General features: G+C 44.7%; 43 protein-coding genes, 2 pseudogenes and 1 riboswitch (1 of these 46 only partly in view). Of the genes and pseudogenes, 22 read left to right on the top strand and 23 right to left on the bottom strand.

Annotated elements, in window-relative coordinates; all coding sequences use genetic code 11:
- Positions 1 to 3,738, bottom strand: partial view of a tandem-95 repeat protein gene (locus AB4274_RS18835; RefSeq protein WP_372112913.1) — the 5' portion only. The gene continues 8,403 nt to the left of window position 1, outside the view; the window shows 3,738 of its 12,141 coding nt (coding positions 1-3,738); its start codon is at positions 3,736 to 3,738; its stop codon lies off the left edge, out of view.
- Between the two features lie 401 nt (positions 3,739 to 4,139).
- Here AB4274_RS18835 and AB4274_RS18830 point away from each other — a divergent pair, with 401 nt between their 5' ends.
- The 4 genes from AB4274_RS18830 (at position 4,140) to AB4274_RS18815 (ending at position 8,692) form a co-directional block, all read left to right on the top strand.
- Positions 4,140 to 5,447 (top strand): TolC family outer membrane protein, encoded by a 1,308-nt coding sequence (locus tag AB4274_RS18830; protein WP_017062307.1) that lies wholly within the window; start codon positions 4,140 to 4,142, stop codon positions 5,445 to 5,447.
- The gene (locus AB4274_RS18825) at positions 5,447 to 6,064 is read left to right on the top strand and encodes an OmpA family protein (RefSeq protein WP_372112911.1); all 618 of its coding nucleotides are present in this window, start codon (positions 5,447 to 5,449) and stop codon (positions 6,062 to 6,064) included. Before AB4274_RS18830 ends, AB4274_RS18825 begins: the two co-directional genes overlap by 1 nt.
- 135 nt (positions 6,065 to 6,199) lie before the next feature.
- Positions 6,200 to 6,550, top strand: coding sequence for a DUF2750 domain-containing protein (locus tag AB4274_RS18820; protein ID WP_017062305.1), 351 nt, complete (start codon positions 6,200 to 6,202; stop codon positions 6,548 to 6,550).
- 162 nt (positions 6,551 to 6,712) lie between these two features.
- Complete coding sequence (locus tag AB4274_RS18815) at positions 6,713 to 8,692, top strand: diguanylate cyclase (RefSeq protein ID WP_136974303.1); 1,980 nt, start codon at positions 6,713 to 6,715, stop codon at positions 8,690 to 8,692.
- A 7-nt stretch (positions 8,693 to 8,699) separates the two neighbouring features.
- Here AB4274_RS18815 and queC read toward each other — a convergent pair whose 3' ends face one another.
- Positions 8,700 to 9,395 carry a 7-cyano-7-deazaguanine synthase QueC gene (queC, locus tag AB4274_RS18810; RefSeq protein ID WP_243583528.1) on the bottom strand — a complete coding sequence of 232 codons (696 nt, stop codon included), beginning with the start codon at positions 9,393 to 9,395 and terminating at the stop codon, positions 8,700 to 8,702.
- Between the two features lie 58 nt (positions 9,396 to 9,453).
- Complete coding sequence (gene queE / locus AB4274_RS18805; protein ID WP_346762947.1) at positions 9,454 to 10,122, bottom strand: 7-carboxy-7-deazaguanine synthase QueE; 669 nt, start codon at positions 10,120 to 10,122, stop codon at positions 9,454 to 9,456.
- A gap of 184 nt (positions 10,123 to 10,306) precedes the next feature.
- Here queE and AB4274_RS18800 point away from each other — a divergent pair, with 184 nt between their 5' ends.
- Positions 10,307 to 11,116 carry a Cof-type HAD-IIB family hydrolase gene (locus AB4274_RS18800; protein WP_017062301.1) on the top strand — a complete coding sequence of 270 codons (810 nt, stop codon included), beginning with the start codon at positions 10,307 to 10,309 and terminating at the stop codon, positions 11,114 to 11,116.
- A gap of 100 nt (positions 11,117 to 11,216) precedes the next feature.
- On the opposite strand, the gene AB4274_RS18795 is transcribed toward AB4274_RS18800, so the two are convergent.
- The 11 genes from AB4274_RS18795 to AB4274_RS18745 form a co-directional block, all read right to left on the bottom strand.
- Positions 11,217 to 12,629: an NUDIX domain-containing protein gene (locus tag AB4274_RS18795; protein ID WP_029235369.1), complete on the bottom strand. Its 1,413-nt coding sequence runs from the start codon at positions 12,627 to 12,629 to the stop codon at positions 11,217 to 11,219.
- Positions 12,630 to 12,715: 86 nt separating this feature from the next.
- Positions 12,716 to 13,195, bottom strand: coding sequence for a GNAT family N-acetyltransferase (locus AB4274_RS18790; RefSeq protein WP_009846623.1), 480 nt, complete (start codon positions 13,193 to 13,195; stop codon positions 12,716 to 12,718).
- A gap of 215 nt (positions 13,196 to 13,410) precedes the next feature.
- A complete protein-coding gene (locus AB4274_RS18785; protein WP_004733606.1) occupies positions 13,411 to 13,812 on the bottom strand; it encodes a glycine zipper domain-containing protein in 402 nt (133 codons plus the stop codon).
- Positions 13,813 to 14,048: 236 nt separating this feature from the next.
- Entirely contained in the window at positions 14,049 to 14,495 is a 447-nt protein-coding gene (locus AB4274_RS18780; RefSeq protein ID WP_050648228.1) for a hypothetical protein, read from the bottom strand.
- A 147-nt stretch (positions 14,496 to 14,642) separates the two neighbouring features.
- On the bottom strand, positions 14,643 to 16,547 hold the full coding sequence (locus AB4274_RS18775) for a propionyl-CoA synthetase (protein WP_372112908.1): 1,905 nt from the start codon (positions 16,545 to 16,547) through the stop codon (positions 14,643 to 14,645).
- 118 nt (positions 16,548 to 16,665) lie between these two features.
- A complete protein-coding gene (gene prpF / locus AB4274_RS18770) occupies positions 16,666 to 17,838 on the bottom strand; it encodes a 2-methylaconitate cis-trans isomerase PrpF (RefSeq protein WP_372112918.1) in 1,173 nt (390 codons plus the stop codon).
- 9 nt (positions 17,839 to 17,847) lie between these two features.
- Complete coding sequence (acnD, locus tag AB4274_RS18765; protein WP_372112906.1) at positions 17,848 to 20,484, bottom strand: Fe/S-dependent 2-methylisocitrate dehydratase AcnD; 2,637 nt, start codon at positions 20,482 to 20,484, stop codon at positions 17,848 to 17,850.
- A gap of 101 nt (positions 20,485 to 20,585) precedes the next feature.
- A complete protein-coding gene (gene prpC / locus AB4274_RS18760; RefSeq protein ID WP_372112904.1) occupies positions 20,586 to 21,800 on the bottom strand; it encodes a 2-methylcitrate synthase in 1,215 nt (404 codons plus the stop codon).
- A 146-nt stretch (positions 21,801 to 21,946) separates the two neighbouring features.
- Entirely contained in the window at positions 21,947 to 22,843 is an 897-nt protein-coding gene (gene prpB, locus AB4274_RS18755) for a methylisocitrate lyase (protein WP_017062292.1), read from the bottom strand.
- A gap of 96 nt (positions 22,844 to 22,939) precedes the next feature.
- Positions 22,940 to 23,659: a GntR family transcriptional regulator gene (locus AB4274_RS18750; protein WP_372112916.1), complete on the bottom strand. Its 720-nt coding sequence runs from the start codon at positions 23,657 to 23,659 to the stop codon at positions 22,940 to 22,942.
- 392 nt (positions 23,660 to 24,051) lie between these two features.
- Complete coding sequence (locus AB4274_RS18745) at positions 24,052 to 27,225, bottom strand: HD domain-containing phosphohydrolase (protein WP_372112903.1); 3,174 nt, start codon at positions 27,223 to 27,225, stop codon at positions 24,052 to 24,054.
- 499 nt (positions 27,226 to 27,724) lie between these two features.
- Between AB4274_RS18745 and AB4274_RS18740 the strand changes: the two genes are divergently transcribed.
- The 5 genes from AB4274_RS18740 (at position 27,725) to AB4274_RS18720 (ending at position 32,342) form a co-directional block, all read left to right on the top strand.
- Positions 27,725 to 28,696, top strand: coding sequence for a tripartite tricarboxylate transporter substrate binding protein (locus AB4274_RS18740; protein WP_372112901.1), 972 nt, complete (start codon positions 27,725 to 27,727; stop codon positions 28,694 to 28,696).
- Positions 28,697 to 28,941: 245 nt separating this feature from the next.
- Positions 28,942 to 29,442: a tripartite tricarboxylate transporter TctB family protein gene (locus tag AB4274_RS18735; protein ID WP_004733594.1), complete on the top strand. Its 501-nt coding sequence runs from the start codon at positions 28,942 to 28,944 to the stop codon at positions 29,440 to 29,442.
- A 10-nt stretch (positions 29,443 to 29,452) separates the two neighbouring features.
- Positions 29,453 to 30,973: a tripartite tricarboxylate transporter permease gene (locus AB4274_RS18730; protein ID WP_012603793.1), complete on the top strand. Its 1,521-nt coding sequence runs from the start codon at positions 29,453 to 29,455 to the stop codon at positions 30,971 to 30,973.
- Positions 30,974 to 31,165: 192 nt separating this feature from the next.
- Positions 31,166 to 31,924, top strand: coding sequence for a sulfite exporter TauE/SafE family protein (locus AB4274_RS18725; protein ID WP_102333369.1), 759 nt, complete (start codon positions 31,166 to 31,168; stop codon positions 31,922 to 31,924).
- A gap of 226 nt (positions 31,925 to 32,150) precedes the next feature.
- Positions 32,151 to 32,342, top strand: a complete 192-nt coding sequence (locus AB4274_RS18720) for a hypothetical protein (protein ID WP_065583598.1) — start codon at positions 32,151 to 32,153, stop codon at positions 32,340 to 32,342.
- A gap of 102 nt (positions 32,343 to 32,444) precedes the next feature.
- Here the strand turns inward: AB4274_RS18720 and AB4274_RS18715 are convergent, their stop codons facing one another.
- Positions 32,445 to 32,858, bottom strand: coding sequence for a VF530 family DNA-binding protein (locus tag AB4274_RS18715; RefSeq protein WP_010438513.1), 414 nt, complete (start codon positions 32,856 to 32,858; stop codon positions 32,445 to 32,447).
- Between the two features lie 239 nt (positions 32,859 to 33,097).
- Here AB4274_RS18715 and AB4274_RS18710 point away from each other — a divergent pair.
- Positions 33,098 to 33,304: pseudogene (locus tag AB4274_RS18710) on the top strand (metal-dependent phosphohydrolase); the annotation flags it as partial.
- Positions 33,305 to 33,442: 138 nt separating this feature from the next.
- On the opposite strand, the gene gnd reads toward AB4274_RS18710, so the two are convergent.
- The 5 genes from gnd to AB4274_RS18685 form a co-directional block, all read right to left on the bottom strand.
- Complete coding sequence (gene gnd, locus AB4274_RS18705) at positions 33,443 to 34,891, bottom strand: decarboxylating NADP(+)-dependent phosphogluconate dehydrogenase (RefSeq protein WP_017059712.1); 1,449 nt, start codon at positions 34,889 to 34,891, stop codon at positions 33,443 to 33,445.
- Positions 34,892 to 34,919: 28 nt separating this feature from the next.
- The gene (gene pgl, locus AB4274_RS18700) at positions 34,920 to 35,654 is read right to left on the bottom strand and encodes a 6-phosphogluconolactonase (protein ID WP_017066266.1); all 735 of its coding nucleotides are present in this window, start codon (positions 35,652 to 35,654) and stop codon (positions 34,920 to 34,922) included.
- Positions 35,651 to 37,153, bottom strand: a complete 1,503-nt coding sequence (zwf, locus tag AB4274_RS18695) for a glucose-6-phosphate dehydrogenase (protein ID WP_017059714.1) — start codon at positions 37,151 to 37,153, stop codon at positions 35,651 to 35,653. The genes pgl and zwf overlap by 4 nt, the downstream gene beginning before the upstream one ends.
- 410 nt (positions 37,154 to 37,563) lie before the next feature.
- On the bottom strand, positions 37,564 to 38,259 hold the full coding sequence (locus tag AB4274_RS18690) for a response regulator (protein WP_065583602.1): 696 nt from the start codon (positions 38,257 to 38,259) through the stop codon (positions 37,564 to 37,566).
- A gap of 69 nt (positions 38,260 to 38,328) precedes the next feature.
- Positions 38,329 to 39,981 (bottom strand): ATP-binding protein, encoded by a 1,653-nt coding sequence (locus AB4274_RS18685; protein WP_372112899.1) that lies wholly within the window; start codon positions 39,979 to 39,981, stop codon positions 38,329 to 38,331.
- Between the two features lie 617 nt (positions 39,982 to 40,598).
- On the opposite strand from AB4274_RS18685, the gene AB4274_RS18680 reads away from it, so the two are divergent.
- The 6 genes from AB4274_RS18680 to AB4274_RS18655 all read left to right on the top strand — a co-directional run bounded on the left by AB4274_RS18680 (position 40,599) and on the right by AB4274_RS18655 (position 48,040).
- Positions 40,599 to 40,826 carry a hypothetical protein gene (locus AB4274_RS18680; RefSeq protein WP_009846577.1) on the top strand — a complete coding sequence of 76 codons (228 nt, stop codon included), beginning with the start codon at positions 40,599 to 40,601 and terminating at the stop codon, positions 40,824 to 40,826.
- A 215-nt stretch (positions 40,827 to 41,041) separates the two neighbouring features.
- Positions 41,042 to 42,481 carry a TolC family protein gene (locus AB4274_RS18675; RefSeq protein ID WP_017063805.1) on the top strand — a complete coding sequence of 480 codons (1,440 nt, stop codon included), beginning with the start codon at positions 41,042 to 41,044 and terminating at the stop codon, positions 42,479 to 42,481.
- A 3-nt stretch (positions 42,482 to 42,484) separates the two neighbouring features.
- Entirely contained in the window at positions 42,485 to 43,459 is a 975-nt protein-coding gene (locus AB4274_RS18670) for an HlyD family secretion protein (protein ID WP_017070946.1), read from the top strand.
- 7 nt (positions 43,460 to 43,466) lie between these two features.
- Entirely contained in the window at positions 43,467 to 44,768 is a 1,302-nt protein-coding gene (locus tag AB4274_RS18665; protein WP_017059720.1) for an ABC transporter permease, read from the top strand.
- Entirely contained in the window at positions 44,765 to 45,937 is a 1,173-nt protein-coding gene (locus AB4274_RS18660) for an ABC transporter permease (RefSeq protein WP_065583585.1), read from the top strand. Before AB4274_RS18665 ends, AB4274_RS18660 begins: the two co-directional genes overlap by 4 nt.
- Before the next feature lie 561 nt (positions 45,938 to 46,498).
- Positions 46,499 to 48,040, top strand: coding sequence for a sodium:alanine symporter family protein (locus tag AB4274_RS18655; RefSeq protein ID WP_017059723.1), 1,542 nt, complete (start codon positions 46,499 to 46,501; stop codon positions 48,038 to 48,040).
- Positions 48,041 to 48,183: 143 nt separating this feature from the next.
- On the opposite strand, the gene AB4274_RS18650 is transcribed toward AB4274_RS18655, so the two are convergent.
- Both AB4274_RS18650 and AB4274_RS18645 read right to left on the bottom strand, forming a co-directional pair.
- A complete protein-coding gene (locus AB4274_RS18650; protein WP_065584878.1) occupies positions 48,184 to 48,411 on the bottom strand; it encodes a hypothetical protein in 228 nt (75 codons plus the stop codon).
- 322 nt (positions 48,412 to 48,733) lie between these two features.
- The gene (locus AB4274_RS18645; RefSeq protein WP_017059725.1) at positions 48,734 to 49,468 is read right to left on the bottom strand and encodes a chromosome segregation ATPase; all 735 of its coding nucleotides are present in this window, start codon (positions 49,466 to 49,468) and stop codon (positions 48,734 to 48,736) included.
- Between the two features lie 609 nt (positions 49,469 to 50,077).
- A riboswitch (glycine riboswitch) is annotated at positions 50,078 to 50,197 on the top strand.
- A gap of 128 nt (positions 50,198 to 50,325) precedes the next feature.
- Between AB4274_RS18645 and AB4274_RS18640 the strand changes: the two genes are divergently transcribed.
- The 4 genes and pseudogenes from AB4274_RS18640 to AB4274_RS18625 all read left to right on the top strand — a co-directional run bounded on the left by AB4274_RS18640 (position 50,326) and on the right by AB4274_RS18625 (position 55,387).
- On the top strand, positions 50,326 to 51,696 hold the full coding sequence (locus tag AB4274_RS18640) for a sodium:alanine symporter family protein (RefSeq protein ID WP_017059726.1): 1,371 nt from the start codon (positions 50,326 to 50,328) through the stop codon (positions 51,694 to 51,696).
- A 384-nt stretch (positions 51,697 to 52,080) separates the two neighbouring features.
- Positions 52,081 to 52,893: pseudogene (locus AB4274_RS18635) on the top strand (transcriptional regulator).
- Positions 52,890 to 53,351 (top strand): hypothetical protein, encoded by a 462-nt coding sequence (locus AB4274_RS18630; RefSeq protein ID WP_017059728.1) that lies wholly within the window; start codon positions 52,890 to 52,892, stop codon positions 53,349 to 53,351. The pseudogene AB4274_RS18635 and the gene AB4274_RS18630 overlap by 4 nt, the downstream one beginning before the upstream one ends.
- 560 nt (positions 53,352 to 53,911) lie before the next feature.
- The gene (locus AB4274_RS18625; RefSeq protein WP_372112897.1) at positions 53,912 to 55,387 is read left to right on the top strand and encodes an aerolysin family beta-barrel pore-forming toxin; all 1,476 of its coding nucleotides are present in this window, start codon (positions 53,912 to 53,914) and stop codon (positions 55,385 to 55,387) included.
- Between the two features lie 106 nt (positions 55,388 to 55,493).
- Here the strand turns inward: AB4274_RS18625 and AB4274_RS18620 are convergent, their stop codons facing one another.
- Positions 55,494 to 56,129: a LysE family translocator gene (locus AB4274_RS18620; protein ID WP_017058961.1), complete on the bottom strand. Its 636-nt coding sequence runs from the start codon at positions 56,127 to 56,129 to the stop codon at positions 55,494 to 55,496.
- 296 nt (positions 56,130 to 56,425) lie between these two features.
- On the opposite strand from AB4274_RS18620, the gene AB4274_RS18615 reads away from it, so the two are divergent.
- Positions 56,426 to 57,671, top strand: a 1,246-nt coding sequence (locus AB4274_RS18615) for a carboxypeptidase M32 (protein ID WP_372112895.1), incomplete at its 3' end; no start/stop codon positions are given.

The raw sequence follows: 57,671 nt of genomic DNA, 5'->3' as shown, positions 1-57,671 counted from the left end.
TGTCGTCATCACCGTGTTTTTATGTGGGTCTAGCTCTGCGTAAAAATCACCGTCGGTAGCATCAACAATTAAGCCGTCTCGCTCAATCTCTATACCATTAGTAAAGTCCCATACCTCTGATGGGTCTTTAGAAACAACCGTCCAACCCGCTGGGTTTGCCATATTTTCAAATGACTCGGTAAGCAATATGGTTTCTTGAACGTTTTTGTAAGAATCACTGATGGCTACAGGCGCATCGTTGACTGGCGTCACCGTCAAGTTGAACGTGCTGTCTACCGGTGTGCTGCCATCTTCGTTGCCGTCTTCAACGTTAATATCGAAAGACGCCGACGTGGTTTCGCTGCCGTCATGCTTGAACGTCACTTTCCCCGCCGCCAACTGCGCCACCGTGAAGCTGCTCGACTCGACGCCGTTCACTAAGATTGTGCCGTTACTCTCGTTGCTGACCGTGAAGCTCACGCCTGTGTCCGTATCGTCAACGTCCGTATAGCCAAGATCTGCCGCCGTGATCGTGTAGCTGCCTGCTTCATCCATTTCACCCAACAGATCGCCTGTCAGCTCCGGCGCATCATTCACTGGCGTCACCGTCAAGTTGAACGTGCTGTCTACCGGTGTGCTGCCATCTTCGTTGCCGTCTTCAACGTTAACATCGAACGACGCCGACGTGGTTTCGCTGCCGTCATGCTTGAACGCCACTTCACCCGCCGCCAACTGCGCCACCGTGAAACTACTAGACGCGACGCCGTTCACTAAGATTGTGCCGTTGCTCGCGTTGCCGACCGTGAAGGTCACGCCTGTGTCTGTATCGTCAACGTCTGTATAACCCAAGTCAGCTGCCGAGATCGTGTAGCTGCCTGCCTCATCCACTTCCGCCGCCAAATCGCCTGTTAGTTCCGGCGCATCATTCACTGGCGTCACCGTCAAGTTGAAAGTGCTGTCTACCGGTGTGCTACCATCTTCGTTGCCGTCTTCAACGTTCACATCGAACGACGCTGACGTGGTTTCACTGCCGTCATGTTTGAACGTCACTTCACCCGCCGCCAACTGCGCCACAGTGAAATGGTTCGACGGAACACCACCGACTAAGATTATGCCGTCACTCGCGTTGCCGACCGTGAAGGTCACACCTGTGTCAGTATCATCAACGTCCGTGTAGCCTAGGTCCTCAGCCGTAATGGTGTAGCTGCCTTCTTCATCCACTTCACCCAACAAATCACCTATCAGCACTGGTGCATCGTTCACAGGAGTGATATTAAGCGTAACTTCTGCTTCGTCTTCCCCACCGTTCCCATCGGTCACTTTATATTTAAAAGTTGCCTCCCCGTTATAGTCGGTATCCGGTGTGAATGTAATTGTATTGTTTGTGTAGTCGACAAACAGCTCACCATTAGTCGCGGAGGTAATTGAACCCACAACAATTGAGAGCTCATCACCATCAATGTCAGTATCATTCGCCAACAATTCATCAAAAGAAATCGTGATAGACGTGTCTTCAGCAGTAACAAGTTTAGATTGATTAATACCTGTCACTGTAATGTTATCTAACAACGCACCGTAGCTATCTGAAGCACCAGCGCCTGCAAATGTAAGGTCCGTAACGTCCCCTTGGACTTCGAACTCAGCCGTGATCTTATACCAACCATTTGCGTCAGGTTGCCCTATTTGGACATTAAGTCCGTCGGCACCCGATAGAGTTCCATCGGCGTGAACAGTAACTAACGTGTCACCGACTTTAAACGTCATGTCAGAAGATGAATTACCGTCTCGTCGAGGGTTGTAATCAAATTCAACACGAACGCTATCTTGGTCTGACGTATTAATACTTGTTGTGATCGCGGTGTTTTGATGAGCATCAAGCTCAGCGAGGTAGTCACCGTCTGTCGCTTCAGCTATGAGACCGTCACGCTGAATCTCTAGACCATTTGTTGCTTCCCAATCACCCAGTTCGTCGCCAGTTACTACTGTCCAACGACCTGTGTTTGTCATGTTTTCAAAGGACTCAGAGAAGAGCAGCGTCTCACTATGAGTTTCATATGTGTCATCAATCGCTACTGGGCCCTCGTTCACGTTGCTCTCTTTCAGGGTCACCGTCGCTTCCGCTGTCGAGCCGTAACCGTCGGTCATCACCATCTGGTAATCGCCACTGTTCGTGCCTTGCTCGAAGTCGTTCACCTCCGCCGAAACGCCCGCTGCCGTGATGCTGATGTTGCCGGCCGCATCCACACTGTAGAAACCGTCTTCACTGGTGCTACTTAAGGTGCCGTCACTGTGTTTGAACTCGTATTTGGTCACGCCATCCAGATCGCTGCCGGACAAGGTACCCACTACCGCGTCCGCCACTTGGTTTTCCGCGTACGTCACCGTCTGCGCACCGAACGAGCCAGACTCATCCACGTTGCTCTCTTTCAGGGTCACCGTCGCTTCAGCTGTCGAGCCGTAACCGTCGGTCATCACCATCTGGTAATCGCCACTGTTCGTGCCTTGCTCGAAGTCGTTCACCTCCGCCGCCACGCCCGCTGCCGTGATGCTGATATTGCCGGCCGCATCCACACTGTAGAAGCCGTCTTCACTGGTGGTGCTTAATGTGCCGTCACTGTGTTTGAACTCGTATTTGGTCACGCCATCCAGATCGCTGCCGGACAAGGTACCCACCACCGCGCCCGCCACTTGGTTTTCCGCATAACTTAGTTCTTGGTTAAAAAATAAAGAGTCGTCATCTACAGGCGTCACGCCAATATCAACAGTAATAGTATCTGTGCCTCCATTCCCGTCGCTAACTACAACGGTGAAGCTATCGCTTCCGTTGTAGTTTTCGTCTGGCGTATAGGTCCAATTACCATTTTCATCAACGACTACAGAACCGTTTGACGGATCTGTGCCTTTTGAGAATGTTAACGAGTCTCCGTCCGTATCTGTTGCGTTTAGCGTTCCGCTTACTGGGGTATCTTCGTCGGTGGTTACTGAAAGGTCATTACCTATCGGCGCGTCATTTACGGGAGTTACGCCAACGTTAACCGTAATTGTGTCAGTACCACCATTTCCATCATCGACGATAACCGTAAAGCTATCGGTACCGTTGTAGTTTTCGTTGGGGGTATAAGTCCAATCACCATTTTCATCGACAACGACAGTACCGTTTGATGGATCGGTGAACTTAACGAAAGACAGCGAATCGCCATCTTCATCTGATGCTGACAACGTTCCGCTTACTGGAGTATCTTCATCGGTTGTAAATGAGAGAGTGTCACCGACAGGCGAGTTATTGGTATCAACAAAGGTAGGGGCGCTATTAGTTTGCTCAAACGAACGGAATTGCTCTAGAAGGCTCAGGCTTTGAGTTCGCGACATGCCCAGCGCTTCAAATCCCGTTGTTATAAATTCGGTTGCTGGGATCGTTTCTTCACCGTCTCGCTCTACAGTCCCACTAGTTGCCAAGCTAGAACCATTTTGACCAGCAGCGGTAGCGAACTCATCTCCTAACTCAGTAGGGTCTTCACCTTCTTCTAATGCGGCAAAAATATTTGCGATATCCTGGTCTAGTTCAACTTCACCGTCTTCAGGTGAAAAACGCTTAACTGATACCTGAGGTTCATTAGGTCCATTTTGAGATTCAAGAGTTACATCTCCAGCCTGTAGAGGCTCTCCCTCTTCGAGTACTCTAACCGTGCCATCAACTGAAATAACAATGCGCTGACCCAATGCAAGAGCACCGGTCAAATTCAATGCTGTAATGTCCATATCAACCCCTAAAAACCATTTTCGCTTATCACGTCAACTTTGTGACATCTTATTTATAATATTAGCCGAAATATAACATTTAACATCACATAATTCCTAGTTATGAATCGTACATTTAACATACCGAGTGACAAGGTAATGACGCTGATCACATCACACAATAATGAAAGTGCTCACACTATCAATATAAGTTATTGTGTTTGCGAAAAATAACAGAGCTAAAAACGTAAAATTGACGTTCTCAAAATCATCATAAAACGCACAGCAAACTGTTAACAACTTTACAACCATTTACGGTAGCTTCTCGAGCGAACGTTATTTTTTGGCGGTTCATCTAAATTTCGTATCTAGCACATTAAAAAGCGTAGGTTTAGATGCAGTCCAATTTGGAGAGATGGAAATTGAATTACATTCAAACGACAACATTAGGGTTAGCTATAGCGCTAAGTTTGCCGACAACAGCACAAACCTTAGAGCAAGCCGTTGCGTTTACATTAGAAAGCAACCCTGAAATCAAAAGTGCTTATAACGAATATATCAGTAAGCGTTATCTTAACGACGCTTCTGGTGGTGCTTATCGACCAAGTATAGACTTAGATGGTGGGATTGGTTATGAACATACTGATCTAGCAACCAACCAAGACACTACCGATCTGACTAGAAAAGAAGCAACGATCACCTTGACCCAGTTAATATGGGATGGCGCTAATACATCCAATGATATTGACCGTACTGCGGCTGATGCAGAGTCCGTGCGCTATCAACTACTATCTAACGCGCAAGACATCGCTTTAGAAGTAACAAAGGTTTATCTTGATGCAGTGAAAGCCTATGAAGTGCTTTCTCTTTCGGAAAGTAACTTAGCGACGCACAAAGAGATATATAACGATATTCGTAAGCGCGTGGAATCAGGTATTGGTTCAACCGCAGATATGTCACAAGTTGAAGCTCGTATTGCGAAAGCGCACGGGAATTTGCTTGCTGCTCAAAACAACCTTTTTGATACGCATACTCAGTTTAAAAGACTTGTTGGTCAATCTCCTTTAGGGTTAACTTTCCCTCGCGCAGATGCGGGTGCAATTCCTTATACCGTTGATGGTGCGTTGGCAAAAGCGTTTAACCAGCATCCAGTCATTAAGATTGCACAAGCCGATGTTGACTCAGCGAAGTTCCAATACAAACAATCTAAGAGTACCAACTACCCGACTGTTTCTTTTGAAGCCGCTCAAACTTGGCGTGATGACGCCGGTGGTACAGAAGGCAGCAGCGATGAGTTTTCTGCCATGGTTCGTTTAAGATACAACCTTTACAATGGTGGTTCGGATCAAGACCGCACAGAAAGTGCAGCCTACCAACTCAACAAAGCCAAGGACCTTCGCGAAAGTACTTACCGCAATGTAGAAGAGAGTCTACGTCTATCATGGAGCGCACTTGATTTAACGGTTCAGCAAAAAGAGTTCCTATCTGACCACGTAGACTCGGCATCAGACACGGTAATCTCATATGAGAAACAATACCGTATCGGTAAACGTACCCTTCTCGACTTACTTAACACTGAGAATGAATTATTCGAAGCTCGTAAAGGCTATTTAGATGCTAAGTATGACGAGCAATACGCAAAATATCGCGTAATGAACGCAACTGGTAACCTACTCATCGGTTTACGAGTTGAGATCCCAGAAGAATGGAATGAAAAGGTGGAATATTAATGAAGCTTACCAACACAGTATTATCGCTTTGCTTCATGGTTGTATCTGCCAATGCTTTAGCTGAAAACAACGAAGATGAATTCGAATATCGCGCTCTACCGCCGGTCACTCAAATTTACGATCTTCAAGATGATGACAATGACGGTGTAATAAACGCGCGAGATTTATGTCCCGATACACAAATTGGTGCCGAGATCGATAACGACGGTTGTGGATCATATTTCGAGTCAACGGAAAAGAAAGAGCTGCATATACTCTTCGCTAATAATTCAACGGAAATAAACCCTGTCTTTCTAGGGCAGATACGCCAAATGGCGGCATTTTTAAAGCGCTACGAAAGTACCAGCATTGAATTGCAAGGTTATGCCAGCAAAGTAGGTAACGCGGAACATAACCTAAAGCTTTCGAAAGAACGTGCATCACATGTAAGACGAGCGCTAATTAGCAACGGTATTCAGCCATCTAGAGTCAGCATCGTAGGTCATGGTGATTCTGAATTCAGCAGTGATGACACCCAAATCAATCACGCACTACATCGAAAAGTTGTTGCTTCCGTTGTTGGATTTAAGGGTAATATCAAAGAAGAATGGCACATCTTCACCAAAATTAAAAAGTAGGCGTACCCAGCTTTTACCATACTGAAACGTTATCTTAAGTTAACGTTTCAGTATGGTGATAATTCCTTGAATAGCATATACCTAAGCCGTCTATAATGTTAATCTTGCCACGTTATCAACATAGAGAATTAATCCATGAGCAAACTAACAGCTGATACTCAAGCAAATCTAGAACTTTTCGTTTCTGAAACACAAGAAACTAAACTGGTATGGGGCCTTCGCAACGAAGAAGGTTGGCTAGCATGTGACTCAAGTGAATTCGAAAACAGCGAAGTGATGCCATTCTGGTCTTCAAAAGAAGATGCTCAAACTCACAACGTTGAAGAGTGGGCTGACTTCGAAGTATTAGAAATTCCACTAGATATCTTTGTAGAAGATTGGTTACTGACTCTTGCTGAAGACGGCGTTCTTGTTGGTACTAACTGGAATGCAACATTAGAAGGCAAAGAACTTGAGCCTTCTGACCTAGCGAAATTATACATCTAATTTCCGATATCGGTCGCACGATTCGCGCGACCGATATACCTCTGATTAGTATCAATAAATTAGAGACCTACCTCGCATAACCACGTAGTCGCACCATTCAAAATTTGAAGCAACATCAAACTAATAATAGAATATCGTTCTTTATCTGATTGATCGTCTCTTGTGAATCACTTCGTTTTTGTTACCTTTCTACTATTCATTAGCTTTTGTTCTTATAGCCAAGTATCAACATCAGATCGTGACCACAATTCACCAGTCTATACCTCCAATCTAAGCTCTACTCCAAATGCTGATTGGAACGCGCTTTATCTCTCTACTTTAAACCACTCTCCTGAGCGCGCATTAAACATGCTGCAAACACGCTACATCGGCTCAACGGTTTATGGAGATAAGCTTTACCTTGCGTCTCTTCTGTATCAATACATGAGCCACCGAGATCAGCCGTTCTACGGAATCGCTTCAAACGACAATGACTACCAAGCGATAGAAACAGCGTTTATTTCTGCTCTGAGGAAAGACGGCAAAGGCCAATATGAACAAGCACAACAAGGCTTTCTAACACTTTTGGCGAAAATGCAATCTCGCAGTGATTTAACTGGTAAAGCCTTACTAAAGTACCAGCTATGCCGATCGCTTAACGAGCAAGCTAAATACCATCAAGCGAACTATTACTGCTCTGCCCTTCAGTCAGATTTACATGACATCGCTGACCCTGTATTACCAAAATTCGGGACTTATCGAGTCATCGCGAACAATCATCATTTCCGCAGTGACTATCAAGCTGCACTAGACACCTACCTATCACTAATAAACGTGTTTCCACAAGGGCATGATATTTCAGGGGTTTACAACGATGTGGGTAACTTGCTCAAAGAATTAAAGCAATATGAAAAATCGGCGGAGTATCTAGAGCAAGCTCTCATTCTCAGAGTAAACGCTTCAGATTTAATGAAAGCACAAGTGCATCACAGCCTTGCGGATCTCTACCTTAACCAAGAGCAAAGTGAACTAGCAATTCACCACTTTCAGACAGCAAGAACACTGCTGAGCTCAACGTCGCATAGCTACGGTATTGCACTCACAAGTCTTGGCTTAGGAAAAGCGTACACTCAAACGAAAAACTATGATGTGGCGAGAACCTACCTAATTGAGTCTCTTTCAGCTTCGAGCGAACTGAGCAATGATGTCATTCGCATCAATGCTTACTTGGCGATCAGCGATATGTTCGAAGAACAGAAACTGCCAACGGAAGCACTCAACTATGCTCAACAAGCGCTAGAATTAGCTGAACAAGTCACAAGGCATAAATACATCGCGCAGTCACTTCTTCAGCTTTCTGATATTCATCAATCACTCAGCGATTACCAACAAGCTTTCTATTTCTACCAGCGATACTCGTCAATACAAATGGAAGCTAGAGATATCGACAATCGACTCGCACTCGAAGCGCTCGGCCTGACGCACGCCAAATATGAACAAGAACTAGAAAGCTCTTTCCTGACACATCAGACGAAACTCGACCGCGTTCAAATTGAAAAAATGGAACATCAAAGATGGATGTACAACATCGTTGTTATTCTGTTGCTTTGCGCTGCAAGCTTCACGGTATTGATAAACAAAACGGTTCGCGCAAAAGCAGCAATTGATGGCTTAACGAAAGCATATAGCCGAACTGAGATAATTCGAAGAATCAAAAGAGTGAAACGCTGTAAAGGGACGGACAAACAGCATGTGCTCGTGCTGCTCGATCTAGATAAGTTTAAGAAGATTAATGATGAGCATGGGCACCCTACTGGTGATCGGGCACTGGTCCATATTAGTGATCAAATTAGAAAACACTTAGTGAATGGTGAATTGTTTGGTCGCTTAGGGGGTGAAGAATTTGTCATCATATTAACCGATACCCCACCAGCAGAGGTACGAGAACGCGTTGAAGAGTTGCACTACGCCATTTCAAGCACTGTCTTTTTATCAGAAAGCAAAAAGTCACTTAATGTGACCGCGAGTTTTGCTTATCTAGCAACCTCAAACGCATTAAGTGACTTTGATGACTTGTATTCAGTGCTCGACCAAGCACTCTATCAAGCCAAAAGCAACGGCCGAAACTGCATCATTGATGCTTACAACGAACCAATTGATTGACCTGAGGTTATTTATTCTCAGTCTGTTTGCGAACCAACTCAGCCATAATACCTTCACGATCACCTAGGTAATCGTTAAGGCCAACTTTACGCAGTTCACACGCTGGGCAATCGCCACAACCATCCCCGACAATGCCATTGTAACAAGTCAGTGTTTTATTTCGAACAAGCTCAAGTGCTGAGTACTGGTCGGCCAACGCCCATGTTTCAGCTTTGTTGAGCCACATTAACGGTGTTTTAATATCAAGCGGCTTGTCCATACCTTGTACAAGCGCAGAGTTCATCGCCTTCACAAAGTCATTACGACAATCAGGGTAACCAGAAAAGTCTGTTTCACACACACCTGTAATCACGGTTTCAGCACCGATTTGGTAAGCGTAAATACCCGCTAGAGTCAGAAATAGAATATTACGACCAGGAACGAATGAATTCGGCAGCCCATTCTCTTGCAGCTCATGAGACACAGGAATATCGTCACGAGTCAAAGAGCTGATAGCCAGTTCATTCAACAGAGTCACATCCATCACTTTGTGCGCTTTCACACCAAGCTCTTTCGACAATGACTCAGCAACTTCAATCTCGAGTCTATGGCGCTGACCATAATCAAACGTAATCGCATGAACTTCATCATACTCTTTTAATGCTTGAACAAGACACGTTGTTGAGTCTTGACCACCACTGAATACTACCACTGCTTTTTTCATCTTAAATCCTTACGAGAACCTTCTACTAGCGACTTATCTTGCCCAGTAAAAATACAACCTATGCGATGCTCAAATATTTGTGAGTTTGTATTGATAAGCGCCAATTGCGCTCAATGCAGGTATCAATACAAAGCTGAGTAGCGCGGTCTTTTTGGCTGATTGGTTGCAGAGCGATAACAGTGTCGTTAGGAACTGCTGCTCGCTCCAATAAACCGTCAAGTTGTTCGATGTCTTTGCTTGTACCTACTGGATGCTTAATTTCGTTAGCACGTTGCAAGGCGCTATCTAAGATTTCCAGTTTCGCTTTCATCGCCACTTTCGGTGACACCGTAACCCAAGTGTCCGGTGTGGCTTTAACTTCTGATGTTCCGCTAGTCTCAATCTGACAGCGACAACCGTGCTGCTCAAACGCTTCAGTAAGAGGAACAAGATCATAAATGCATGGCTCACCACCAGTAATCACAATGTGCTTAGCAGTGTAACCTTGCTTGATATATTCATTCACGATTCCTTGAGCATCGATTGCTGACCAAGTAGGTGAATCTTCTGTCTTAACCATAATATCGCCAAGGCTGGTTTCCTCTTCTGGCAACGCTTCCCAGGTCTGCTTGGTATCACACCAAGAACAGCCCACTGGGCAAATTTGCAGACGAACAAAAACAGCGGGAACGCCAGTAAACACGCCCTCACCCTGAATGGTTTCAAACATTTCATTAATCTTGTACAACTTTCCCTCAGCTCAATCATTTGATGAAATTAATCAACCGCAGACCTTAAAGCACTTCCCCCTTTTGGTCAAACAAATGAGTACTGATAAATGAGTTGATCAAAGCCCTAGCCTGAACTTTCAAGTTCCCTTATCCTTTCGCCCATAGATTTCGTTAGCTTTTAATTTTTTAGTAAGGAACAACATGTACAAACTGATTGCTCTTGATATGGATGGCACACTACTCAACAGTGAAAAAGTGATTTCTCAAGAGAACAAAGACGCAATCGCCAAAGCACGAGCTGCAGGTGTGAAAGTAGTTCTCGCTTCTGGTCGCCCTTTAGAAGGCATGCAAAGCAAATTAGATGAGCTTTCGATTGACGGCGAAGATGACTTTGTACTCTTCTACAACGGCTCTATGGTTCAGAACGTATCGACAAAAGAGATCATTCACAGTGAGATCAGCAACGGTAAAGCCGCAAAAGAGATTGCTGCCCTCGCTGAACAGCTTGGTGGTTATGTCCATGCTTTCAGCAAGATCCACGGCTTAATCACACCTGAGAACAATGAGTACACTGGTATTGAAGCGCGTATTAATTGCTTAGATATAACCGAGTTCGACTTTTCTCAACTAGAAGATGACCACGAAATCATCAAAACTATGATTGTCGCTGAACCAAGCAAGCTGACTGAAATCATCGGTAAGTTGCCACAAGAGCTTAAGACTCAGTTTACTATCGTACAAAGTGCACCATTCTTCTTAGAGTTCCTAAACCCGAAATCAAACAAGGGTGTCGGTATTGAAGCGATAGCGAAACACTTAGGCATTAAAGCGGAAGAAGTCATCTGCATGGGTGATGCTGAAAACGATCACCATATGCTTGAATACGCAGGCCTTGGCATTGCAATGGAAAACGCAATGGAAGAAACCAAGAAACTGGCGGATCACATCACAGCTAGCAACGACGACCATGGTGTAGCGGTCGCGATTGAGAAGTTTATCTTCAACTCATAAACGCTCAACAGGTTCTAATAAGAATTACTTTTTGCTTGTTTCAGAAATGACAAAGGCTGTGCACTGCACAGCCTTTTTGATTTTGTGTTAGTCGAGTCGCTTACTCTCTTTTCCATGGCAGACGAAATGCCACCACACCAAACAGAATCAAGATTGGGAAACGTAACGTTTCAACAATAAATGAAGCAATACCGCTGAAAGAGACAAAGCTTCCAGCCCAGCTAATCAGCAGATTTCCCGCTAACAACATCGCCATCACTCCAAGAACGATCTTGAATGAGAACTGACCAACCAAAGGTTTCGAGTCTGTTAACGTCACTAGGCATGCAATCGTCATCAAAATCGCCACCCAGAATGAGAATGTTGGCAGTGGCCATATCACCGTCAGAACAATCGACAGTAAGCACAATGCCCACCAAACACCTTTAGAACTCAATAAGGCGCTAATATCAACATCCGGTTTCGCGTCTAATCTCACGATATGCCACGTCGTTAAAGCGCCTAATACGCCACCCATTAATACATCACTAAAAAACGCACTACCTGAATAAGACTTAAATAGCATGATCCACAGCAGGCCAGCGAGCACTACCAGAATGGCTTTTTGCTCCAAGAGGCGCTTTAGTTTCCAAAAGACTAACAAGGTTAAACTGACCCACAAGGCAGCCAACAGACTTGGAAAACTATACCCACTGCTCATCACCAGTTTCAATGTTGGCATGTAAGCGTGTGGACGTGGAAAACCAAAACCTTGGTGCGCGATTAAAGTAAGTAGTGTCACCGAGATCAAAGTGAAGCCAAACTTCAACGCGAAGTTACGGCCAAAGTACCAAGCAATTAACGGCAATATCACAATGAAGACCCATGGCTTGGCCAACAAGTCAGTCAAAAGCACAGTATTCGCAAATACGCTTGGCATCTTATCGAACGTGTTTTGAAGTGACACAATCCAATTTAATTCAACTTGATGGACTTTGGGTGCCGCGCCCACCAGCTCAGTCACATACGTCACCGGTTGATCTGTCGCAGATAAAAACAGCTCGTTAATCTCAGACCACTGTTCTGGGTAGCGGTATTGGTGATCTTGCAATTCAGTAGGAGGAAGTAACATCGCTCGGCTGACTTCCACGCCATAATGAGGAGCAAACCAAATCGGCAGCTCAAAGCCACCTAACTCATTTCGAGCCTTGTAACTGATCACTTCAGAGTCAGAAATACAATCAAACACGACGGCACTGTCGGTATAACCTAGCACATCACCGACCGTTACCGACAAACCAGCCTCTTCCCACGTTTCACGTTGCGCCGCGACGGCTGGCGGCTCACCTGAAACAACAGTGCCTCCCGGTAGAGACAATTGACCGGTGATCAACTCATCAACCAACACGATTTGGTTATCAGCACGTACTACACACAAGGCGCCCGCGATATGATCGGGCAAAGTGTCGTTTGCCCAAGCGGAAGTAGTACTCAAAAGAGACAGTATGAAAACTAATAAATATCGAATAACCAACGAGTTTACCTAAAAAATAATAGAAGAATATTGAAGACTGCTGTTGCAGTTGAACTATTGTAATCAAAGCCACACAAAATCGCTGTCTACGTTTTGTGCAAAGCCTTCCTCATCCATTGAATGTGAGGTGTGAACCCCATTTTTTGATAGAAGTCCTTGGCAGGCGAGTTAAAGTCCCAAACTTCTACAAAGACTTGTTCAACCCCATAATCATCAAAAGTACTTTCAACTTTGTTAAACAACTTTTCAGCAATCGATTCTTTTCGATAATCAGGCAAGACAAACAGTTCATCGACACTTCCCATCGGCACTGGTTTGCTGACCGTTGAGATAAGCTCACAAAAATGCCCAGAGATAAAGCCAACAATGAGCTCTCCTTTTAATGCCACATAAACCAAACATTCAGGGTCATCCAAGTATCGTGCAATGCTTTTTTCCTGCTCAATCTCTTCTGCCGTTTTAAAGTGCTCTGGGCTAGCAAGGTGGTGGTGATGGTGGAGATCGAACATTAACTCGTTAAGTTGTTCTAAATCCGCGTGCTTTGCGGCCCTTAAGGTGACATTCATGACTATTGCGCTTCTCAAACCAAATTAATATCTAAACTGAGTCTAGTGTACTTGGCGTGAGTATCTATACAAGTTATTGAATTAATTCATTGTTTGAAGTGTGTATTTTAGATACAAAAACGGCCACATTACGTGGCCATTCTGTTTGAATGATTTTGAATTAAACGAATATCGAAGCTATGTTTTTTGCTGTGGCTTTTGCTGTAGCTTCAGCTTTATGCACCGTTATCTTCTTTCTCTTCTTTGAGATCAGCAAGCTGTTGTTCCAGTTCAATAAGCTTAATTTCCGCCTCTACTTCCGCAACTCGCTTTTCTGCATCAGTGCGATTGTCTTGCGCTAGACCATCAGCAGTAACTTGGGTTCGTTGTGCGTTTCTTGCATCATCCGTATCTTTCATTGAACCAGCAACACCACCAGTCACACCACCCAATGCAGCCCCCTTCGCGGCTAAGCTCGCATCTCCAGTTAGAGCGCCAGCTGTCGCTCCTAATAAAGCACCGCCCACAGCACCACGATTACGTGCAGCATTCTCATTTTCGTTATCCATTGCTGGTGATGCGCAACCAGAAAGAGTCACAATCAGTGTCGCTAAAAGAAAAGGTTTAGTGAATTTCATAGGAGTCTCGCTTAGTTCTTCGTTTGGAGTAGAGCCATCTTAAGCAGAACCGTTAATGAGATAAATAAAGCCACGTTTAGACGATACATCATGTTCAGTTATGTATCATTCAACCATCGCATAAGTGCTTATTGATATATATCTTTGAGCTCGCTTTAGCCTGACAAACAAAAAAGGCGACCAATAAGGTCGCCTCAATCGAGCTTTCTCTATAATTCTTGCCTTTCACATATCTCTTAGCCTTTAGACCAAAAGTTTTGCATGTTTGCTACGCTAGGTGGTGGCCTAACACCACAATCTCGATAATGATTTTTATCGCCGATCCCCAGTATCTTGCCATTTTCGTCATCAATCATAGCCGCAACTTTAACACCGTCTCCCACATGGCGAGTTAACACGACAATTTCACCAGCTCTTTCAGACCTTACTGCGCCTAAGATTTGATATTCGTAGCGGCCTTTCCTTGAATTAACGATCATCTTCGAGTTAATAGGGTCGGCTTCATATCCCACACCAATATCAAAAACCGCTTGATAGAGATCGACGCCAGTCTTTGATACACATTTAAATACCTTGGGATGACTCAAAGGTTCTAACAACGCTCTACTCGCTTCATCCTTTGAAATACTGGCACTAGCAGCACCACTGACCAATAAAGCAATCAACAAAAAGTAAGCTCGCATAAAAAGACCTCAATATGTGGGATTCATAATGAGGTCATAGTAAACGCAATGGATAAGCGGATGAATAAAGTAGAGTTTAGGTAAACCATCACGCCGGATTATGTATAAATCAACAAGCCGAAGGTGAGATTACCTAAACTGCGACGTCTATTTGCCGAGCTTTTCAGCAATTTCAGCTAAGCTGGTAGGGTCGTCAATAGTTGAAGGCACCACATATTGTTCACCTTCTGCGATCTGCCGGATCGTTCTACGTAAGATCTTACCTGAGCGTGTCTTAGGTAACCTCTCAACAACCAAGGCTTGCTTAAAACAAGCTACCGCGCCGATCTCATTACGAACCTTGCCAACCAATTCCCTTTGCAACTCAATGCCATCGACTTTTACGCCATCTTTTAACACAACTAGACCTAAAGGAAGTTGTCCTTTCAAGTCATCGTGAATCCCGACTACCGCACATTCTGCAATGGCTGGGTGACCACCCACGATCTCTTCCATTTCTCCAGTCGACAGACGGTGTCCCGCTACGTTTATCACATCGTCGATACGGCCCATAATAAATAGATACCCATCTTCATCGAGATAGCCACCGTCCCCAGAAACATAATAGCCTGGGAATTGGCTCAGATAGCCAGATTCAAATCGATCATGATTACGCCAAACCGTTGGCAGACAACCGGGTGGTAGTGGACGTTTGAGTGCAACAAAGCCTTGCTGATTAGGCTGTGCCGTTTCACCCAATTCATTAAGAATCTCGACTTGGTAACCGGGCACAGGCTTAGTTGAAGAACCTGCTTTCACTGGCAAAGATTCCAGCCCTGTCGGATTGGCAGAAATAGCCCAACCCGTTTCGGTTTGCCACCAGTGGTCAATAACCGGTTTATTGGTATGAGACTCAACCCAATCCAATGTTGGCGGGTCCAAACGCTCTCCCGCCATAAAAATCGACTTGAGCGATGATAAGTCATACTTGGTGAGTAACTCGCCTTCAGGATCTTCTTTCTTGATAGCTCTAAATGCCGTTGGCGCAGAAAATAACACATCGACGTTGTACTCTTCACACACACGCCAGAATGCCCCCGGATCTGGCGTTCTAACTGGCTTTCCTTCAAACAAGATGGTTGTGCAACCATGAATCAATGGCGCATACACAATATAGGAATGCCCCACTACCCAGCCGACATCAGAAGCCGCCCAAAACACACCATCTTGCGGCATATCGTAGATAGTGCTCATCGAGTATTTCATCGCGACCGCATGACCACCATTATCGCGCACCACGCCTTTTGGCTTACCCGTCGTCCCTGATGTATACAAGATATATAGTGGGTCAGTCGCTAGAACAGGCACACATACGTGAGGCAAAGCATCCTCAACAGCTTGCTGCCAAAGTACATCACGTTCGTTGTTCAATTCGGCTAGAGACTGCTCTCTTTGGAATACCACCACTTTCTCAGGCTTCCATCGGCTGTCCATGATCGCGCGATCGACCATCGGCTTATATGGCAGGACTTTATTTATCTCGACACCGCAGGATGCAGTAATCAACACCTTGGGCTCGGCATCTTCAATTCGAACGGCAAGCTCATGAGGGGCAAAACCACCAAACACCACCGAATGCACTGCACCTAGTCGTGCACAGGCCAACATTGCCATCGCCGCTTCAGGAATCATTGGCATGTAGATCACCACACGATCACCTTTGGTAACGCCTTGCGTGGCTAACATACCAGCGACTTTAGCCACTTGGTTACGCAATTGATTGTAAGTGTACGAGGATTGAGTTCCTGTAACTGGAGAGTCGTAAATCAGTGCGGTATTGTCACCTCGCCCATTTTCACAATGATAATCCAGCGCGAGCCAGCAGGTGTTCATCACCCCATCAGGAAACCAACGCTCAATTCCGTTATCGTCAGTTTGTAATATCGTTTTTGGTGGTTCAAACCAATCTATCGCTTGTGATTGTGTTTCCCAAAACGAATTTGGGTCTTCCCTCGCCCATTGATACTCGGTGATGTAATCTGTTTTTCTAGTCATTCGATTCGTAGCAGACATAGTGCCTCCTCCATGATTTATCCATTAGTCCAAGCGACTAGCTTTTAACAGTTTCACTTGGGTGCACTCTTTTCTCAGCGTTGTATTCGTGAACATTTAACCGTTCACGACAATCGCTTTACTTGGGAAAAGGCACACGAATGGCACCTTCCATGATCACTCGGGCACTACGACTCATAATCGCCCTCTCTATTTTCCACCCACTTTCGGCCTGCAGCGCTTTCGCACCTACCTTTAAGGTTCCTGACGGGTGTCCAAAGGTCACGAAATCACGACTTCCCTCACCGGCTGCCAAGTTCACTAAGGTGCCAGGAACACTTGCCGCTGAAGCAATAGCAACCGCAGCCGTACCCATCATGGCATGGTGCAGTTGCCCCATAGACAAAGCACGCACCAGAAGGTCAGTATCTTCGACAGCAACCGACTTACCACTGGAAGCTTGGTACGCTTGAGGCTTAGCAACAAACGCGACTTTAGGTGTATGTTGACATGATTCAGCTTGTTCTAAAGAATCAATAAGACCCATTGCTACTGCACCATGTGCTCGTATGGATTCAAACAGAGCCAAGGCTTTGGTATCACTATTGATATCTGACTGAAGTTCAGTGCCTTGGTAGCCAACCGATTCAGCATCAACAAAAATGGTGGGTATCCCAGCATTAATGTATGTCGCTTTGATGCAACCCAGATCGGGAACATCTAAAAAATCGACAACATTCCCTGTTGGGAACATAGAGCCACTCGCATCGGCGGGGTCTAGGAAATCAACTTGGATCTCAGCGGCGGGGAAAGTCACACCGTCGAGTTCAAAATCACCTAACTCTTGAACTTCGCCACCAGCGATAGGTACATGAACAATAATGGTTTTCTCTATGTTCACTTGCCATACTCGCACCTCGACCACACCGTTTTCTGGAATACGATTCGAGTCGACTAGGCCACTATGAATAGCAAATGGGCCCACTGCAGCAGACAGATTGCCGCAGTTACCGCTCCAATCAACGAACGGCTGGTCTATTGCTACTTGGCCGAATAGGTAATCAACATCGTGATCGGCTTTACTACTTTTCGAAACAATAACGGTTTTACTGGTACTGGATGTTGCACCACCCATGCCATCGGTTTGTTTGCCATAAGGATCTGGACTACCAATCACGCGCAGAAGTAATGCGTCTCGAGCTTCTCCGGCAACTTGCGCAGCCTCAGGTAAGTCACTTAAGTTGAAGAAAACGCCTTTGCTTGTTCCGCCCCGCATGTAGGTAGCAGGTACTTTTATCTGTTTATTTGTCATCATAAGCTCCTACTGTGCGAGAAAGTCTTTAGCGAAACGTTGCAATACGCCACCAGCGCTGTACACATTCACTTCGTCTGCCGTGTCTAGTCGGCAGGTCACAGGAACATCCAGCTTGTCACCGTTTTTACGAGTGATGACTAGAGCCAAATCAGACCCTGCTTCAATGTCGCCGTACACGTCGTAAAGCTCGGTGCCGTCCAGTTCTAAGGTATTGCGATTGGTTCCCGCTTTAAACTGCAAAGGCAACACACCCATTCCAACTAAGTTGGTTCTGTGGATTCGTTCAAAGCCTTCGGCAACAATCACTTCAACACCCGCCAAGCGCACCCCTTTGGCTGCCCAGTCACGTGATGAACCTTGTCCATAATCGGCACCCGCCACGACAATCAAAGGCTGTTTACGGTTCATGTAGGTTTCTATCGCTTCCCACATTCGCGTAACTTGACCTTCTGGTTCAACTCTTGCTAGTGAACCTTGCACAACTTCTCCAGCGTCCTTAACCATTTCGTTATACAGCTTAGGGTTGGCGAATGTTGCTCGTTGCGCGGTTAAGTGATCGCCTCGATGGGTCGCGTAAGAGTTAAAGTCCTCTTCCGGCACTTCCATTTTGGTGAGATATTCCCCCGCAGCGCTCGAAGCGAGAATCGCATTTGAAGGGGATAAGTGATCTGTAGTGATATTGTCACCCAGAATCGCTAAAGGTCTCATACCAGATAGGCTTCGTTCTCCCGCAAGAGCACCTTCCCAATAAGGTGGCCTGCGAATATAGGTACTTTGAGGTCGCCAGTCATAAAGCGGTTCAGTAGTCACCTGCTCCTCGTCTGGCTGGAACATTTTTACGTAGATTTGTTGGAATTGCTGAGGCTTAACATGCTCACCGACAACAGCATCGATCTCGGCATCACTCGGCCATAAATCGCTTAAGTAGATTGGCTTACCATGGTTGTCAGTGCCTAAGCTGTCTTTCTCGATATCAAAGCGAATCGTGCCAGCCAAGGCATAAGCAACCACCAATGGCGGTGAGGCTAAAAACGCTTGTTTGGCATAAGGATGGATTCGACCATCAAAGTTTCGATTCCCTGACAACACAGCAGTAGAGTACAGGTCGCGGTCGATGATCTCTTGTTGAATAGCAGGATCTAGGGCTCCGCTCATACCATTACAGGTAGTACACGCATAACCGACGATACCGAAGCCTAATTGTTCCAGCTCAGGTAGCAAACCTGCCGACTCAAGATAGAGCTTGGCAACTTTAGAGCCCGGCGCAAATGACGTTTTCACCCACGGCTTACGAACTAATCCAAGCTGATTAGCTTTCTTAGCCACCAATGCTGCGGCGACTACGTTTCTTGGGTTGCTGGTGTTGGTACAAGAAGTAATTGCCGCAATGATTACGGCACCATCGGGCATCTGATCATCGCTGTACTGCTTAGCATGCTGCTCTTTCCAAGATGCTTGACTGATGCCTTGTTCAGCCAGCTCTCTGGTTGGCAAACGACGATGGGGGTTGGATGGCCCTGCAAGATTGCGCTCTACCTTCGATAAATCAAACTCTAATACACGTTCGTATTGAGCAGAGTCTAGATCGTCAGCCCATAGCCCGGTTTGCTTAGCGTAGCGTTCAACTAATTCAACCTGCTCAGGCTCTCGACCGGTGAGCTTCAGGTATTGAATGGTCTGCTCATCGATGTAAAACATACCGGCTGTTGCACCATACTCTGGCGTCATGTTGGAGATGGTTGCGCGGTCACCAATGGTCAGTGCACGAGCCCCTTCACCGAAGAATTCCAAATAGCTTGAGACCACTCTCTCATTGCGAAGGAACTCAGTAATCGCAAGCACAATATCCGTTGCAGTTATCCCTTCTTGTCGTTGACCCGTCAGTTTAACGCCTACAATATCAGGCAATCGCATCATCGACGGACGACCGAGCATCACTGTCTCAGCTTCCAAGCCGCCCACACCAATCGCAATAACGCCCAGAGCATCAACGTGCGGTGTATGGCTATCGGTACCAACACAAGTATCAGGAAACGTGATGCCTTCTTTAGATTGAATAACTGGAGACATTTTCTCCAAGTTAATCTGGTGCATGATCCCGTTACCCGCTGGGATCACACTCACGTTTTTAAACGCGGTTTTACACCATTCAATAAAATGAAAACGGTCTTCGTTTCTGCGCTCTTCAATCGCGCGGTTTTTATCAAATGCTTCGTTATCAAACCCGGCATGTTCCACTGCCAAAGAGTGATCAACAATCAGTTGAGTTTCGACAACGGGGTTCACCTTGGCAGGGTCTCCGCCTTGGTCGGCAATCGCATCGCGTAAGCCAGCTAAATCAACTAAAGCGGTCTGACCTAGAATGTCATGACACACCACTCGCGCAGGATACCAAGGAAAATCTAAGTCGCTCTTGCGTTCAATGATCTGTTTTAAGCTGTCTTCAAGGGTTTCAGGATCACAGCGTCTTACTAATTGCTCTGCCAACACTCGCGACGTATAAGGCAAGGTTTTATAAGCGCCCGGGGATATTGCTTCTACCGCTTCGCAAGCGTCGAAATATTCTAAACCCGTTCCCGGTAAAACCTTTCGATACTTGTTTTCATCAAGCTCTTGGTTTCTTTCAAGTTTTACATCAGACATACATCCACCATTATCTGTTAAATTCTATTCGTTGGTTCTCGAGGCCTTATCACATGAAGAGAAAAGTCACCTCGAGATATAAGTCGGCTCGATATAGAGGACTAACGTAAATGGATTGGTAGCCAGTCTTGATGCTCTGGCCCGGTGTAGTCTGCACTTGGACGAATAATTCGATTGTTTTCTCTTTGCTCGAATACGTGTGCCGTCCAACCAGTAAGGCGGCTCATCACGAAGATAGGAGTAAACAATTTGGTTGGGATGTCCATGAAGTGGTAAGCCGATGCATGGAAGAAGTCCGCATTACAGAACAGCCCTTTCTCGCGCTTCATTACCGCTTCAACACGCTCTGAAACGGCGTAAAGCTGTTCATCTCCCACCTCTTGAGCAAGCTCTTTTGACCAACGCTTGATTAGAGCATTTCGTGGGTCGCTCTCACGATAAATGGCATGACCGAAGCCCATGATTTTGTCTTTGTTGGCGAGCATATTCATGATGTTCGCTTCCGCTTCATCGGCGGTTTGCCAATCTTGGATCATTTCCATCGCGGCTTCATTCGCACCGCCATGTAAAGGGCCCCTCAACGTACCAATCGCTGCGGTGACACACGAATGGATATCAGACAGGGTTGATGCACACACACGAGCGGCAAAAGTCGAAGCATTAAACTCATGTTCCGCATACAGGGTGAGCGAGCAGTGCATTACCTTCTTGTGAAGTTCACTCGGCGCTTTATCCGTTAACATCTTCAAGAAGTAGCCACCCAGACACGCTTCGCTTTGATCTTCAGTGTCAATGCGCACGCCATCATGGCTAAAGCGATACCAGTAACAAATAATCGCAGGGAAAAGTGCGAGCATTCGTTCGGTCGCGGGGAGTTGCTCAGAAAAATCAGACTCTTGCTCTAGATTACCTAGCATTGAACAACCCGTTCTCATCACATCCATTGGATGAGCGTCTACAGGGATAAGCTCTAGTGCTGCTTTCAAAGGTTGAGGCAAGCCGCGCAAACCAATCAACAACGTTTTGTAATCGTCTAACTCTTTTTCACTGGGCAAATGACCTCTTAGTAACAGATGCGCCACTTCTTCGAACTGAGCATGATTAGCAAGGTCGGTTATGTCATAGCCACGGTAGGTCAAACCCGTTCCTGACTGGCCTACCGTACATAGCGCCGTGGTTCCCGCACTCTGCCCACGTAGACCAGCACCACCGATTGCAGGTGCGCTAGCTGGTTTGATTTCGGGTTTTTCGCTTTGTTGTTGGTTTTCTGTTGAAGCCTTTTCGACAGCTACTTTATCACTCAAAGATACAGACATGGTGAACTCCTTTTCTGTGTTAGTCGCCTGCACTCTTTGGTGCTGCCTGTTTATGTATCCGATGATCTTTATCATCGGTACTGGATATGGCGACTAACCATTTCACGTTATTGGATTAAGTTAATTTTTGATTAATTGAAACCGGTTTACCCTTCGCTTGAAAACAACTGATCAAGCTTGTTCTCGTAGTCGTGGTAATTCAGGTGTTCGTAAAGCTCTTTACGGGTTTGCATTGAATCCAACAAAGCTTCTTGATTACCTTCAACTAACAAGTGTTTGTAAACATTCTCCGCCGCTTTGTTCATCGCACGGAACGCACTCAATGGATAAAGCACCATGTCGACACTTGATTGGGCTAACTCGTTACAGCTGTAGAGTGGTGTTTGGCCAAATTCAGTGATGTTCGCAAGAATAGGCACGTGCTTGCCCGTTGCTGATTTCAGCGCTGCCGAGAACTTCACGTATTGATCGAGTTGATTCATCGCCTCAGGGAAGATCATGTCTGCGCCCGCTTCAACACAAGCTATCGCTCGCTCAATTGCGCTATCAATGCCTTCAACCGCCAATGCATCCGTACGTGCCATAATCACAAAGCTTTCATCGGTTCTAGCATCGGTTGCCGCTTTGACTCTATCGACCATCTCTTGCTGACTTACAATCGCTTTATTTGGTCGATGACCACAGCGTTTCTGGGCCACTTGGTCTTCCATATGGATTGCTGCTGCGCCTGCCTTCTCCATAGCGCGAATGGTACGTGCAATATTAAATGCGCCACCAAAACCCGTATCGATATCCACTAGCAATGGCAGATCACATGCGTTAGTAATACGTTCAACATCGACCAACACATCGTTCAATGTGGTGATACCTAAATCAGGCAAACCGTAAGACGCATTGGCGATACCTCCACCAGACAAATAGATCGCCTGATGCCCCAAGTTCTTTGCCATCATCGCGCAATACGGATTCACCGTGCCGACAATCTGCAATGGATCGTTGTCTTGCACAGCTTGTCGGAACTTAGCTCCTGCTGATAACTTCATAATGACGCTCCTTGTTAATTGTTAATTTCTAATCTTTATGACTACTGATGTTTAGCTCTCGCCAGCGAAGAACCGCTGGCAAATACCAGTCGCCAGTTAATCAAGATCTTTGGATTGAATTTGTTGCTCTATAAGCAATCGGCTACCCGAGATGTGTCTTCGCATTAGCATTTCTGCTAGCTCTTCATCACGGTTACGAATTGCTTGTAGGATATATTTATGTTCATCAAGCGCCTCTTTTGGTCGAGACTGTGCTCTAGGCGATTGGTAGCGGTACATGCGTAATAGATGATAAAGCTCATCACACAGCAGCGAAATGAGTTTGCTGTTACGACTCGCTTTGATAATGCGGTAATGGAAATCAAAATCCCCATGTTGATAAAAATAAGAAGAGCCTTCTACTTCATCGATATGTTTAGAATGTGTCGACAATAAGCCTTCAAGCCCGATCAACTCTTCTTGTGTGATGTGTCTCGCCGCTAATCGAGCAGCCATGCCTTCTAATGCTTCACGCACCGCGTAAAGCTCAAGTAGTTTGTCTGCTGAGAATGTAATAACTCGCGCACCAACATGTGGAATACGTTCTATCAGGCCAAGTCCTTCCACACGCATTATCGCTTCACGTAATGGACCTCGACTTACTTCAAAGCGTTTGGCCAGCTCAGGCTCCGAGATCTTACTGCCCGGAGGTAATTCACCGTTAACAATTGCCTCAACGAGGTATTCCGTTAGGTTTTCTGACTTGGTGTTTTCTTTATCGCTCACACGAGTTTTCGTGTTTGCACTTAAGGTGAGATCTTTTATCGCAGTATTCATATTCACGCTGCTCACTTCTGACTGTTGAGCCTTAATTGTAAACATTTTCATAACATGAACATAAAATACACGATTAAATTGTCGACAATCAAGCCAATTGTCGACAATTTAGACTAAGGTAGTATTTTTCATAGACGATTAAAACTAATCCAAAAGGACACTACAAACAACTCAACCATCTGTTATTTATCGATTTAATCAGAGTAAGAGTCACTAACCCCCTATCTACCCTAAAATCATTTGAAATCGATATGTCGACAACTTATAGCCGAAACTTGTCAAAAGCAGCCCCCTTCGTATCTATCCACCAGCTCACCGATAAACAGATATAAAAAAGCGCACTCATGTGCGCCTTTCATTCATCGAACCCGTTCTAACAAGCCAACCTTTAATCAAGCTATCTGACGAGTAACTTCTAGGTATTTGTTGATATCAACGAAATCAATCTGTTCCGGTTTGAGATACTCTTCTGCATAACGCAGGTGAGTACCGCTGGTTAAGAACAATCTAAACAGTTCGATATCGAGATGCTCGTCCAACGCCATTTTGTACATGATGTCGACAGCAACACTGATTGGCTTCGCCTTCTTATAAGGCCTATCCGCAGCAGTTAACGCCTCAAAAATATCGGAGATCACCAGAATACGTTCTGGGATTGAAAGGTCATCACCAGTCAGCTTCCTTGGATACCCTGTACCTTTAAGTGTTTCATGGTGAGTTGAAGCGTAGCGAGGAACACGACTTAGCTCTTTCGGGAATGGCAGGTTCTCAAGCATCTTAATCGTGCCAAGCATGTGCTCGTTTATCTTAAATCTATCTTCAGCAGTCAATGTACCGCGTGCAATACTCAGATTGTAGACTTCGCCTAGGTTGTATAAGTGCTCAGGCACATCCATTTTAATTTGATGTTTCGGGTCAAATTCTAACGGCCTATCTCTTTTCACTATGTGCTCTGGCTTATCACTCAAAAGTGGTTCTGTGGCTGGTAAACTTGAACTCGGCTCTCGATTCATTGCCTCTATCGGTGATAGACCAAGTTGATCATCAAAGTGACGCGTCCAGGTCGTCTCAGCTATCGAGCGAATACGAGTGACTTTGTCATCACTCATGAACTCACCACCAACGTTCGACGTAGCGATAAAGGCAAAGTCATCTTGTAGCTGCTGCTTCGTTGCCGTAAGTTCATCGGCTATCAGTTGCGTTGATAGCGTACCATCAAGTTGTTTTCTCAAAGCGGTGATTTCCGCATCACGCCAAAGTACTTCAAATCGAGTTCTCACCTCGTGGATTCGGTTGTAGTTCGCTTCTAACTTCGTACCTTTATCGACGATGTGTTCCGGTGTCGTGATCTTGCCACAATCATGAAGCCAAGCCGCAATTCTAAACTCACGGCGTTCGTCATCATTTTTAAACTCAAAGTCTTTGAAGTGCTCAGACTGCGATTGTTCCGCCGCGTCAGCCAGCATCAAGCCGAGTTCTGGTACACGATTACAATGCCCTGCCGTATAAGCGGACTTATCATCGATCGCTTGAGCGATGAGCTTGATAAACGACTCAACAAACGCCTCTTGCATCTGTTCATGTCGTTTAATCTCCATAGCCATATCTTTTACAGCAACAGATAATTCCCACACTTCTTTGATTCGAGTATCAAGAATTGTCACGTTGTCATAATCACGCAGCTTAACCTTATGAGTCTCTTCCTCTAATTGGCGAATTGGATGCACTATCGGCGCACCAAAAGCCCAAGCAATAGGCAACGTCAAACTCATCAGTAACACCGTTACACCAACAGAGGTTGCTAGACGTTTATTGACTGTACTGAAGACTTCAGATTCGGGAATCAATACCGCAAAATACTCAGAGTAGTGTTCGCCCGTGTCTATTTTCTTTAAATAGAGATGTTTGATCTCGCCATTCCACTCTACCCTTACCATACTGCCTTCAACCGTTGCTTCCTTAGTCAAATCATAAAGTTCAGTATAAGGAACCGTCGTATTCGTATTAAAGCCGGTATCATGCAGCCACTTTTTCGCTAAGGCATCAAGTTGTTCACCACTTAACTTGCTGATAGCTTGATCAATGATTGGGAGCAATTGTTTATGCTTGCTCTGCAGCACCAAGTGGAATTGGTTTGAGTAGTTCTGTTTTAGATCTTCTAGAGTCCCATTGACAACAAGGCCTGGCTGGAAAAACCTATCTAATGCAAACGAGAGTACGGGTTCTGCTTCTAAGAAAGCAAAGTTCTCTTCGCTTTCAATTGAATTAAATGCAGACTCTAGGTTTTCAAATTCAACTAAATCAATGTTCGGAAAGTCCTCTCTTAACTTAGGAATAATTGACCACCCAGATAAAATGGCAACTTTTTTACCCTCAAGCTCGGCATAATTAGTGACAACCTTCGCACCGACCCTTGTCACGACAGAAAATGGCAATTCATAAATTGGAGTCGTGTATAGGCCATCTATGCCATTATTTTTATAATTTTGAACCGATTGCAGGCCATCAATACTTCCTTCTTGAAACTTACTGACAAGCTCGCCCCAAGAGAAACCATTAACAAATTCAAACCTGATCCCTGTCATCTCACCAATCATTTTAAGAAGGTCTATCGCATAGCCGTTTGGTTTTCCCGCCACTGAAAAGTCCATCGGCCCCCAATCATTTTGATTAGACACTAACAGCGGAGGGGTATCGTTAATCAAGGCTTGCTGCTCAGACGATAGCATCAATGTTGATACATCAAACTCCGATTCCTGATTGTTAACCTTGAGGTTAGACGCAATAATATTACCCGATTTCGAATATAAGAAAGACTCAACCTTACTGTCTTCTGCTAAGCCAAGCGCCGTACTTGATAGTTTGCTAGCCAAAGAAGACAACACAATATCAATACCAATCACATGTTGAACTTCAGATTCTATTTTTGAATCAAACGCTAAAGAATAAGTTTGCCCGGTAATTTGTAAATGCTGGAAAAGATATGGCTGAGTTTTTTCGACCGACTGAACATTAGCAGAAACATACCAAGGCCTAGTAGTTGGAAGGTAGTTGCTCTGCTCCGTAGTTGAGCTTCTGAGGGAAAACTCTTGGTCAAAGTATTTCGTTGTCCGGACTCGCTCCTGCCCTATATTTTGAATCTCAACCACAACCCAACGGTCCGTTTGTTGTGCACCGATTTTTTCTCTAACGACAGGGGCAGATTCTAGATTAATAATTTGGAAGAAGTTTTCATTAGACGAGCCAATGTAAATACTATAAAAGAGAGGGTTATCTTTAATTGCTTCTGAAAGAATAGTACGCGACTCTTCTTTCGATATTTTGTTACTTATAGAACGTTTCACTGAAGAAAGTAAACGCGCGGTATTGGCTGCGTCAGAATCAACCGCGCCGATATAGTTACTCAGCTCTTGGGACACCATCGTCAACTTTGATAGGGTATTCTCAGTCGCCATTTTTTTACTGAAGTAATATTGCAGTGAAACCGCAACAACAGCGGTAAGAAATGTCGCGAGTAAAAACATTCCTCCAACAGTAAATCGTAACGAAATTTTTTTTAATGCCATTATTTCATCCTTGAATAATCGCCAACTCCAAAGTTAACAGCCTAGCGCAATCAATACCGCTTAAGTTGCATATCAACTATAGTAACTCATTATTCCACATCTAAAATCTAACACCTCTATACACCTGACTCTTTTGCAGAAATAGTTATCGTAGTCACATCTAACAATATAGACCAACAACCAATGCACTCGAGTAGAAAACGCTAGTTAAATCCAACCTTTGTCAATGAATTCAATCATTCTGAGACAATAACTACGATTTTAGAATCCAGATATCATTCAACAGTAAATGGACAAAAACACGTTACCGTGAACTTTATGAACAATATTAATCCAATGTTCTTTATTCTCAATATCGCCGCATTACAGACATTTCATTAACACACCGTTAACTTTAGCTTCATCTGCTAAGCAATATCCTACTCATCTGTTTAGTAGCTGGAAATAAAACATAAGTTTCTCTCCATTGAAGAGATCCCCTACATAAGGAACGTGAACCATGTTCAAGGCACTGAAACCTACTCTTGCGGCTTCTATCATCGCAGCAACCTTTTCTTTCAACACTTTTGCTGCTGACGTAGAAAAAATCCACTTCCTAATCCCTGGCGGCGCTGGTGGTGGTTGGGATATGACAGCTCGTGGTACGGGTGATGTATTGGTGAAATCAGACATCGTAGAAAATGTCTCTTTCCAAAACTTGTCTGGTGGTGGTGGCGGTAAAGCTATTGCTCATCTAATCGAAACCGCTAAGCGTCAGGAAGATACACTGATGGTTAACTCGACTCCTATCGTTGTACGCTCGTTGACCGGGATTTTCCCTCAATCTTTCCGTGACCTAACTCCTGTAGCAGCAACCATTGCCGATTACGGTGCAATTGTCGCGTCTGCAGATTCTAAGTACAACACTTGGGAAGACGTCGTTAAAGAATTCGAAACCAACCCACGTAAAGTGAAGATTGCTGGCGGTTCAGCTCGTGGCAGCATGGACCACCTTGTAGTAGCGGCAGCGTTCAAAGGCGAAGGTTTTGATGCGAAGAAAGTACGTTACATTGCCTACGATGCTGGCGGTAAAGCGATGGCGGCACTGCTTTCTGGCGAAACACAGCTGCTTTCGACAGGCCTTGGTGAAGTACTAGAGATGTCTAAGTCTGGCCAAGTAAAAGTGCTTGCTGTGACGGCTCCAAAGCGTCTTGACGCTGCGCCTAACATCCCAACACTGACTGAATACGGCAACGAGACAGTATTTGCTAACTGGCGTGGTTTCTTTGCGGCACCGGGTACAAGCCAAGCAAAAATTGACGAGTGGAATGTAGCGCTTGGCAAAATGTACAAAACCGATGAGTGGCAAGTGGTTCGTGACCGTAACGGTTGGATCGACAACTACAAAGCTGACAAAGATTTTTACGCCTTCCTAGAAGATCAAGAAAAACAGATGGGCGACCTAATGCGAGAGCTTGGTTTCTTGAAATAACCAACAACCATAGAGGGCCTATGTGCCCTCTTACTCTTTCCTTGTTTCGCCGTGCATGAGTTAACTTCAAACTCCTTTGTTTATTCGTAGACGTATTACTAACGCTTGCCGATTCGTTGTAAACGCAAGTGGCTGATAAACCAGTACCGTAATTCGCTTACCTTTGGTTAGTGATCCCAGACATTTCATTGACTCGCTCATGTACGGCTTTTTTACTTTTTATACCACCCCAAATGGAGTTGGATATGTCGGACTTACCAACCAAATTTCTGAGTAAGGAATCTTTGCTTTCGAAGGATCGCATCGGAGCCATGCTCTTTATGCTTGCATGTTTATGCTATGGCTACCAAACCACGCTGATTCCTTTGTTCCCCGGTGACGAGTACGAACCCTTCACAGCAAGAACCTTACCTATCCTGCTAACGTTTATCGGCATTGGCCTTTCGTTGATCCTGCTTATAACCGGACAGCCGGATAAAAAAGTTACATGCGACACTACGCCGCTGAACTGGAAACTGCTTATTGGCTTCTTGGTGTTAATGGCTCTGTACGGTGTTGGACTGACTTATCTTGGCTTTGTTTTAGCAACCAGCTTCTTCTTACTTGCAGGCTTTTACCTACTGGGTGAGCGCCGCAAAGCTGTCTTATTTGGTGCGTCGTTTCCTTTCGTTATCGCGTTCTTTCTTTTATTAACTCAAGGCTTAGATATCTACCTAGAGCCTGGTTTAATCTTCACTCTTTGGTAGGGATAACATTATGTTAGACGGAATTTTACAAGGGCTTTCGACCGCTGTGATGCCAATGAACATCATGATGGTCATCGTGGGTTGCTTCGTCGGTACCTTTATCGGGATGCTTCCGGGATTAGGACCAATTTCAGCCATTGCGTTGATGATCCCTATTACATACGGCTTAGACCCTTCTTCTGGCCTCATCTTAATGGCTGGTGTGTATTACGGCGCGGTTTTTGGTGGATCTACGTCATCAATCTTAATCAATGCTCCGGGTTGTTCGTCAACGGTAGTAACCGCGTTTGACGGCTACCCGATGGCTCAAAAAGGTCAAGCAGGTAAAGCACTTGCACTCGCGGCTTACTCTTCTTTCACTGGCGGTACGCTGTCAGCAATCATGCTTTTGATTGCCGCACCGGCTCTAGCAAGCGTGTCACTGAGCTTCCAGTCTTCAGACTACTTTGCATTGATGCTATTAGGTCTATCCGCTGTAGCGGCGTTTGCAGGCCCAGGTCAGGTAATCAAAGCGTGGATGATGACTATTCTTGGTTTGATGCTATCAACTGTAGGTATCGACAAAGGTGTTGGCGTTGAACGGTTCACTTTTGGCCTTACGGATCTGATGGATGGCTTTAGCTTCCTATTATTAGCGATGGCAACATTCGCACTGGGTGAAACCTTGATGGGTATTCTAAAACCAGAGCAAGACACCAGCGCGGAAGAAAGCCAAAAGATGTCGGATATTGGTAGCATGAAGGTCACCAAAGAAGAGTTCAAAGAAGTGGCACCAGTTTCAATTCGATCTTCTATTCTCGGTTTCTTTACCGGTGTTCTACCGGGCGCAGGTGCCACTATTGCGGCATTCCTAAGCTACGGTATGGAGCGTAGCCTCGCGCCAAAAGACAAGCAGAAAGAGTTCGGTAAAGGCAGTATCCGTGGTCTTGTTGCTCCTGAATCAGCAAACAACGCCGCTTCAAGTGGTTCATTCGTTCCGCTACTAACGCTGGGTATTCCGGGCTCTGGTACAACTGCGATTATGCTTGGTGCATTGATTGCCTACGGTATTCAGCCTGGTCCTCGCTTGTTCGTTGAACACCCAGACGTATTTTGGTCGGTGATTATCTCGATGTACTTTGGCAACATCGTGCTGGTTATCTTAAACCTACCGTTGATCCCATATATCTCTAAACTGCTAGCGGTACCTAGAACGGTTCTACTGCCAATGATTATCTTCTTCTCAATCACTGGCGTGTACTTGGTGTCATTCAACACGATGGACGTATTTGTGATGCTACTGGTGGCGATGGCTGCGATAGCATTAAGGCTAGCCAACTTCCCATTGGCACCATTACTGTTAGGCTTCATATTGGGCGGCTTGATGGAAGAGAACTTAAGACGAGCATTGATGATCAGCGATGGTGAGTTGAACTTCTTATGGGAACGCCCTATTACGATGACCTTCACTATTCTGGCGGTATTGGTGCTGTCTAGCCCGATTCTAGTGAAACTATTTAAGAGTTTTAGAGCGAAGCCAGTAGAAGTGTAAAGCTTTATCGAATCAACTAAACCTCAACGAAAGGAGCCATTGGCTCCTTTTTTCATTTAAAGCCTCAATTAAAACCAGCGGTTAAAGATGGTAGCAAACTCACAAACCTATCTTTACAACACACATGGCGCTGATATTCATAACAAATTCAAGTAAGGTAACCAGTTAGTTAACGTATTGGATTCTAAAACTATGGATTGGTTGATTCTATTCTTATCAGGGGTGGTTGGCGGTGTGCTTAACTCCATTGCGGGTGGCGGCAGCTTCATCACTTTCCCTGCTTTGTTATTTGCTGGCGTTCCACCAATAGCAGCCAACGCGACCAACACCTTTGCTTCATGCGCTGGTTACATCAGTGGTGCTTACGCACTGCGCCACGAAATTCAATCTGGTACCAAACAACTCAAGCTCGTTGTTGGGCTATGCGTAATTGGCGGCGGCATTGGTGCATTTTTACTACTACACACGCCAGAAGCGCTATTTACCCAATCCGTACCTTGGTTATTACTGTTCGCCGCTCTGCTTTTTACCTTTGGTGGCACTCTCAACAAATGGCTAAAGAAAGTAACCGCTAAACATAAGCACGCCACCAGCGCAGGGGCGTTCTTTTCCGCTGTATTGCTTTTGATCGTGTGTGTTTATGGTGGTTATTTTAATGCAGGCTTAGGCATTGTGACATTGAGCTACTTGGCGCTGGCTGGTTACACCAACATCAACGTGATGAATGGCATCAAACTGCTCGTGTCCGCGTGTGCTTCCCTCGCAGCGATCGTATTTTTTATCGTCAATGGTTCGATTGATTGGCCGTCTGGCATGGCTGTATTATTGGGTACATTGGTTGGTGGTTATTATTCAGCAAAAATCTCTCGCCGCATCCCTCAACACTATGTTCGAACCACAGTGATCATCGCGAGCTTTTTGATCACCGCTTACTTTTTCTATGCTAATTAGACGTTCGGTTTAATAAGACTTGCAACTGAAAAGATAAAGCCAAAAGACTCCACCCTGCTCATACCGATTTGGCTATTTTATTACTTATAAAATAACAGTGTCGATATGTGTGAGACGAGTCCTTTAATTAGTAAATTTGATAACAATTTAGACTGTTTTTTAGCCTTTATTTTTCCAAGGGTGGGATACTTCTCCTGTCGAAAGTGAGACTTCATTAGGAGGCGTTATGAACATTAAACTCGGTCATGTCATGTCATCAAGTCGACTCATTTGCTTTGTCGCTTTTCTTGCTGCCACATTCGCGTGGATCTTAAAAATGCCCGCTCTGTTTTCTGTGTCAGCGCTATTCTTACTGGTCAGTGCGATCGTTTATGTCACCGATCTTTGGAAGAATCAAAGAAAGAACCGCGAAGCTTAGCCAATTACGGTTTAATCGAACGAATTAAAAAAAGGAGCTCATAGGCTCCTTTTGTGTTTTTCGCTTATCTAATTAGGCGTACTAATCGTCGACGCCTTCTTATTAACGACGGAAGTTACGACCGTTACCGCCGCGGCGCTCTTTAAATGCAGACGCAGCTTTAGCTTGAGAAGCGTGGATAGACTCAACCGTTAGTTCCATTGGCTCACGAGGCTCTAGCCCATGGCGGAATGTACGTGAACGCGGAGGCATCTGGTATTCGATGTCCGATGCTTTAGGCATGCGCTTGAAACGGTAAAGGTAGAAGTTTTCAACCTTCTCACGAGCCCATTCGGTTTTCTTCAGGTATTTAACTGCGCTTGCCACTGTAGGCTTAGTGTTAAAGCAGTTCATACGCATTGCCGCATCTAAAATTTCCCAACCATAATGATCCACTAATTCAGTGATCATGGTTTCAAGCTTTAAGCCGTGTAGCGGGTTATTTTGTTGCAGTTCGATTCTTTCTTCTTCAGTCATAACATTACCTTTTTCAAGGCAACTAAAGGCCTTGAATTTACTCTAGAACACCGTCATCACTGACCATTTCTAGCTCAATCACTTGGGCATTACATCCATTGCCCTTATTTATGCCTTTATGATGGCATAAAGCATGTGCGTTATCCTATTTATCTTTTCATTTAATTTTAAAATGGTTATTTAACGTCCAGATCATCATTAACAGCACTTTAGTTAAGCAATAGCGCATACGCTATTAACTGGCAGACGTATTCGATGCGTTAATGAGTAAAAGAGCCTATAAACACGCTTGGTCACTGAATGAGGTGATGGCCTATATAGAAGCAAACACTGGTTCAATGTTTGACCCAGAGTGGGTTGAAGCGCCTAAACAAAACCTAGACAGCTTTATGGCCATTCGAGATCAATACAACGACGATGTACAACCACATATCATGACCGCCTAAGCGATAATTAGTTGTGTGTTTGAAGTGACCATCTAAAAATACGCAAACCAACAAAAAAGGATGCCACTGAGGCATCCTTTTGTTTTCTAGTTTGCAGCTGAAAGAACAAATTTGTTCTCTACTGATTCTAACTAACGATTATACGTCGTAAGTTGTAGAAGCAGTATCGCCGCCTGTACCAGTCCAGTTTGTGTGGAAGAATTCACCACGTGGACGGTCAGTACGCTCGTAAGTGTGAGCACCGAAGTAGTCACGTTGAGCTTGAAGCAGGTTCGCTGGTAGACGTGCAGTTGTGTAACCGTCTAGGAAAGATAGCGCAGAAATCGTACATGGCATTGGGATACCAGACTCTAGAGATTTCGCTGCTACTTTACGCCATGCCACTAGGCTGCCTTGTAGGATGTTTTTGAAGTACTCGTCAGAACCTAGGAACGCGATGTCTGGGTTTGCTTCGTACGCATCACGTATGTTGCCTAGGAATGCAGAACGGATGATACAACCACCACGCCACATTAGCGCTACGTTACCGTAGTTTAGGTCCCAGCCGTTTTCGTTCGACGCTTCACGCATTAGCATGAAACCTTGAGCGTAAGAGATGATCTTAGAAGCCAGTAGAGCTTGACGTAGTGCATCAACCCACTCTTGCTTGTCGCCTTCAACTGGAGTGATTGTCTTCTCAAACAAAGCTTCAGCTTCAACACGTTGGTCTTTAAGAGCAGACAGGCAACGAGAGAATACAGACTCAGAGATCAGTGTTAGTGGGATACCTAGGTCTAGTGCGTTGATACCAGTCCACTTACCCGTACCTTTTTGGCCTGCAGTGTCTAGGATCTTCTCAACTAGCGCTTCACCGTCTTCATCTTTGTAGCCAAGGATGTCAGCAGTGATTTCAACTAGGTAGCTGTCTAGCTCAGTCTTGTTCCAGTCAGCGAATACTGCTTGCATCTCGTCAGCAGACATACCTAGGCCATCTTTCATGAACTGGTATGCTTCAGTGATAAGCTGCATGTCACCGTATTCGATGCCGTTGTGTACCATCTTAACGAAGTGACCAGCACCGTCGTTACCAACCCAGTCACAGCAAGGCTCACCAGCGTCAGTTTTTGCCGAGATACCTTGGAAGATTGGCTTAACCGCTTCCCAAGCTTCAGCCGCACCACCTGGCATGATTGAAGGACCGAAACGAGCACCTTCTTCACCACCAGATACACCAGTACCGATGAAGTGGATGCCTTTCTCACGACAATGCGCTACACGACGGTTAGTGTCTGGGTAGTTAGTGTTACCACCATCAATGATGATGTCGCCTTCGTCTAGAAGTGGGATTAGGTTTTCGATGAACGTGTCTACAACGTCACCAGCACGAACCATAAGCATCACTTTACGTGGCGCTTCTAGCTTCTCAACTAGCTCTTCTAGAGAGTAAGCACCAACAATGTTAGTACCTTTAGCTGGGCCTTCTAGGAACTCGTCTACTTTAGCAGCAGTACGGTTATGAGCCACAACTTTGAAGCCGTGGTCGTTCATGTTTAGGATAAGGTTCTGACCCATTACTGCTAGGCCAATTACACCGATATCACCTTTCATTATTTTATCTCCTTGCGGCTATTCGCACTTATGCGATAGCACTTGCTGCATTTGAATCTAGGAACCACTCTGTTTCGCCAGTTTTAGACTGGATTTTCGCTGCCGGGTAAGGCAGTTCTGAAGCAGGAGTTGTATGAATTTCTTTAACGATCTCAACTTTACCTGCACCCAGTACTAGGTAGCTGATTCGTTTTGCTGCTTCTAAAACTTTTGCGGTTTTAGAAACACGGATTTGACCAGACTCAGGGTGAGAAGCCAGTACAGATAGGTTCTCATCTTGGTAGTTGGTTGCACCTGGGAATAGTGAAGCTGTGTGACCGTCTGCGCCAACACCAAGCAGAATCCAATCGAATACAGGCGTGCCGTTTTCTGTTGGGATTACGTCTGCCATCTCTTTTGCGAAACGCTCTGCTTCTGCTTTTGGTTCATCTTCACCACGGATGCGGTGGATGTTTTCAGCAGGAAGGTTTACTTGAGTAAACTCTTTTAGTTTTGAAAATAAGAGCGCGTTTGCTTCACCGAAATTGCTTTCAGCGTCGTCTGGTACAACGCAACGTTCGTCGCCCCACCAGAAGTGAAGGTTATTCCATTGAATACCTTCCGCGTATGGCGCCTGTGCTAAAAGTTTGAAAAGCATTTTTGGCGTGCTGCCACCAGACAGTGAAATGTGAACAGGTTTGCCCTGCTCGCTGTATGCTTTCATTTCATTTGCTAGGTTTTCAACAACCAGTTCAGGCGTTGCAAAGATCTTGTGATTGATCATAGTTCGCAGTAATCCGTGTCTGTTAAGTTTTTGCATGGGAAACGCCATGCGCGGCCATCACGTTGCAGAAGTTCATCTGCTTCCTGTGGGCCCCAAGTACCACAAGCATAGCCAAACAGTGCTTGAGGATCTTGCTTGAAGTCTAAGATTGGTTGAACGTACTTCCAACATGCTTCTACCGCATCGGTACGTGCAAACAGAGTCGCATCACCGTTCAGTGCATCAAGAAGAAGACGCTCATAAGCCGTCAGCATCTGAGTTTCAGGCAAGTCAGAGTAAGAGAAGTTCATTTTCACTTCTTTTGCTTTGAAGCCTGCGCCTGGCTCTTTCAAACCAAAGCTCATCTGAATACCTTCATCCGGTTGGATGCGGATAATCAGCTTGTTCTCTGGTGCATCTTGACCAAATACTGGGTGTGGCGTGTTCTTAAAGTGAATCACGATTTCAGTCACACGTGTTGGTAAGCGTTTACCTGTACGTACGTAGAAAGGAACACCATTCCAACGCCAGTTATTGATGTGAGCTTTCAAGCCGATGTAAGTCTCGGTACGAGAATCATCCGCTACACCATGCTCTTCACGGTAACCTAGTAGGTGCTGACCACGAACATCTGATGCTGTGTACTGACCTAATACTAAATCTTTACGCAGATCATCTTCTTCTAATGGTTTCAGACACTGAAGCACTTTAACCACTTCATCACGAATAGAATCAGCGTTAATTTGTGCAGGCGGCTCCATACCTACCATCGCTAGCACTTGCAGCAGGTGGTTTTGGAACATGTCGCGAACTGCGCCAGAACCGTCGTAGTATCCGCCACGCTCTTCAACGCCAAGGAACTCAGCACCTGTGATTTCAACGTATTCAATGAAGTTACGGTTCCACAGTGGTTCAAACATCGCGTTTGAGAAACGAAGCACTAGAAGGTTTTGAACCGTCTCTTTACCAAGGTAATGGTCGATACGGTAGATCTGGTGTTCTTGGAAGTGATGATGGATCTCTTCATCCAACGCTTGAGCTGATGCTAAGTCGTAACCAAATGGTTTTTCGATGATCAGACGACGCCAGCCGTTCGATTCATCGTTAAGGCCATGCGCAGCAAGGTTTGCTGGAATCACACCGTATAGGCTTGGCGGGGTTGCCAAGTAGAACAATGTGTTATGGTTTTCGAATTGGTAGTCTTGCTCAAGCTTGTCTAGACGTTGTGCTAAACGAGCATAGTCGTCTACATCTGAAGTATTGATCGCTTGGTAATGCAGATGTTCAATAAATGCATTCAGCGTCTCTGGTTCAGTTTTTTCCATTTCCTGAAGAGACTTCTTCAGCTTCTCACGGTAAGACTCATCGCTGTACTCAGTACGGCTCACTCCAAGAATCGCAAAGGATTCTGGTAGTTGATTGCTAGCATACAGGTGGTATAGAGCAGGAATTAACTTGCGGTAAGTTAGATCTCCCGACGCACCAAAAATAACGATGCTGCTGTTTTCAGGTATTACCATCATCTTTCCTATAAAAACAAGGTTTTTAGTATTCGCCAAAGGTATCAGCGACATACGAAAATAGATAATAGGTCTTAACTATTACATCAATAGTAAGCGCCTATTAAATTTGAGAATGCGTTTGGTAAACGAGGGTGAAAGCTATCACCTCTATTCGGGACAGTATTGTCTATGACTATTTGATTTACATCAACCACTGTGAAAGCAATCGATTAAATATTGACTCATTTCGAACAAATTCTAATCGATAGTTCCGTTCATTTGACCCGAGGGAGAAGCAAATCGGCATTCTCAAACAGTGTAGTCAAGAAAGGACGGTATCTGGTCGGTGGAGTGAGCAATAGGAAAGGGAGAAAAAGGTAAAACCAGCTTATTCAACTGGCTTTATATTTATTTTGATGGTGTCGTGTTTATCTTTGCGCTTTGTTGTAGCAGCGCTCCGGGCGACCTACGGTACCGTAATTTAAGTCTGCGACTAACTCACCAGTGGTAATCAAAAATTCTAAATAGCGTCTGGCGGTGGTTCGGCTAGCACCAATTCGTTCTCCGGCTTCATCGGCGGTAATATTAACGGCATCAGCTTGCTGAAAAATGGCTCTGATCTTATCCAACGTTACGCCATCAATGCCTTTGGGCAAGGTTGATACTTTTCCTGAGTCCGCTTTGGCATTGGCTTGCAGCATCTTATCAACCAAACCTTGGTTCAAATCAGACACGCTTTCGAACTCTTGTAACTGTGACTGATACTTCTTCAGTGCTGCTTCCAAACGAGGAAACATGACTGGTTTTAATAGGTAATCCACCACTCCCCCGCGCATTGCCTGCTGCAGCGTATCCACATCCCGAGCAGCAGTAATCAAGATAACGTCGCAGCCTTGATTGCTCCCTCTTACGTGATTAAGAATATCGAGCCCACACCCGTCCGGCAGATACACATCCAATAACACCAAATTCGGTTTTAAGATGTCCAGTTGCATCAGCGCTTCAGACTGTGTAGTGGCAATGCCGACCACGTCAAAGCCACCCATCTGTTCTAAATAACGATGGTGTAGCTCTGCAATCGCAATATCATCTTCAATGACCATGACTCTCGTGATTGCGTTCATTTATGTTCTTCCTTTAACCATGTTTTTTCCGTCACGATGATCTTCACAAGATCGCTTCGTGCTTAATTATTATTGTTCTTCTTTTGGCAAATAAACCGTCATTCGCGTGCCAAAATCTTGGTTGTCGACCATTTCAAGCTGCCCTTGATATCGGTCTGCCAGCTGCTTTATCAGATACAAACCCACACCACGATTTTGCTTCGCTTTGCTCGATACGCCTTTTTCGGTGAGTGCTTTGGTCGCCAACTCTTTCGGCAAACCGCACCCTTTGTCTTCTACTTCTACGATAATTTCATTACCAAAATCACTGATTGAAACTTCAATAACCCGACGCGCTGGCGCAATTTGACCCTCTTGCTTAATCGCCGTCATGGTGGCGTCAAAGGCGTTATCAATCAGGTTGCCAAGAATTGTGACAACGTCATCCGCGTTTAACCAGCTAGGCAGAGCTTCAAGCCTTGATCCCTCTTCCACTTTAAGCTCTAACCCAATCTCTCGAGCTCGCTCTGTTTTGCCTAAAAGCATGCCTGCAATAAGAGGGTCTTTCACCGTCTCTCTTAAGAACTCAATTAAGCTCTGGTAATGAGCGGTTTCTTGACCAATCAATTGTTGAACAGAGTCCAGCTCGCCCATCTGAATCAAGCCACTGATGGTGTTGAGCTTGTTTTGATGCTCGTGGGTTTGTGAACGCAGTAGATCAGCATATTCTTTGGTTTGTGAGAGCTGGTCTGTTAAATCGTTGATTTCATCTCGTAATCGGAAACTCGATACCGCCCCGACCACCTCACCTGCCACTATAATCGGGCTTCGGTTAGCAATGATTCGCTTATTGTTTAAATACAACTCAACATCGTGGTCGGTGTCGCCGGTTGATAGCAGTTGTTCTAAATCACTGCCTGGCAATACATCAGAAAGGCGCTGTTGATTGAGTGCTTTATCCCTGTCTATCGATAAAATATCGCAGGCACTCTTATTAATTGAACGTAAAATGCCGTGCTTATCGATGCTCAGAATGCCCTCTTTCACGGTACTCATGGTTACATCTAGCTCAACATACAACCGGCCTATCTCTTCAGGCTCAAAGCCCAAAATAGCGCGTTGAAAACGGCGAGATACATAACTCGAAATCAAAGCGTTGACCGCAACCACCAGCAACGCCATCACAATCAAAAAGGCTAAGTAAGGTTCGATTCGATCTTGCAACGAATCCAATAAGTAACCAACTGACACCACACCAATAACGGTACCTTGGGTGTCTTTTACCGCGGATTTACCACGAACTGAAAAACCCAGCGATCCTTTGGCTGTCGACACATAAGACTCGCCCAATACCAATGCTTTTTGGTTATCGCCACCACGCATGGGTTTACCGAGCCTGTCATCATAAGGGTGAATCAGGCGGATACCTTTATCATCTCCAACAACGATAAACGCCGCGCCAATGAGCTGAGTAAGGTTACGAAATTTAACTTGGGTTTTTTCAGACAAAACGTAGGGAACGCCATTAGGGTCCAACGTTCCATTTTCTTGAATAATGCTGGTGACAAGCGGCGATTCAGATAGAAATTCAGCAACACCTAACGCTTTCAAACCCATCTCTTGTTCTTGAGATTGTTTGATGTAGTAAAAACCAGCAGCTGCAAGAATCAAAAGTTCAACGAGGCCAGTGACCGTCATGATAATCAGTAACCTTTTACGGAAACTGATACTGCTCCATTTCATATTCCACCGTCCCTAGTGTTAGACGATCAATGTTAACACCAAGTTAATCGCATGACCTTTCTAGGGGCATGAATTTGTGACTGCTACTCAACTAAATAATTGAGCAGATTGTTAATTGATAATCCTTTACGTTGTTCATCTCGATTAATCGTTCATTTTTAGGACTGATTAGCTTAAAAACCAAAATAAACGAATAAATATTGAGCTAGATCACTAAGCTTTTAGGTGTTTTTTAGGTTGTTTAAAATAAATACAATTATAATGGTTGCATATGAAGAAGTTTATTGTTGCTAAGCCATAGGTCATGATTTTCAGACCGCGCTTTGAATCGAAACTTCGATTAACAAAATAGCAACAACCCTTCGCTCGCTGGACGTATCTATAACTAAAAGTTGCACGCTCGCCGTTACGAATGATGAACAAACGGATTAAGTATTCTCCCCTATTCATCCATCGCTATTTCAAACTCGGCTAGCCAGACAACGAAGAGGTGACTGATAAAAGCATCACCCAATAATAAAACATTGATGAGCAGGAAGTATCGATCAGTGGCAACGTCCAATAGAAACAGGATAACAAACATAACGTATAAACATTGTTGAAAAGGAAACAAGGCAATGAAACGCGATAACTTTGGAATTTGTCTTACTAAGACTATGCTGTTCAAACACTTACAATCGACTTTTACTCACGTAAGAGCCTATGAGAAAGATGGCACCTCCCCACTCGATCTCAAGGTATTGTTAGCATTCCCGCAAATGTCAGGGAGAGATTTATTACAAACAATGCAAGGTTCAAGACAATTGGTATGGCGCGCCGATCACCATTGTCCTAGCTTTAAATAAGCCACTTCATTTTGTAAAAACACTTCTATACTGAACTTAAAGAGCACGCTTATGCGTGCTTTTTAAGTTTCATTTATCTTTGATATTCACGTCACTCAATCTTATTTACACTTGATTAACGAGTTATGAAAATTTCTATTCATATGAGACAATCTATTCAAGACAAATGACTATCGCCCTGTTAACATTAGAGTTAATACTCTAATTGGTATTTAATGCAGATGACCAAACCAAAATTCCGATACCTTGCGATCGCCAGTATGCTTCTCGGCACTATGGCTTCGCCAGGCTATGCAGCTCCGCTCACTTTTTCTGAAGCGTGGCAAATATTGCAAGAAAACAACAACTCTCTTGCGGCTCAACAAGCCAACGTTGAACGTTATCAACACCTTCAGAACTCAACAAGTAGCCTCAATCTTCCTTCTATTACCTTAGGGGCTAACTACACGCACCTTGATAGTGATGTGACGATTAATGGTGAACAGTTTTCAGATAGCTTGAGTGGAGTAAACCCTGCTATATCCGCGATTTTGCGCCCTCTAGTTGGTGGCGTTACCTCAACGATTACCGAACAAGACATCTTTAGCTCTTCCATTCGTGCTGTGTGGCCTATCTTCACTGGTGGTCGAATAACCGCTGCGCAAAATGCGGCTGAAGGTAAAAGCGAAGAAGCGCAAAGCCAACTGTTGATGGAGAAACAAGCTCGCTACGAAGACTTAAGTAAGTATTACTTCTCGGTGATCTTAGCGGAAGACGTGGTGAGAACGCGTCAAGCCGTTGAAGCAGGCTTAACTCAGCATCGTGATTTCGCCATCAAGCTTGAACAGCAAGGACAAATCGCCCGAGTAGAACGCCTACAAGCCGATGCTTCTTTAGATAAAGCGATTGTAGAGCGCACGAAAGCTCAGAACGATCTTAAAATTGCGCAATTGGCGTTGACCCAAATCCTTGGTCAAAATGAAAGTGTAGAACCCTCTGAACAACTGTTTATCAATAAGAACCTGCCTCATATGGACGTGTTCATTGACCAGACACTCATGACCTACCCCGGCCTTAAGATTCTTGATGCAAAAGAGAAACAAGCAAGCAGCTTAATTAAAGCCGAGAAAGGTAAATACTACCCAGAGGTTTACCTTTATGGTGATTACAGCCTGTATGAAGATGACTCTCTAGCCAGTGAAATGAAACCCGATTGGTTGGTTGGCATTGGTGTGAATGTGCCACTGCTTGATACCTCTGGCCGTTCCGACAAAGTCGCTGCGGCTCACAGTGCCGTATCACAGGTTCAATTCCTTAAGTCACAAGCTAAGCAAGACTTAACCGTGTTGGTACAAAAGACTTACCTTGAAGCAAACCAAGCCATTGAAGAGGTTCAAGGCCTAAACTCGAGCTTGTCTTTAGCTCAGGAAAACCTATTACTTCGTAAAAAAGCCTTCACACAAGGGTTATCTAACTCATTAGAAGTGGTTGATGCCGAGCTTTATCTTGCGAGCATTAAAACCCAGCAATCTGCTGCTCGCTTCAAATACCTAATCTCTCTCAACAAGCTGTTAGCGCTAACCAGCGAAATGAATGCTTACTCCAGTTACTTAACCTCCTCTGTTCCGTCTGATTTCGACTCAAAAACAGACACCGTTAGCCAGTCAAAAGGATAATTCATGAAACCTATTAAGCCCCTTCTTCTATCTTTAGTTGGTATCGGCGTTATTGGCTGGGTCGGATACAGTTTCTATCAAGCTTATCAACCTCAGCCGGTTAAGCTTCAAGGTCAAATCGATGTGCAGCAATACAGCATCTCATCGAAAGTACCTGGCAGAATTGATGAAATATTCGTGCGCAAAGGCGATTCGGTTGAAAAAGGCGAATTGATCTTCTCTCTACTAAGCCCTGAGATTGATGCGAAGCTAGAGCAAGCAAAAGCTGGTCAGAAAGCCGCTGGTGCATTAGCACAAGAAGCAGAGAATGGCGCGCGTACTCAACAGATCCAAGCGGCTAAAGACCAATGGTTGAAAGCCAAAGCAGCTGCCGATCTGATGGACAAAACCTACCAACGTGTAAACAACCTTTACAACGATGGTGTGGTTGCCGAGCAGAAGCGTGATGAAGCCAAAACACAGTGGCAAGCGGCGAAGTACACCGAAAGCGCTGCATTCCAAATGTATCAATTAGCGCAAGAAGGTGCGCGTGACGAAACCAAAGTGGCCGCCGCTCAAAAAGCGTTAATGGCAGCGGGTGCGGTAGCGGAAGTTGAAGCTTACGCAAAAGACACACAGATCCACAGCTGGTTTAATGGCGAAGTCTCTCAGGTTCTATTGAGCAGTGGAGAACTTGCACCACAAGGCTTCCCTGTTGTGACTGTTATCGACACCAAGGATGCTTGGGCTGTGCTCAATGTTCGTGAAGACATGCTTAAGCATTTCGAGAAAGGCAGCCAGTTTGAGGCGTACCTACCGGCTCTGGATAAATCATTAACTTTCCAAGTAACTCACATCGCCGTAATGGGTGATTTCGCAACTTGGCGCTCAACAGACGCAGCACAAGGCTTCGATTTACGTACTTTTGAAGTAGAAGCGCACCCTGTCGATACGAGCGAAACACTGCGTATGGGCATGAGCCTAGTGGTTGAGCTTTAGGTGACTTATGTCTGCTAACTCTCAATATACTGGATCGCAATCTAGAGGCTCGCAATCAACTGAGCATCATAGAGCGAAGAATACCTTGCTTCGGCAGTGGGCGATTGTCCGCAAAGACAAATGGTTGTTGTCTTGCCTAACTTGGATTCCTTTGCTGCTTGCTGCCAGTATCTGGCTGATTTTTTCACAAGGGATCGCTCGTGACTTACCGGTCGCAGTTGTCGACCTTGAGCACAGTCAAATCTCGCAACAGTTCACACGCCTTGTTGATGCTTCACCAACACTGCAAGTCACTCAGAAATACAGCTCAGCGAGTGAAGCGGCAAAAGCGATGATCGAACGTGATATCTACGGCTATGTTGTAATACCTAAACACTTTGACCGAGATATTTACCTAGGTTTAAACCCGCAGGTATCCGTGTTCTACAACAGCCAATTTATCTTGATCGGCAAATTAGTGAACTCGGCTCTGCTACAAGCTCAAGGTACGTTTAACGCTCAACTTGAAGTGGTTAAACAACTGTCACTCGGTGATACCACAGTCCAATCAGCATTAGGCCAAGCAGTAACAGTGCAAAGCCAGATCACGCCACTGTTTAACAAGAACAGCAGTTATGCTCAGTTCTTGGTGTCTGCAGTTATTCCTGCACTGTGGCAGATCATGGTTGTGGTCGGCACGATATTAGTTTTAACGGCGAACGTTAGAGCACGTGGCCTTCAAGCTTGGTTATCCAACGCCCCTATGAAGTCGCTAACCTCAACATTAATACCTTATGCTGTCTTATTTTTAATGTTTGGTATCGCGTTTAGCTTTTGGTTCTATGCTCTCTTAGACTGGCCATTTAATGGCAGCTTTGTAGCATTGACCATTGCCCAAATACTGACAGTGATCAGTTGTATCATCATGGGTTGTTTGTTTTTCTTCTTAACACTTGATCCTGCAAGGGCGATGAGTTTCGCAGGTGCCTTTACTGCACCGAGTTTCGCGTTCATGGGCATTACCTTTCCAGTGACAGACATGAACACGGCTGCTCAAATTTGGAGAAGCTTATTGCCCGTGAGTCATTACATCGAAGTACAAACGGCGCAGTCTAGTTATGGTGTGAGCGCAGCACAGTCTTTGATCAGCCTCTCTTCTATGTTGTGGTACGCAGTTCCTGCTTTCGTGGTAATGTTGCTAATTAAGAAACACTTGGCGCAATCAACTCTAACTGCACAAGCAGATCCATCTACAAAAGCAGCTATATCTGCAAAAACAACGCCGTCAACACAGCCAGAAGCATCAGCACAACAAGGAGTAAAACGATGAGCTTTACTCAACTGCTCAAGCAAGAGCTCTTAGCGGTATTGCGCAACCCTGTCGTGCTTCTTACGGTATTTGGTGGTGTGGTCTTCTATTCCTTCTTGTATCCATTGCCTTACGCGAACCAAGTTCCTCAACAACTGAAAGCTTCGGTTGTGAACTTGGATAAGAGTCAAAGCAGCTATCAATTAGAGCGTATGGTGGATGCCACCTCTCAGATCGAATTGGTCCGTCGAGACTCCACCATCGCCGATGCGAAACAAGCCGTGCTTAACCAAGAGATTGGCGGATTCCTTGTCATTCCAGAAGATTTCTATAAAGACTTGTTGCTCGGTAAGAGCCCGACACTTTCTTACGCTGGTGATGCTTCTTACTTTTTGGTCTACGGAACCATTGTTGAAGGGCTTGCCAAGGCCGGTGGTACGTTAGCTGCGCAAGTTAAGGTCAGCCATTTGTTAGTCGAAGGTGTGCCTTTAGAATCGGCAGCCAAGGGCTACAGTGCATTCAGCTTGAACCTGAAACCAACGTTTAATAGTCGCATGGGATACATCGATTACGTAGTTCCAGCCGTCTTTGTGTTAATCCTGCAACAAACCTTAGCCATGGCTTCTGGTTTAGTGGGTGCAACCCAAAACGCTCAATCGACATTTGGCTACTGGAGTAAGACCTCTCCAGCGAAACTGATGCTTGCTCGCTGTTGTACCTTAGTCGGCATTTATTACTTGTTGTCGATGTACTATTTCGGCGCTAGCTTTTCGATGTATGGGATAAACCAGCTCGCCTCAACAACACAGATCTTAACCTTACTTCTGCCCTTCTTACTGGCCAGCTGTTTGATCGGGATTTTTATTGGTGAGTTAGTACCACGAAGAGAGCTAGTCACGGTTGTAGTGTTAATCAGTTCAATGCCACTGATCTTCTCTTCAGGTTTTATCTGGCCAGTTGAAATGATGCCTGAATGGTTAGTTCTGTTATCACAGCTATTCCCAAGCACACCGGCTATCCAAGGTTTCTTAGCACTTAATCAGATGGGTGCATCTTGGCAAGAAGTGGCGTCTCAATGGACATTGCTATGGGGACAAGTTTTGCTGTGGGGTTCATTATTGGCACTTAAGCTCTACCACAAATCCAGTAAAGGCACAGTTGGCAATAGCAATAGTCATCGGGCCGTTTAGTTTTATGTTCTAGCGGAAAGTACTCATGCTTTCCGCTAGAACATAAAAGCTCTGATAAAGGGCTTTTTTAATATCCTCAGATCCAAAGACACCTTCAGCCTTCGAATGTTTATACACCTCGAAAACATATCGAATACTCGAAATCCCCTACGCGCCCTCTATGTCCCTCCAGCCCATCACTCTGAATTCTCCTTCACCCGACTCTATAGCAGCTACTGCATATGCTTTTCTCAGCATAAAAAGCATCGACTTATTCCCAAATGATGACAAAACCCGAACAATTGTAAATTTATTGTAAAAATTTCTTTGTTGGCATTATTTTTATGTATAGGATTGTCAGTAGGACTTGGTAGTCCGAATACCATAGTCTTATTGGTGCACATACCAAAAGGATATCCATATAAAGCAAGATCAGTACTTATATTTATTTCGTTTTTCGACCTAGCTACAGCCGTTTATGTTGCCGTCGAATGAAGTAGATATACCGCTGAAATATACAAATCAAATAGAAAACAAACACAACAGCAACAAACATAATTTATTAAAAAGACAGGGACAACCATGAAAAACATACGTGAATTATTTTTTGGGTTTATATTATTGTTTAGTTCCAGTGCATTTGCAGAAGAAGGATCATTTAACCAAGCTATCAGCAACTTAAGTCAAAGTGTTGATGGTTTTTTCAACGAATACACAGGTTGGTTCGTTGGGCTGATATTTAAAAGTGTACCGATTGGTGAAGCTAACTTCCCAGTGATTGTTGGCTGGCTGTTGCTCGCTGCGATCATCTTCACTGTTTATTTTGGCTTTGTTCAATTTAAACGTGTCGGCATGGCGATAGACATTATCAAAGGTAAGTATACCGATCCTAACTCTAAAGAGGACGGCGAGGTTTCTCACTTTCAAGCGTTAACAACGGCGCTTTCTGGTACTGTCGGGCTTGGTAACATTGCCGGTGTAGGTGCTGCACTTGCGATTGGTGGTCCTGGCGCGACATTCTGGATGATCTTGTGTGGCCTTCTGGGTATGGCTTCTAAGTTCTGTGAGTGTACTTTAGGTGTGAAATACCGAACTATCCTACCTTCAGGTGTTGTTTCGGGCGGTCCAATGTACTACCTAAGCCAAGGCCTGGGTGAAAGAGGTTTAGGTGGACTAGGTAAAGTGCTCGCTATTGGTTTCGCATTAATGTGTATTTTAGGCGCATTGGGCGGCGGTAACATGTTCCAAGCTAACCAAGCACACGCCATGTTAACTTACGCATTTGATGTACCAAGTGAATACGGTGTGATCACTGGCCTTGTACTTGCCTCTTTAGTTTTCTCTGTGATTGTTGGTGGTATGCCTTCTATCGCATCGGTAACAGAAAAAGTTGTTCCTTGGATGGCTGCTCTGTATATCGGTATGGCTCTGATTGTCATCGGTTCTAACCTTGATCAAGTTGGCCCTGCGTTCAGCGCAATCTTTACAGGTGCATTTACTGGTGAAGGTGTTGTTGGTGGATTTATTGGTGCGCTAATTCAAGGCTTGAAACGTGCAACATTCTCGAACGAAGCAGGTGTAGGTTCAGCAGCTATCGCTCACTCAGCGGTTAAAACAAAAGAACCAATCACCGAAGGTCTAGTATCACTATTAGAACCGTTCGTTGATACGGTAATCATTTGTACAATGACCGCATTGGTTATCACTATCGCTGGTTTAAACGTAGGTCCATTCGATGGCTCTGGTTTAACGGGTGTAACGCTGACTGCTGCATCGTTTACTGAAACGGCAGAAGTATTCAAATACACACTCGCTCTCGCAGTAATCATGTTTGCGTTCTCGACGATGATTTCTTGGTCGTACTACGGTCTTAAAGCTTGGACTTACCTATTTGGTGAAGGCAAAACAACGGAGCTGATTTTCAAAGTGATGTTCTGTGTGTTTGTTGTTATTGGTGCCACGATTCAATTTGGTGCGGTAATCGACTTCTCTGATGCGGCTATCTTTGCGATGTCTATCTTCAACATTCTTGGTCTGTACTTCTTGATGCCAGTTGTGAAGAAAGAACTGCAATCGTTTGTTGCTCGTGTGAAATCAGGCGAAATCAAAACGTATGAGAAATAACGTTTAGTGGAATGAGGTTTTGCTCTAGTAGCTAACTGCATTCTAAGAAACGACACAGCTCTAAAAACGAAACTGTTCTAAAAATTTTTGTAAGACCCTTTGCTTGAGAAAGCGAGAACAGGACTGCAACTTATCCAAAATCCCTACCAGCTTGGCTTGTGGGGATTTTTTATGTCTGAACGATTAGGCGAATAACTACCTTCAATGCCCTGCTCACTCTTTTCACCCTTTTCACTCTGTTCATCATCGTGTTCAACATCGACACGACGAACCAACTCTTCTACTTTGATCATCTCTTTTTGCGCTAATGGCGAGCGACAATCATCGAAACAATAAGCTATGGTGCAGTTCTCACAAAGATACTCTGGCATCACTCCATCCCTTGTCGTCAAAGCAGCCAAATGCGAGCTAGCAATCGACTGCGTGTTCATCCTGAACAACACTATTATGCAGCGACTCTGAGCTGAAAATATGTATGCAAAGTCATTTAATAGACAACAAGTAACATATCATTGTGGATATACGTAACTATTCACAAATATCTAAGCAAACAATGAAAACACGCAAATAATCAATAATGAGAAAGCACCGGATCTATGCTCTCGACAAACGCAAAACGCCCACATCACGTGTGTGATGTGGGCGTTTCAATATTTAGTGAAAAACTAACGTTAGGTTGGTAAAGCCTTCGGCTTATAGACCCATCTCTTCAGTGAGAGTTTTGATCTGTTTGAGGTCCATGGTGTGGACTTCAATCATTTGTCTTATATCACTCAGTCGAGAGTTAGCGTTATCTTGCTTCTCACACGCGTCAGATTTCGCATCCCATGATGTGCCATCTAAGTAAACATCACACGCTTTCTTAAGAGAACCAAGATTCTGCTCGAGTTGATCTCTTTCTTTCTCAAGTTTTTCAAGTTCTTGAGAAATCTGTAATTCTTTTCGGAAAACTTCACGCGCACGCTCAAACAAAGTCGATTGCATGTCAGCCTGACGATTAAGTTTCTGGTTGTCTTGCTGAGTTTGCTCTAACGTTTGCTTCTGTTCATTTAGCTGTTGCTCTAACGAGTAGTTCGCCTTCTCTAAAACCGAAGACTGCTTCGCTAATTCCTGGAGCTCTTTTTGATGCTCTTCCGTTTGTTTCACTAGAGCGGCTTCTACTTTCGCATCGATTTCGGTATCAACTTTTGCCACTTTAGTTTCAACGGATGTCATCAACTGTGCTCTGCTGTCATGCAGTTCTTGATAACGAGTTTCGAGTACCTGGTAAGTGGACTCCCACTTAGAAGCCGTAACTGTAGAACCAATTAAGCCACCCAGTGCTAAACCTATAACCGCAGCAATGCCGATATAGAGCTGACTGCGCTTATCGCGTTCTTCTATAACAACCACTTCATCTTGTTCGCTTTGTCCAGATTGCTGGTTCACTAGCGGGTACTCCCAAAAATTTATTTAACGTTACGCGGTCACTGACACGAATGCCAATACTGATTGTGAAGGCTCAGTTAAACCTATCGCTCAAGCCAGAAGCACTTAAGCTTTACTAACACATTCATCCCACCTGTTTACAGGCAGGCTTAACGAGTTAACTCCGAAATCATCAAGCTGGCAGTATACAAAAGGAAACTGCTAACGATAACTATCACTACCCATTTTTGCAGTTTTTCGTTTGTCCGGTAACGAAATAGTACAAATGCCAAAGCCAATAAAAAAACAATCGCTATTAGTCGAGTCATAACTCCTCCTTGTTTCTCTATTTTATACCATTTAAATAAGCAAGTTACGTCAGAGACTCGTTGTTTGATCATTTAGTTGAACAACATTTGTGCAAACAGATATTTTGTAGCTGACATCACATTTTATATGATCTAGGATACGCCTACAGATTACCTAATTATTTAGGTAATTGTTCCGATGAAGACTGCAGGAGAGTGGTTTTTAACTAAACATTAACATTTAGTTAGATTGACCCGCCGAAGAAGTAAATCTTTCAGGTGCTTTATGCTGGAGAAATCCAGAAAAGTGAGGACTGTCGTTGGAGGAACCTCTGGAGAGAACCGTTAGATCGGTCGCCGAAGGAGCAAGCTTAGTGCCCGTTACTTATCTATAAGTGATTCGCTAAGTGAAACTCTCAGGCAAAAGGACAGAGGAGTGGAAAGCAACAGCCTTAATTAACACAAGAATTCTATCTAGAAATCCGTATGTATTAAGTAGTGCCCCCGATCCCTGAGATCTGCACTGCCTTCCCTCTTCTCCTTAAATTTTTAATTTATTAAGGGGAATCTATGAACCACCTACAAGCTACACTACAAACCATTAACCAATTCGTTTGGGGACCACCACTGCTTATTCTGCTAGTGGGTACAGGTATCTACTTTACTTTTCGCTTAGGCTTACTCCAGTTTAGACACCTCCCAACTGCACTGAAAATGGTGTTCAGCAAAGACAAATCTGGTACGGGTGACGTATCGAGTTTCGCGGCTTTGTGTACTGCACTTTCAGCAACCATTGGTACAGGTAACATCGTTGGTGTAGCGACCGCAATCAAGATTGGTGGCCCTGGTGCCCTATTCTGGATGTGGCTTGCCGCTGTATTTGGTATGGCGACCAAGTACGCAGAATGTCTACTCGCCGTTAAATACCGCAGAACCGATAGCAATGGCGAAATGGTTGGCGGCCCAATGTACTACCTGCAATACGGTGTCGGCTCACGAATCTTAGCGGTAATGTTCGCTGTCTTCGCGCTCGGCGTTGCTTGCTTCGGTATCGGTACCTTCCCACAAGTCAACGCTATCTTGGACGCAACTCAAATCTCATTTGGCGCTTCGCGTGAGATGTCTGCTGTCGTTCTTACGATATTAGTGGCAGTGGTTACCCTTGGTGGTATCCAATCTATCGCTAAAGTGGCAGGGAAAGTTGTTCCTACTATGGCGGTTATGTACGTCGTCGCGTGTTTAAGCGTTCTGATTTCAAATGCCGACCAACTACTGAATGCCATTACCCTTGTTGTGACTTCTGCGTTTACCAACACAGCAGCAACCGGTGGTTTCTTTGGCGCGAGCATCATGCTTGCTATCCAATCAGGTATCGCTCGTGGTGTGTTCTCGAACGAATCTGGCCTAGGTAGCGCACCAATGGCTGCAGCAGCGGCTAAAACAGACTCATGTGTGAAACAAGGACTTGTCTCTATGACAGGTACCTTCTTCGACACCATCATCATCTGTACGATGACAGGTTTGGCGCTTATCTTAACGGGTGCTTGGCAGACTGATCTTTCAGGCGCTGCGATGACCACTCACGCATTCGCTGTTGGTCTGAATGCAGATACCCTTGGCCCTATGTTGGTTTCTGTTGGCTTAATCTTCTTTGCGTTTACAACAATTTTAGGTTGGAACTACTACGGTGAGCGCTGTGTTGTGTTCTTGCTAGGTACCAAAGCTGTATTGCCTTACAAGATCATCTTCATTGCGTTGGTGGCTTCTGGTGCATTCTTAAAGCTCGACATGATCTGGATAATGGCTGATATCGTGAACGGCCTAATGGCAATTCCGAACCTAATCGGGCTTATCTTGCTGCGCCACGTTGTTATCGAAGAAACCAAGCTATTCTTCAAACCGTTGACGTCTTCAAATGATTGTGAAGCAGTTAAAGCGTAAACTGAAGTGATTGAATACCAAGCCCGCATTCAACTGCGGGCTTTTTTATTTTCATCACATAGCGAAACGTCTTAAATTATTATGCAGCACATATGCCCTTATAAATAACAAGAATATTAAATCGACCACTATGCGATTTAATAAAGAAGATAGAAGACTACTAAAAAGAACACTAATAAAACCAACACTTAATTAGATATTACTTATATTTAACAGATTGTGCGTAGGTGTCAGGCGTTTTGTAACAAACATATTGAATTTCTTTTCGTTTCAACGACACAAAAAACCAGAAGAATAAAACATGTGACTTTAATTCATATATTAGTCAGTTTATAGTCATCTACATTGTAGAGAGAATTATAATAAAAATAAAACGTTGGCTATATGATCAGATTCGACCCGATTAAAAACCGTATTTATAACGATGAACGTTCTATTAAAATATGATACCGTGAAACTCGGGTCCTGGAGTTATTACATAAAAACTCACCCGATATTGTTAACAAACAAGATATTATTAGCTTCGCTTGGGGAAACGAGTTCATAGGGGATACGTCACTAGCGAAAAGTATAAGTTTACTGCGCCAAGGGTTCGTTAGATTAGGCATCAAAGAAACCCCAATCGTCACCGTTCCTAAGGTGGGCTATCGCCTTATCGATGAGTGCGTGGTAATCGACTCCCCCATCAATAATGCAGCCACAACTCCCCTTGCTGATGCGAGCAACCTGATACCCGTCGGCAATAACGGTATTGCTATCGGTGCAGCTGTTGCAGTCGAACCTAAGCCGAACCCTAAACAAAGTTCGTCGGCTTACTTTCCCACTGCTGAAAACCGAAACAAGTTGTGCTACTTCACCACTGGCTGCTTACTGTTGGCATCAGCGTTATTGGCTTTTGCTAAGGTTAATGAGAGAAACCTCAGCGATATCAAACCCATTAACCGGCTCAGCGAGCAATGGATAGGTCAAATACAAGTTTTCCAAGCCCCTGAAATGGCGATGACGCCAGAGCTAGAAAGCATTCTCTATCAGTATCAATGTGATTGCGTGGCGTACATTAGCGAAGAAGCGGAATATTCTGAGCTCTCTATTCTGAACAAAGCCACACGCCAGTCCGTCAACATCTTTTACACGCCAACCCAACTAGATCAAGCCAGTACCGAACTGGCCCTATTCCTAGAAAGAGGTCAATTATGATGCCAATCGTTGCGCTCATTTCTGCATTCGTTTTATTGGTTGGCATATGGAGTATCCCTTCGCCCCAACCAAAAGAAGAGCATCGCTACCAACATAGCGTGGTGGACCTGATAGTGAATGACAATGTATTACGTACCGACGGATTAACGAAAATAAGTAACAACAAGGTGCTGCACCTGATGTCCGTTCAAGACGACAACATGCCCGACCCACTTGTTCTGCGATTCAGAGGAACAGCCCGTCCTTCTCAATCACTTTTCTTTTCTATTTCTGGCACCATTGACTTAGTCTCTGTGCAAAAAATAAATAAAACAATGAATGACAGCCGATTGGCGCCTTACCTGTTAATCAACAATGACCCATTAACGGTAAAGATTGATATCTTAAGTTCGAATGATTTATTTGCCATCATTAAAACGTGTAATACAGGCCGAACGCAACTTCTGGCCAAACGATAATTAGAGATAGTTTAACCACTAGCAAAAAGTGCCCTATTATCAAGTAGCAAGCTTTTCCGATATTACACATAAAAAACGGATGGTTATTTTCATTATTTTATCAGTAATACAATTATTACAGTCTTCCTTACTTTAAGTGTTTGCATTTTAAAACCGATAGCAAAGCAAAATATTCAAGTTAGATTTTTACTCTTTGTCACTCACTACCTGCCCACCTTAAAACTACGAGTATTGTGAATGGTTATACCTGTTCTTCTAATTAACCATTCATACAAACGCCAAAAATAACGTCAAATAATTTTGACGTCTAAGCCCGAATAATGGGCCTTCATTTTTCTAAAAACGGTTTGAGCCCCATCAAACAATTTACGTTCAGTTGCATACTCTTTCACCGTAAAAACACTAATGACAATACAAGCCATTGAATTAACTGGGTAATTTAATTCAACCCTTTTCAGTATCTATCTATTTATCAACATGAAAAAGTGAACTTGTCTTGTTAACTGCACGGCACACAAAACATTATCAAAATAGAAAAATTACAAATGAGGGAATTGTTAATGATCACAGTAAACAGAAGTCTCTTAGCAACCGCAGTGTTGTCTGTTCTATCAACCGGTGTAAATGCGAAGATTTACCCAGACCAAATAGTGTTTGACCAACTTGGTGAAGATGTCTGTCGCTCTGGTTATCGTCCTATAGACCGTTATGAAGCAGAAGAGCAGAAGAGTACTTTGGTCGCTCGCATGGGCACTTGGCAGATCACCGGGTTAAAAGGAAACTGGGTAATCATGGGGCCGGGTTATCATGGCGAAATTAAGCAATCAAGCAGTGGGTCAACGTTCTGTTACCCAAACAACGACCAATCTGAAATCCCTAACTATTCCGCCAAATCGGTTCAGGAAGGCAGCGAAATCGATGTTCAGTATGAATTAGTGAACAACCGTAACGACTTTGTACGCCCATTAAGCTACTTAGCCCACAACCTAGGTTACGCTTGGGTTAGCGGTAATAACAGTCAGTACGTGGGCGAAGACATGACGATAAAGCGCTCTGGCAACAGTTGGGTAATACAAGGAAATAACAATGGCTCTTGTAGCGGCTATCGCTGTGATGAAAAAACCAAAATCACCGTCGACAATTTTGCCTACACCGTTAACGACGACAACTTTTGGCATGGTGATGTTGTCGAGTCGGATCGTGAACTAGTGAAAACGGTTTACGCGACGGCAAGAAACAACAGCAACATCGCGCAACAAGTGGTGGTAGACCTAAAAGTAGACGAATCAACAAACTGGTCGAAAACGAACAGCTACGGATTCTCACAGAGCGTTCAAACAGAGAACACCTTCAAGTGGCCTTTGGTTGGCGAAACTAAGCTCACCGTTAAGTTCGAGGCTAACCAAAGCTTCGCTGAAACAAATGGCAACTCCACTAGCGAACAAGTAACACTTCAAGCTCGTCCTATGGTTCCTGCGAATTCGGAGCTACCGATTCGAGTTGAGCTGTATCGTTCAAGCATCTCTTACCCGTACCGATTCAACGCCGATATTAGCTACGATGTTGAATTCAACGGCTTCCTTCGTTGGGGTGGCAACGCGTGGCACTCTCATCCAGATAACCGCCCGTACAAGGCTCATACCTTCACCATGGGCCGTGGCAGCAGTGAATCTGCCGACATTCGCTACCAATGGGATCACCGTTACATCCCAGGTGAAACTAAATGGTGGGATTGGGGCTGGGCGATTAAAGAAGCTGGCTTATCAAGCATGCAATACGCGACTGGCGGAAGCTTACGCCCCTTCCACTCTTACGTGTCTGGAGATTTCTACGCTGAATCTCAATTTGCAGGTACTATCGAAATTGGACAAGCAACACCAATTACTAACAATCTACGCAGCAAAAGAAGTACTGATTCCGTCAACGAATCTACTGAGCGCATTGGCGACATCGAAGTTACCACCAACTTTAACGCCGATGAGTTGAGTGACTTAGGTTTCGAAGGTGCTGAGATGAACATTAGCGTCGTTGAATAACTGCGCTGTAGAATAAGATCGGTACAAAGATCTACCAGTAATAAAGCACAAAGCCCACGACACATCGTGGGCTTTCATATATTCATGTTCAACTGAAAACGGTGAACTACACAGGCTCTTCCATCAGAAGCTTAACACCCAGCCCAACCAGCACCATGCCCGTCACGCCTTCCATCCACTTCATAAAACTCGCGTTTTTGAGCAAATTTTTAGCCGAGTTAAGCGCGCCAGCCAAACCACATTGCCATACCATCGCAATCATAAAGTGTACCGAAGCCATCAACATAGATTGCAATAAAGGCGAACCTTCAGGGTTTACAAATTGAGGTAAAAAGGCCAGATAGAAAACTGCTGTTTTTGGGTTAAGAACGTTAGACAGAAAGCCTTCACGCAAAGAACGCTTTGCACTGTAAGCCTGCTGAGCTTGTTCTCCGACCTTCAAACCGCCACCGTTTTTCATCAATGCTCGCAAACTGCTTAAGCCAAGCCAGATGAGGTAAACCGCACCTACCATCTTAACGGCTTGAAAGAGTTCAGCGGATTGGGCGAGGATTGCAGATATACCCACAGCAGAGAAAAACGCGTGTACATACAAGCCGCTACAAATACCAAAGCTCGTCATACAACCGTCAGCTAAGCCAGAGCGGCTAGTATTGCGAATCACCAAAGCCGTATCTAAGCCCGGCGTTAGCGTTAAAATAGTGATGGCAATTAGAAATGCCTCAAAGTTCAAAATATCCATATCATTGTCATTTTTGTTCAGCGATCTATCATCAATACCGTGTATCTGAACAATTCGCAAGCAACAATTGCCACCAGCTATACAACTCACTGATTTTGTGCACAATGGAACAGTTTGATTTGTTAAGAAATAGTAAATTCAAGGCATCGTACCGCCTCATGCTTTTCTCGCTATATCTTCGACTGCGAAGGTCGGCGTCATTAAAAAGCAAAGCCATAATCAAAGTACACGAGATGAACCTTAACGCTGACGCAGCCCTAAGGATCATTTAAAGAAACCAAATTAAGAGTAGTCAAATGAGCGCATTCAAAAAACTAGTCGAACACTCTCAAAAATGTTCACGCTTTCAACACCTAGCTTCTATTTGTGGTTGGGACCAAGCTTCAATGATGCCAGCAGGTGGTAACCAAGCTCGTAGTGAAGCGATGGCCGAGCTTTCTGTTCATATTCACGGCTTAATGACTCAACCACAGCTTGGCGATTGGATTGCAGACGCTGAAAATGAAGCGCTGAACACTGAGCAACAATCGTCACTTCGTGAAATAAAACGCCAGTGGCAACAAGCAAACCTACTTCCAGAAAAACTGGTTGAAGCGAAATCTCTATCGGGTTCAAAATGTGAACATGCGTGGCGTAGCCAACGCGGTAACAACGACTGGGTTGGATTCGAAAAGAACTGGCGTGAAGTGGTTGAGCTTTCTCGTGAAGAAGCGCAGATTCGCGCAGACGCAGCCAACCTAACGCCTTATGATGCGATGCTGGATATTTATGAACCGGGCACCAGCTCTACTTCACTTGATACCCTATTTGCAGACGTTAAAACTTGGCTTCCAGGTTTAATTGATGAAGTGATCGAAAAACAATCGAGCGAGCAATTTAACGCACCATCAGGTATCTATTCGACCGAGAAACAGAAAGCACTGGGTTTAGAAGTCATGAAGCTGCTTCAGTTCGATTTTGAACACGGCCGATTGGATGAAAGTGTTCACCCATTCTGTGGCGGCGTCCCTTCAGACGTGCGTATCACAACACGCTATGACGAAGCGGAATTCGTTCAAAGCTTAATGGGTATTGTGCATGAAACAGGCCACGCACGTTACGAACAAGGCTTACCAAAACACCTAGCAGGACAACCAGCGGGGGAAGCTCGTTCTATGGGCATTCATGAATCTCAATCTTTATTCTTCGAGATGCAAGTCGGCCGCAGCGACCCGTTCATTGGACACTTAGCGAACTTGGCTGGTCAGCAATTCTCAGGCTCAGAATTTGAGAAAGAAAACTTCCAGAAGATCTACACGCGCGTGAAGAAAGACTTCATCCGTGTCGATGCTGATGAACTCACCTACCCTGCACACGTTATCCTGCGTTACGAGATTGAGCGTGACTTGATCAACGGCAAGATCAAACACACTGACGTGCCAGAGTTATGGAATACCAAGATGCAGTCTTACCTTGGTTTAAGCACTCAAGGCAACTTCACTAACGGCTGTATGCAAGACATCCACTGGACAGACGGCGAGCGAACACTAAACACTAAACACT

The sequence above is a fragment of the Vibrio sp. 10N.261.55.A10 genome (assembly GCF_041470825.1).
Classification (GTDB): Bacteria; Pseudomonadota; Gammaproteobacteria; order Enterobacterales; family Vibrionaceae; genus Vibrio; species Vibrio crassostreae_C.
Note: the sequence above shows the minus strand (reverse complement) of the source record. Positions and strands in the feature narration are given on the sequence as shown.

Coding starts and splice junctions, on each gene's coding strand:
- AB4274_RS18630 (WP_017059728.1), top strand. CDS start 52,890: ATGATGCCAATCGTTGCGCTCATTTCTGCATTCGTTTTATTGGTTGGC.
- AB4274_RS18720 (WP_065583598.1), top strand. CDS start 32,151: ATGAACATTAAACTCGGTCATGTCATGTCATCAAGTCGACTCATTTGC.
- AB4274_RS18655 (WP_017059723.1), top strand. CDS start 46,499: ATGAAAAACATACGTGAATTATTTTTTGGGTTTATATTATTGTTTAGT.
- zwf (WP_017059714.1), bottom strand. CDS start 37,153: ATGGTAATACCTGAAAACAGCAGCATCGTTATTTTTGGTGCGTCGGGA.
- AB4274_RS18825 (WP_372112911.1), top strand. CDS start 5,447: ATGAAGCTTACCAACACAGTATTATCGCTTTGCTTCATGGTTGTATCT.
- AB4274_RS18675 (WP_017063805.1), top strand. CDS start 41,042: ATGCAGATGACCAAACCAAAATTCCGATACCTTGCGATCGCCAGTATG.
- AB4274_RS18640 (WP_017059726.1), top strand. CDS start 50,326: ATGAACCACCTACAAGCTACACTACAAACCATTAACCAATTCGTTTGG.
- prpB (WP_017062292.1), bottom strand. CDS start 22,843: ATGAAGTTATCAGCAGGAGCTAAGTTCCGACAAGCTGTGCAAGACAAC.
- AB4274_RS18800 (WP_017062301.1), top strand. CDS start 10,307: ATGTACAAACTGATTGCTCTTGATATGGATGGCACACTACTCAACAGT.
- AB4274_RS18780 (WP_050648228.1), bottom strand. CDS start 14,495: ATGCGAGCTTACTTTTTGTTGATTGCTTTATTGGTCAGTGGTGCTGCT.
- queC (WP_243583528.1), bottom strand. CDS start 9,395: ATGAAAAAAGCAGTGGTAGTATTCAGTGGTGGTCAAGACTCAACAACG.
- gnd (WP_017059712.1), bottom strand. CDS start 34,891: ATGAAAGGTGATATCGGTGTAATTGGCCTAGCAGTAATGGGTCAGAAC.
- AB4274_RS18625 (WP_372112897.1), top strand. CDS start 53,912: ATGATCACAGTAAACAGAAGTCTCTTAGCAACCGCAGTGTTGTCTGTT.
- prpC (WP_372112904.1), bottom strand. CDS start 21,800: ATGTCTGTATCTTTGAGTGATAAAGTAGCTGTCGAAAAGGCTTCAACA.
- pgl (WP_017066266.1), bottom strand. CDS start 35,654: ATGATCAATCACAAGATCTTTGCAACGCCTGAACTGGTTGTTGAAAAC.
- AB4274_RS18785 (WP_004733606.1), bottom strand. CDS start 13,812: ATGAAATTCACTAAACCTTTTCTTTTAGCGACACTGATTGTGACTCTT.
- AB4274_RS18740 (WP_372112901.1), top strand. CDS start 27,725: ATGTTCAAGGCACTGAAACCTACTCTTGCGGCTTCTATCATCGCAGCA.
- AB4274_RS18660 (WP_065583585.1), top strand. CDS start 44,765: ATGAGCTTTACTCAACTGCTCAAGCAAGAGCTCTTAGCGGTATTGCGC.
- AB4274_RS18665 (WP_017059720.1), top strand. CDS start 43,467: ATGTCTGCTAACTCTCAATATACTGGATCGCAATCTAGAGGCTCGCAA.
- AB4274_RS18725 (WP_102333369.1), top strand. CDS start 31,166: ATGGATTGGTTGATTCTATTCTTATCAGGGGTGGTTGGCGGTGTGCTT.
- AB4274_RS18820 (WP_017062305.1), top strand. CDS start 6,200: ATGAGCAAACTAACAGCTGATACTCAAGCAAATCTAGAACTTTTCGTT.
- AB4274_RS18750 (WP_372112916.1), bottom strand. CDS start 23,659: ATGAATACTGCGATAAAAGATCTCACCTTAAGTGCAAACACGAAAACT.
- AB4274_RS18680 (WP_009846577.1), top strand. CDS start 40,599: ATGAAACGCGATAACTTTGGAATTTGTCTTACTAAGACTATGCTGTTC.
- AB4274_RS18730 (WP_012603793.1), top strand. CDS start 29,453: ATGTTAGACGGAATTTTACAAGGGCTTTCGACCGCTGTGATGCCAATG.
- AB4274_RS18650 (WP_065584878.1), bottom strand. CDS start 48,411: ATGCCAGAGTATCTTTGTGAGAACTGCACCATAGCTTATTGTTTCGAT.
- AB4274_RS18735 (WP_004733594.1), top strand. CDS start 28,942: ATGTCGGACTTACCAACCAAATTTCTGAGTAAGGAATCTTTGCTTTCG.
- AB4274_RS18775 (WP_372112908.1), bottom strand. CDS start 16,547: ATGTCTGCTACGAATCGAATGACTAGAAAAACAGATTACATCACCGAG.
- AB4274_RS18690 (WP_065583602.1), bottom strand. CDS start 38,259: ATGAACGCAATCACGAGAGTCATGGTCATTGAAGATGATATTGCGATT.
- AB4274_RS18715 (WP_010438513.1), bottom strand. CDS start 32,858: ATGACTGAAGAAGAAAGAATCGAACTGCAACAAAATAACCCGCTACAC.
- AB4274_RS18670 (WP_017070946.1), top strand. CDS start 42,485: ATGAAACCTATTAAGCCCCTTCTTCTATCTTTAGTTGGTATCGGCGTT.
- AB4274_RS18790 (WP_009846623.1), bottom strand. CDS start 13,195: ATGAATGTCACCTTAAGGGCCGCAAAGCACGCGGATTTAGAACAACTT.
- AB4274_RS18620 (WP_017058961.1), bottom strand. CDS start 56,129: ATGGATATTTTGAACTTTGAGGCATTTCTAATTGCCATCACTATTTTA.
- prpF (WP_372112918.1), bottom strand. CDS start 17,838: ATGACAAATAAACAGATAAAAGTACCTGCTACCTACATGCGGGGCGGA.
- AB4274_RS18745 (WP_372112903.1), bottom strand. CDS start 27,225: ATGGCATTAAAAAAAATTTCGTTACGATTTACTGTTGGAGGAATGTTT.
- acnD (WP_372112906.1), bottom strand. CDS start 20,484: ATGTCTGATGTAAAACTTGAAAGAAACCAAGAGCTTGATGAAAACAAG.
- AB4274_RS18685 (WP_372112899.1), bottom strand. CDS start 39,981: ATGAAATGGAGCAGTATCAGTTTCCGTAAAAGGTTACTGATTATCATG.